This window comes from Kiloniella sp. (assembly GCF_048270245.1).
In the GTDB taxonomy this organism is placed as follows: Bacteria; Pseudomonadota; Alphaproteobacteria; order Kiloniellales; family Kiloniellaceae; genus Kiloniella.
On record NZ_JBLWTH010000003.1, the window covers coordinates 57,672 to 115,342 of the forward strand.

At 46.5% G+C, this 57,671-nt stretch carries 53 protein-coding genes (2 of these 53 cut by a window edge); 21 read left to right on the forward strand and 32 right to left on the reverse strand.

The window, feature by feature from the left end:
• The 3 genes from ACN0W5_RS08080 to ada all read right to left on the reverse strand — a co-directional run.
• Nucleotides 1-743, reverse strand: partial view of a methyl-accepting chemotaxis protein gene (locus tag ACN0W5_RS08080; RefSeq protein WP_417453641.1) — the beginning only. 982 nt of this gene lie to the left of the window's left edge; 743 of the gene's 1,725 nt are visible here — the first part of the coding sequence; its start codon is at nucleotides 741-743; its stop codon lies off the left edge, out of view.
• Between the two features lie 229 nt (nucleotides 744-972).
• A complete protein-coding gene (locus ACN0W5_RS08085; RefSeq protein ID WP_417453642.1) occupies nucleotides 973-1,755 on the reverse strand; it encodes a 2OG-Fe(II) oxygenase in 783 nt (260 codons plus the stop codon).
• Nucleotides 1,752-2,831, reverse strand: a complete 1,080-nt coding sequence (gene ada, locus ACN0W5_RS08090) for a bifunctional DNA-binding transcriptional regulator/O6-methylguanine-DNA methyltransferase Ada (RefSeq protein ID WP_417453643.1) — start codon at nucleotides 2,829-2,831, stop codon at nucleotides 1,752-1,754. Before ada ends, ACN0W5_RS08085 begins: the two co-directional genes overlap by 4 nt.
• A 235-nt stretch (nucleotides 2,832-3,066) precedes the next feature.
• On the opposite strand from ada, the gene ACN0W5_RS08095 reads away from it, so the two are divergent.
• Nucleotides 3,067-3,831, forward strand: coding sequence for an SDR family oxidoreductase (locus tag ACN0W5_RS08095; RefSeq protein WP_417453644.1), 765 nt, complete (start codon nucleotides 3,067-3,069; stop codon nucleotides 3,829-3,831).
• A gap of 83 nt (nucleotides 3,832-3,914) precedes the next feature.
• On the opposite strand, the gene ACN0W5_RS08100 is transcribed toward ACN0W5_RS08095, so the two are convergent.
• Nucleotides 3,915-5,924 carry a bifunctional metallophosphatase/5'-nucleotidase gene (locus tag ACN0W5_RS08100; protein WP_417453645.1) on the reverse strand — a complete coding sequence of 670 codons (2,010 nt, stop codon included), beginning with the start codon at nucleotides 5,922-5,924 and terminating at the stop codon, nucleotides 3,915-3,917.
• A 65-nt stretch (nucleotides 5,925-5,989) separates the two neighbouring features.
• On the reverse strand, nucleotides 5,990-6,202 hold the full coding sequence (locus tag ACN0W5_RS08105; RefSeq protein ID WP_417453646.1) for a hypothetical protein: 213 nt from the start codon (nucleotides 6,200-6,202) through the stop codon (nucleotides 5,990-5,992).
• Nucleotides 6,203-6,321: 119 nt separating this feature from the next.
• On the opposite strand from ACN0W5_RS08105, the gene aqpZ reads away from it, so the two are divergent.
• The 3 genes from aqpZ to ACN0W5_RS08120 all read left to right on the forward strand — a co-directional run bounded on the left by aqpZ (nucleotide 6,322) and on the right by ACN0W5_RS08120 (nucleotide 10,508).
• Nucleotides 6,322-7,008, forward strand: coding sequence for an aquaporin Z (gene aqpZ, locus ACN0W5_RS08110; protein ID WP_417453647.1), 687 nt, complete (start codon nucleotides 6,322-6,324; stop codon nucleotides 7,006-7,008).
• Between the two features lie 264 nt (nucleotides 7,009-7,272).
• The gene (locus tag ACN0W5_RS08115; protein ID WP_417453648.1) at nucleotides 7,273-7,899 is read left to right on the forward strand and encodes a helix-turn-helix domain-containing protein; all 627 of its coding nucleotides are present in this window, start codon (nucleotides 7,273-7,275) and stop codon (nucleotides 7,897-7,899) included.
• Nucleotides 7,900-8,021: 122 nt separating this feature from the next.
• Nucleotides 8,022-10,508: a GcvT family protein gene (locus ACN0W5_RS08120; RefSeq protein ID WP_417453649.1), complete on the forward strand. Its 2,487-nt coding sequence runs from the start codon at nucleotides 8,022-8,024 to the stop codon at nucleotides 10,506-10,508.
• Between the two features lie 234 nt (nucleotides 10,509-10,742).
• On the opposite strand, the gene ACN0W5_RS08125 is transcribed toward ACN0W5_RS08120, so the two are convergent.
• Both ACN0W5_RS08125 and ACN0W5_RS08130 read right to left on the reverse strand, forming a co-directional pair.
• A complete protein-coding gene (locus ACN0W5_RS08125) occupies nucleotides 10,743-11,858 on the reverse strand; it encodes a helix-turn-helix domain-containing protein (protein WP_417453650.1) in 1,116 nt (371 codons plus the stop codon).
• Nucleotides 11,851-12,453 (reverse strand): hypothetical protein, encoded by a 603-nt coding sequence (locus ACN0W5_RS08130; RefSeq protein WP_417453651.1) that lies wholly within the window; start codon nucleotides 12,451-12,453, stop codon nucleotides 11,851-11,853. Before ACN0W5_RS08130 ends, ACN0W5_RS08125 begins: the two co-directional genes overlap by 8 nt.
• A gap of 443 nt (nucleotides 12,454-12,896) precedes the next feature.
• On the opposite strand from ACN0W5_RS08130, the gene ACN0W5_RS08135 reads away from it, so the two are divergent.
• Entirely contained in the window at nucleotides 12,897-14,531 is a 1,635-nt protein-coding gene (locus tag ACN0W5_RS08135) for a hypothetical protein (RefSeq protein ID WP_417453652.1), read from the forward strand.
• A 186-nt stretch (nucleotides 14,532-14,717) separates the two neighbouring features.
• Complete coding sequence (locus ACN0W5_RS08140; RefSeq protein ID WP_417453653.1) at nucleotides 14,718-15,254, forward strand: response regulator; 537 nt, start codon at nucleotides 14,718-14,720, stop codon at nucleotides 15,252-15,254.
• A 93-nt stretch (nucleotides 15,255-15,347) separates the two neighbouring features.
• On the opposite strand, the gene ACN0W5_RS08145 is transcribed toward ACN0W5_RS08140, so the two are convergent.
• The 5 genes from ACN0W5_RS08145 to ACN0W5_RS08165 form a co-directional block, all read right to left on the reverse strand.
• Nucleotides 15,348-16,106: an anti-sigma factor family protein gene (locus ACN0W5_RS08145; protein WP_417453654.1), complete on the reverse strand. Its 759-nt coding sequence runs from the start codon at nucleotides 16,104-16,106 to the stop codon at nucleotides 15,348-15,350.
• Complete coding sequence (locus ACN0W5_RS08150; protein ID WP_417453655.1) at nucleotides 16,103-16,714, reverse strand: RNA polymerase sigma factor; 612 nt, start codon at nucleotides 16,712-16,714, stop codon at nucleotides 16,103-16,105. The genes ACN0W5_RS08145 and ACN0W5_RS08150 overlap by 4 nt, the downstream gene beginning before the upstream one ends.
• A 101-nt stretch (nucleotides 16,715-16,815) precedes the next feature.
• The gene (locus tag ACN0W5_RS08155) at nucleotides 16,816-17,310 is read right to left on the reverse strand and encodes a MarR family winged helix-turn-helix transcriptional regulator (protein WP_417453656.1); all 495 of its coding nucleotides are present in this window, start codon (nucleotides 17,308-17,310) and stop codon (nucleotides 16,816-16,818) included.
• A 166-nt stretch (nucleotides 17,311-17,476) separates the two neighbouring features.
• Nucleotides 17,477-17,920: an organic hydroperoxide resistance protein gene (locus ACN0W5_RS08160; protein WP_417453657.1), complete on the reverse strand. Its 444-nt coding sequence runs from the start codon at nucleotides 17,918-17,920 to the stop codon at nucleotides 17,477-17,479.
• 148 nt (nucleotides 17,921-18,068) lie between these two features.
• Nucleotides 18,069-18,983 (reverse strand): LysR family transcriptional regulator, encoded by a 915-nt coding sequence (locus tag ACN0W5_RS08165; protein ID WP_417453658.1) that lies wholly within the window; start codon nucleotides 18,981-18,983, stop codon nucleotides 18,069-18,071.
• Nucleotides 18,984-19,120: 137 nt separating this feature from the next.
• Between ACN0W5_RS08165 and ACN0W5_RS08170 the strand changes: the two genes are divergently transcribed.
• The 4 genes from ACN0W5_RS08170 (at nucleotide 19,121) to ACN0W5_RS08185 (ending at nucleotide 21,860) form a co-directional block, all read left to right on the forward strand.
• Nucleotides 19,121-19,414 carry a putative quinol monooxygenase gene (locus ACN0W5_RS08170; protein ID WP_417453659.1) on the forward strand — a complete coding sequence of 98 codons (294 nt, stop codon included), beginning with the start codon at nucleotides 19,121-19,123 and terminating at the stop codon, nucleotides 19,412-19,414.
• 16 nt (nucleotides 19,415-19,430) lie between these two features.
• Complete coding sequence (locus ACN0W5_RS08175; protein ID WP_417453660.1) at nucleotides 19,431-19,649, forward strand: DUF2798 domain-containing protein; 219 nt, start codon at nucleotides 19,431-19,433, stop codon at nucleotides 19,647-19,649.
• A gap of 25 nt (nucleotides 19,650-19,674) precedes the next feature.
• Complete coding sequence (locus ACN0W5_RS08180) at nucleotides 19,675-20,043, forward strand: RidA family protein (RefSeq protein ID WP_417453661.1); 369 nt, start codon at nucleotides 19,675-19,677, stop codon at nucleotides 20,041-20,043.
• Between the two features lie 161 nt (nucleotides 20,044-20,204).
• Nucleotides 20,205-21,860, forward strand: coding sequence for an ankyrin repeat domain-containing protein (locus ACN0W5_RS08185; RefSeq protein ID WP_417453662.1), 1,656 nt, complete (start codon nucleotides 20,205-20,207; stop codon nucleotides 21,858-21,860).
• A 4-nt stretch (nucleotides 21,861-21,864) separates the two neighbouring features.
• On the opposite strand, the gene ACN0W5_RS08190 is transcribed toward ACN0W5_RS08185, so the two are convergent.
• The 4 genes from ACN0W5_RS08190 to ACN0W5_RS08205 form a co-directional block, all read right to left on the reverse strand.
• Nucleotides 21,865-22,437 carry a GNAT family N-acetyltransferase gene (locus ACN0W5_RS08190; RefSeq protein ID WP_417453663.1) on the reverse strand — a complete coding sequence of 191 codons (573 nt, stop codon included), beginning with the start codon at nucleotides 22,435-22,437 and terminating at the stop codon, nucleotides 21,865-21,867.
• Nucleotides 22,438-22,602: 165 nt separating this feature from the next.
• Nucleotides 22,603-23,637, reverse strand: coding sequence for a cupin domain-containing protein (locus tag ACN0W5_RS08195; protein ID WP_417453664.1), 1,035 nt, complete (start codon nucleotides 23,635-23,637; stop codon nucleotides 22,603-22,605).
• Between the two features lie 20 nt (nucleotides 23,638-23,657).
• Nucleotides 23,658-24,662, reverse strand: coding sequence for a 4-hydroxythreonine-4-phosphate dehydrogenase PdxA (gene pdxA / locus ACN0W5_RS08200; protein WP_417453665.1), 1,005 nt, complete (start codon nucleotides 24,660-24,662; stop codon nucleotides 23,658-23,660).
• Nucleotides 24,662-25,750: a four-carbon acid sugar kinase family protein gene (locus ACN0W5_RS08205; RefSeq protein WP_417453666.1), complete on the reverse strand. Its 1,089-nt coding sequence runs from the start codon at nucleotides 25,748-25,750 to the stop codon at nucleotides 24,662-24,664. Before ACN0W5_RS08205 ends, pdxA begins: the two co-directional genes overlap by 1 nt.
• Before the next feature lie 74 nt (nucleotides 25,751-25,824).
• Here ACN0W5_RS08205 and ACN0W5_RS08210 point away from each other — a divergent pair, with 74 nt between their 5' ends.
• Nucleotides 25,825-26,694 carry a LysR family transcriptional regulator gene (locus ACN0W5_RS08210; protein ID WP_417453667.1) on the forward strand — a complete coding sequence of 290 codons (870 nt, stop codon included), beginning with the start codon at nucleotides 25,825-25,827 and terminating at the stop codon, nucleotides 26,692-26,694.
• A gap of 106 nt (nucleotides 26,695-26,800) precedes the next feature.
• Here ACN0W5_RS08210 and ACN0W5_RS08215 read toward each other — a convergent pair whose 3' ends face one another.
• The 4 genes from ACN0W5_RS08215 to ACN0W5_RS08230 all read right to left on the reverse strand — a co-directional run bounded on the left by ACN0W5_RS08215 (nucleotide 26,801) and on the right by ACN0W5_RS08230 (nucleotide 30,568).
• A complete protein-coding gene (locus tag ACN0W5_RS08215; RefSeq protein ID WP_417453668.1) occupies nucleotides 26,801-27,385 on the reverse strand; it encodes a TetR/AcrR family transcriptional regulator in 585 nt (194 codons plus the stop codon).
• Nucleotides 27,386-27,608: 223 nt separating this feature from the next.
• Nucleotides 27,609-28,430, reverse strand: coding sequence for a bifunctional allantoicase/(S)-ureidoglycine aminohydrolase (locus ACN0W5_RS08220; protein WP_417453669.1), 822 nt, complete (start codon nucleotides 28,428-28,430; stop codon nucleotides 27,609-27,611).
• 320 nt (nucleotides 28,431-28,750) lie between these two features.
• On the reverse strand, nucleotides 28,751-29,533 hold the full coding sequence (locus tag ACN0W5_RS08225; protein ID WP_417453670.1) for a substrate-binding periplasmic protein: 783 nt from the start codon (nucleotides 29,531-29,533) through the stop codon (nucleotides 28,751-28,753).
• Nucleotides 29,534-29,668: 135 nt separating this feature from the next.
• A complete protein-coding gene (locus tag ACN0W5_RS08230; RefSeq protein WP_417453671.1) occupies nucleotides 29,669-30,568 on the reverse strand; it encodes a LysR family transcriptional regulator in 900 nt (299 codons plus the stop codon).
• A 111-nt stretch (nucleotides 30,569-30,679) separates the two neighbouring features.
• Here ACN0W5_RS08230 and ACN0W5_RS08235 point away from each other — a divergent pair, with 111 nt between their 5' ends.
• Nucleotides 30,680-31,204 carry a DUF2000 domain-containing protein gene (locus ACN0W5_RS08235; RefSeq protein WP_417453672.1) on the forward strand — a complete coding sequence of 175 codons (525 nt, stop codon included), beginning with the start codon at nucleotides 30,680-30,682 and terminating at the stop codon, nucleotides 31,202-31,204.
• Nucleotides 31,205-31,216: 12 nt separating this feature from the next.
• On the opposite strand, the gene ACN0W5_RS08240 is transcribed toward ACN0W5_RS08235, so the two are convergent.
• Together ACN0W5_RS08240 and ACN0W5_RS08245 are read right to left on the reverse strand one after the other, a co-directional pair.
• Complete coding sequence (locus ACN0W5_RS08240) at nucleotides 31,217-31,660, reverse strand: methyltransferase family protein (protein ID WP_417453673.1); 444 nt, start codon at nucleotides 31,658-31,660, stop codon at nucleotides 31,217-31,219.
• 50 nt (nucleotides 31,661-31,710) lie between these two features.
• A complete protein-coding gene (locus ACN0W5_RS08245) occupies nucleotides 31,711-32,301 on the reverse strand; it encodes a hypothetical protein (protein WP_417453674.1) in 591 nt (196 codons plus the stop codon).
• 337 nt (nucleotides 32,302-32,638) lie between these two features.
• Here ACN0W5_RS08245 and ACN0W5_RS08250 point away from each other — a divergent pair, with 337 nt between their 5' ends.
• Nucleotides 32,639-33,895: a cation:proton antiporter gene (locus tag ACN0W5_RS08250; protein ID WP_417453675.1), complete on the forward strand. Its 1,257-nt coding sequence runs from the start codon at nucleotides 32,639-32,641 to the stop codon at nucleotides 33,893-33,895.
• A gap of 123 nt (nucleotides 33,896-34,018) precedes the next feature.
• On the opposite strand, the gene tenA is transcribed toward ACN0W5_RS08250, so the two are convergent.
• Both tenA and ACN0W5_RS08260 read right to left on the reverse strand, forming a co-directional pair.
• Nucleotides 34,019-34,699: a thiaminase II gene (tenA, locus tag ACN0W5_RS08255; RefSeq protein WP_417453676.1), complete on the reverse strand. Its 681-nt coding sequence runs from the start codon at nucleotides 34,697-34,699 to the stop codon at nucleotides 34,019-34,021.
• A 77-nt stretch (nucleotides 34,700-34,776) separates the two neighbouring features.
• Nucleotides 34,777-35,091, reverse strand: coding sequence for a ferredoxin family 2Fe-2S iron-sulfur cluster binding protein (locus tag ACN0W5_RS08260; RefSeq protein WP_417453677.1), 315 nt, complete (start codon nucleotides 35,089-35,091; stop codon nucleotides 34,777-34,779).
• Between the two features lie 429 nt (nucleotides 35,092-35,520).
• Between ACN0W5_RS08260 and ACN0W5_RS08265 the strand changes: the two genes are divergently transcribed.
• Together ACN0W5_RS08265 and ACN0W5_RS08270 are read left to right on the forward strand one after the other, a co-directional pair.
• Nucleotides 35,521-36,534: a TAXI family TRAP transporter solute-binding subunit gene (locus tag ACN0W5_RS08265; protein ID WP_417453678.1), complete on the forward strand. Its 1,014-nt coding sequence runs from the start codon at nucleotides 35,521-35,523 to the stop codon at nucleotides 36,532-36,534.
• Between the two features lie 137 nt (nucleotides 36,535-36,671).
• Entirely contained in the window at nucleotides 36,672-38,702 is a 2,031-nt protein-coding gene (locus ACN0W5_RS08270) for a TRAP transporter permease (RefSeq protein WP_417453679.1), read from the forward strand.
• Between the two features lie 49 nt (nucleotides 38,703-38,751).
• Here ACN0W5_RS08270 and ACN0W5_RS08275 read toward each other — a convergent pair whose 3' ends face one another.
• The 4 genes from ACN0W5_RS08275 to cysE all read right to left on the reverse strand — a co-directional run bounded on the left by ACN0W5_RS08275 (nucleotide 38,752) and on the right by cysE (nucleotide 42,682).
• Nucleotides 38,752-39,945: an aminotransferase class V-fold PLP-dependent enzyme gene (locus tag ACN0W5_RS08275; RefSeq protein ID WP_417453680.1), complete on the reverse strand. Its 1,194-nt coding sequence runs from the start codon at nucleotides 39,943-39,945 to the stop codon at nucleotides 38,752-38,754.
• Nucleotides 39,946-40,054: 109 nt separating this feature from the next.
• Nucleotides 40,055-41,167 carry a cysteine desulfurase family protein gene (locus tag ACN0W5_RS08280; protein ID WP_417453681.1) on the reverse strand — a complete coding sequence of 371 codons (1,113 nt, stop codon included), beginning with the start codon at nucleotides 41,165-41,167 and terminating at the stop codon, nucleotides 40,055-40,057.
• A gap of 144 nt (nucleotides 41,168-41,311) precedes the next feature.
• A complete protein-coding gene (locus ACN0W5_RS08285) occupies nucleotides 41,312-41,782 on the reverse strand; it encodes an Rrf2 family transcriptional regulator (RefSeq protein ID WP_417453682.1) in 471 nt (156 codons plus the stop codon).
• Nucleotides 41,783-41,902: 120 nt separating this feature from the next.
• Nucleotides 41,903-42,682: a serine O-acetyltransferase gene (gene cysE / locus ACN0W5_RS08290; RefSeq protein ID WP_417453683.1), complete on the reverse strand. Its 780-nt coding sequence runs from the start codon at nucleotides 42,680-42,682 to the stop codon at nucleotides 41,903-41,905.
• A gap of 255 nt (nucleotides 42,683-42,937) precedes the next feature.
• On the opposite strand from cysE, the gene ACN0W5_RS08295 reads away from it, so the two are divergent.
• The gene (locus tag ACN0W5_RS08295; RefSeq protein ID WP_417431478.1) at nucleotides 42,938-43,591 is read left to right on the forward strand and encodes an alpha/beta hydrolase; all 654 of its coding nucleotides are present in this window, start codon (nucleotides 42,938-42,940) and stop codon (nucleotides 43,589-43,591) included.
• 124 nt (nucleotides 43,592-43,715) lie between these two features.
• Here ACN0W5_RS08295 and ACN0W5_RS08300 read toward each other — a convergent pair whose 3' ends face one another.
• Nucleotides 43,716-44,786 (reverse strand): anhydro-N-acetylmuramic acid kinase, encoded by a 1,071-nt coding sequence (locus tag ACN0W5_RS08300; RefSeq protein ID WP_417453684.1) that lies wholly within the window; start codon nucleotides 44,784-44,786, stop codon nucleotides 43,716-43,718.
• Nucleotides 44,787-44,964: 178 nt separating this feature from the next.
• Here ACN0W5_RS08300 and tyrS point away from each other — a divergent pair, with 178 nt between their 5' ends.
• Nucleotides 44,965-46,233 carry a tyrosine--tRNA ligase gene (gene tyrS, locus ACN0W5_RS08305; RefSeq protein ID WP_417453685.1) on the forward strand — a complete coding sequence of 423 codons (1,269 nt, stop codon included), beginning with the start codon at nucleotides 44,965-44,967 and terminating at the stop codon, nucleotides 46,231-46,233.
• Nucleotides 46,234-46,398: 165 nt separating this feature from the next.
• Here tyrS and ACN0W5_RS08310 read toward each other — a convergent pair whose 3' ends face one another.
• The gene (locus ACN0W5_RS08310) at nucleotides 46,399-49,683 is read right to left on the reverse strand and encodes an AsmA-like C-terminal domain-containing protein (RefSeq protein ID WP_417453686.1); all 3,285 of its coding nucleotides are present in this window, start codon (nucleotides 49,681-49,683) and stop codon (nucleotides 46,399-46,401) included.
• 129 nt (nucleotides 49,684-49,812) lie between these two features.
• On the opposite strand from ACN0W5_RS08310, the gene ACN0W5_RS08315 reads away from it, so the two are divergent.
• The gene (locus ACN0W5_RS08315; protein WP_417453687.1) at nucleotides 49,813-52,770 is read left to right on the forward strand and encodes a bifunctional [glutamine synthetase] adenylyltransferase/[glutamine synthetase]-adenylyl-L-tyrosine phosphorylase; all 2,958 of its coding nucleotides are present in this window, start codon (nucleotides 49,813-49,815) and stop codon (nucleotides 52,768-52,770) included.
• A gap of 105 nt (nucleotides 52,771-52,875) precedes the next feature.
• The gene (bcp, locus tag ACN0W5_RS08320) at nucleotides 52,876-53,343 is read left to right on the forward strand and encodes a thioredoxin-dependent thiol peroxidase (RefSeq protein WP_417453688.1); all 468 of its coding nucleotides are present in this window, start codon (nucleotides 52,876-52,878) and stop codon (nucleotides 53,341-53,343) included.
• A 77-nt stretch (nucleotides 53,344-53,420) separates the two neighbouring features.
• Here the strand turns inward: bcp and ACN0W5_RS08325 are convergent, their stop codons facing one another.
• Entirely contained in the window at nucleotides 53,421-54,152 is a 732-nt protein-coding gene (locus ACN0W5_RS08325; protein WP_417453689.1) for a hypothetical protein, read from the reverse strand.
• Between the two features lie 283 nt (nucleotides 54,153-54,435).
• Here ACN0W5_RS08325 and ACN0W5_RS08330 point away from each other — a divergent pair, with 283 nt between their 5' ends.
• Together ACN0W5_RS08330 and ACN0W5_RS08335 are read left to right on the forward strand one after the other, a co-directional pair.
• Nucleotides 54,436-55,503 (forward strand): hypothetical protein, encoded by a 1,068-nt coding sequence (locus tag ACN0W5_RS08330; RefSeq protein ID WP_417453690.1) that lies wholly within the window; start codon nucleotides 54,436-54,438, stop codon nucleotides 55,501-55,503.
• A gap of 81 nt (nucleotides 55,504-55,584) precedes the next feature.
• Nucleotides 55,585-56,394, forward strand: coding sequence for a ferritin-like domain-containing protein (locus ACN0W5_RS08335; protein WP_417453691.1), 810 nt, complete (start codon nucleotides 55,585-55,587; stop codon nucleotides 56,392-56,394).
• 132 nt (nucleotides 56,395-56,526) lie between these two features.
• Here the strand turns inward: ACN0W5_RS08335 and ACN0W5_RS08340 are convergent, their stop codons facing one another.
• A protein-coding gene (locus ACN0W5_RS08340; protein WP_417453692.1) for a TRAP transporter large permease crosses the window boundary here: on the reverse strand, nucleotides 56,527-57,671 show its 3' portion. It continues 421 nt past the right edge of the window; 1,145 of the gene's 1,566 nt are visible here — the last part of the coding sequence; its start codon lies off the right edge, out of view — the gene reads right to left on this strand; its stop codon occupies nucleotides 56,527-56,529.

A 57,671-nucleotide genomic window follows, 5' to 3' on the forward strand; every position in this document is an offset into this window, starting at 1 on the left:
CGCCCAATTTCATTAATCGCTGTGACCTGTTCCTGTACACGGTCTGATACTTCAGATGAAAAATCTTCAACGGAATTAATGACAGAGGTGATATTCGCAATTACCTCGACCACCTGCCCTGTGACAGATTGAATTTCGTTAATTTGATCAGTGATATCTTTTGTGGCCCCGGCTGTTTGTTGCGCCAGACTTTTTACTTCACTGGCCACAACCGCAAACCCCTTGCCGGCATCCCCGGCACGCGCGGCCTCAATTGTCGCATTTAACGCAAGCAGGTTTGTTTGCCCTGCGATGCCTTCGATCAGTTTAACAACATCCCCGATTTTTTCCGAAGCCTGTGCTAAAACCTGGATCGTATCAGTCGCTCCTTTGGCTTCTTGCGCGGCCCCCTTGGCCCCTTCTGCCGTTTTGGCAACATGCTCGCCAACAAGGGCAATAGAAGCATTCATTTCTTCAGTTGCTGCGGCAACTGCGTCGACATTTTGCGTCGCTGTGTTGGCATCATTTTCTAATTCATTTGCTTTGTTGCTGACACTATCCAAGGCGTTGCGCGTGGCCGCACTGGCATCCTGTATTGCATCACCAGCCAACTTGGCCTGAGACATCGTGCCTTCGAATTCCCCCTGCAAGGCATCCCCCAGGGTATGAAGATCACGCCGTAAAGCATAAGCCTGTCGTTCCACTTTTATAAGGCTGTCAGTATCCTTGCCTGTATCAACACTACCCGTAACTACTTTCTCCATCTGTGGCAAAACCCCCTTTTTTATGAGGTCTGTAGTCGCCCCATTATCAATGTTTGCACAGATAAAATGTCCCGTATTTAGGTTAACAAAAGGTTTGCTAAAAATAAGACATTTTATCTCAATGCTTTAGGGACTCACCGACATTCAGAAAACTTAAAATTTCAGTATTATTTCAATCACTGAGAGACTGTTTAATTTTTTCAGAGCTAATCTTACAGGCCCGCTTATATCATTGGGCGTCATGAAAGATAATGCCCAATGTATGGCGTTGGCCCGATCTGATTTCGCTCACGCCATGCCGCATATTCACCCGATAGATACCGCGCGTACCGTGTTTAGGTCGGTTGCGGACGGGAAAAATAACCGCATCCCCCTGATCCAGAGGAACGACCGCAGCGCGTGATTGCATCCGGGGGCGTTGTTCTGTGAGAACAAATTCACCGCCCGTAAAATCCTGCCCGGGTTTGGATAACAGACACGCCACTTGCAGCGGGAAAAGCAGCTCACCGTAAACATCCTGATGCAGACAGTTATAATCTCCGACACCATATTGTAACAGCAAAGGCGTCGCTTTTGTCTGACCAGCTTCATGACACAGGTCGAGATACTGTTTATGTGTTCTGGGAAAACGTTGATCCATATTCATCAACGCATTCCATCTGTTCCCGATCTCGGCCAATGGTTCATAAAGCCGAGTGCGTAACCGGCTGACCAGATCTGGTAAGGGATAGTCAAAATACTTGTATTCCCCCTGTCCAAAACCATGTCGCGACATCACAACACGGGACCGATAGAGGTCATCAGCGTTATACCCACCAGCTAACGCAATACAATCAGGTTTAGCAATTATTCCCTTGAGAACGGCATAGCCATTTTTATCTAGGCTATTCGCGATCTCGGTGACAGAAATTTTGCTCTCGCTTAAAGTCTGACTTACTGTAGATGACACACTGGCAGAAACTTCTGACTCACGTACAGTTTCATCGACTGTCATTGGTTCATGTACCGTCATTGTGCTGCCACCGCTTCACAATCCAACAGCTGTTGTTTGCGCTCTACCCCCCAACGATAACCAGATAAAGCCCCATCGCTTCGTACCACCCGGTGACAAGGAATAGCCACGGCGATATGATTGGCGGCACAAGCAGAAGCCACGGCACGAACAGCCTTGGGCGAACCTATTTTCTCAGCAACTTCCGCGTAGCTCAAACGACTTCCCACCGGAATATCAACCAAGGCTTTCCACACCCGCTGCTGAAAGGCCGTACCACGAATATCCAATGGTAAATCAAGGCCAATTGTAGGGTCGTCAACAAACCCGACAACCTGTGCTACCCACTTTTCGAACGCAGCATCTCCGCCTTTCAAAATGGCTTTGGAAAAACGGTCTTGAAGATCCTGTATCATGGCTTCGGGATCATCGCCGAGAAGAATGGAACATATCCCCTTTTCACTTGCTGCCACCAGAATTGACCCCAGTGAACACTCCCCAAGGGCAAAGCGAATTTCAGTATCCTTGCCGCCTTTACGATAGCTTGTTGGTTTCATCCCTAACAGCTTTTCAGTGTTGGCATAAAAACGACCATTGGAATTAAAACCCGCGTCGTAAATGGCTTCTGTCACTGTTTCACTTTTGCTTAACCCCTTACGAACCCGATTGCCCCGGTGCGCGTTGGTATAAGCCTTTGGCGTAACACCTGTAATGGCCTTGAAAGTACGGTGAAAATAAAAACGGCTCATCCCCACAGCTTCAGCCAAGGTATCAAGATCAGGTGCTTCTTCGGCCTCTTCGATCAAGCGGCAAGCCTTTTCAATGGCCAGCGCCTGACGTTCTTGCTTTTTCATTTCATTGGGACGGCACCGTTTGCACGGGCGATACCCCGCCTTCTCAGCGTCGGCACAACTTTCATGAAAACTGACATTTTTTCGCAAAGCCAACCGCGCAGCACAGGATGGCCGACAATAAACACCCGTCGTCAAAACAGCGTAATAAAAGACATCATCCGCCGACGGGTCACGGTCCACAATCGCTTGATATCGCTCATTATCGCTTTTAAATTTTGGCAAAATAGTCATCTGAGTTGCCATTACCTTTGCTCCTGTCACCCAACTTGTAGCACAACATTTCGTCAGTTTCTAAAAGCTAGCTCAAAAATCATAGACCCAAACTCTGATTCTTGCTTTTGTATTTTATTTTTTATTTCCCGTAATTCCCCGTTTTTAAAGATTTTTTTGAATTACAGAACAAGAAGTGGAGTTTCCAGACCTTAATCAACCTCAATAGTGGTTCTTCAATTTAAAAAAAGATCAACGAGGTATTAGAATGAGTAAATTGGAAAACCGCGTCGCCATTATTACGGGTGCAAGTTCAGGTATCGGCTATGCCGCTGCAAAACTGTTTGCTGAAGAAGGCGCAAAGGTTGTTGTCGGTGCTCGTCGTCAGCCAGAGCTGGATAAGCTTATCGAAGAAATTCGTGTCGCGGGGGGACAGGGCATTGCCGTTGCAGGTGACGTAACAGACGAAAGCTATGCCGAGGCTTTGGTCGAAGTTGCCACCGGAACCTATGGGAAGCTGGATATTGCCTTTAACAATGCCGGAACCCTAGGTGCCATGGGGGACACGCCCACCCTCACGTTTGATGGGTGGCATGAAACAATCAACACCAACCTAACGTCTGCATTTTTAAGTGCAAAACATCAAATTCCGGCCCTACTCAAAAGCGATTATGGCTCTTTGATTTTCACATCGACCTTTGTAGGCCATACCATCGGCATGCCCGGTATGGCCCCCTATGCAGCTTCAAAAGCCGGGATTAACGGGATGATGCAATGCCTCGCAGCAGAATACGGTCCTCAGGGATTACGGGTAAACAGTCTTATTCCCGGAGGCACAGACACCCCCATGGGACGTTCTGTTGCCTCAAACGAAGAAATGGAAGAATTCGTCAAAAGTCTTCATGGCCTGAAACGTATTGCTGATCCGAGAGAAATTGCCACGGCAGCCCTGTTCCTGGCCTCTGATGACGCAAGCTTTGTCACAGGGACCGCATTGATGGTTGAAGGGGGTGTTTCCATCAATAAAACTTGATTTAGCACAATACCAACAAACAAGGCCAATCAGCTGATTGGCCTTGTTTGTTAAAATTAATTAAGCAAAAATTCAACGAACCCTTAACTCAAAACAGTTACGCGCCCATCAAGTTTAGCGCCTGTTTCAGCCGAAATAACCTGACTTTCCCGAATATGAGCAATAACCTCGTTGCGGTAGATCAGACCGGTATGGTCATACTGTAGTTTGCGCATATCAAAGCTGGGAATATCACCCGCGACCCCGCCGCCGATAGGCTTACCATTCCAATTTTCACCGAAACCACCAAGCGCAAGATAGGTATTCACCACCATCGTATAGGTTTTATCCAAGCACTTTTCGATTGCCTCGCCTTTAAGGGTAATATTCACTGCGGTGGCATCGCGGGCAGATGCACCGGGGTCAATTTCATACCGAATGTCCGATGAAAAATGCAAAAAGCCGCGCGAGACAAATCCCTCTAGGTTGGTCCCTGCAACTTCTTCATCACGAAGCAAACGCTTGGCATTTGATTGCAGCATATCAAATACCTGTTGACCACTGAGGCTGGCAATATGAATAGCATCTGCATAGGGCATAACATCGTACCAGTTTTTGAAACTTAACGGTCCCTTTTCCACCCCTGTTGAAATACCCGTGGCGTTAAACAAGGCAAAGTCGACCTCTCCGCCCGCAAAGCTATTTGATCGCGCCAACACAGCATCGTTCATATAGTTGGCAAGTTTGTTTTCGCCGATATAACGCGATGCAATCATCTTGTCCCGACTAAGTTCGCTGGTATCAACAGTACCAATAACCTCTGCCAATTTGCTATCCAGGGCCTTGATGAGCGGAGCAATATGTTGCTGTTCAAAGTCGGCGTCATAATCATCTTCGTTTTGTAGCGTTTGATATTTTGGATCATCAACCGAGACGCGCTTATCCCGGGGTTTGATTCGGTGCAGGGAAACAGAACTGTACCAATCTTTACGACCATTTTCAGCCGCAATAGACATAGCGATATCCCCCAGATATTTGCCATGTGCCTCGGCCTGGGTAATCAGGACGCCATCAATCAGATTGTTTTCTTCAATTTTCTCTTCGTTCAATCGCGTGTGCGTATGTCCCCCGACTACGACGACCGGTTTGTCGGTCAACTTGCCTGCCAGTCCAGCAATAGCAAAGTCGCCTTCGCCAACATCGCGTACTGTCGCTGCCTTACCGGATGTATGCTGCCCTACACCATAACCACAGTGCGAAAGAATAACGACAACATCGGAAATCTCGGCAACGGCTGGCAAGATGTTCTCAATCGCTTTCAACGGTCGATCAACGGCCAGTGTCTTGTCATCAGGTTGCCCCACGCGCGTATCAATGTTGGTGGTCAAGCCAACCAGTCCGATACGTAAACCTTTGATTTCAGCAATGGCAGCCGCAACGTAATCTTCGTCTCGTTTCAGGTGTTGCGAGGAATGAACATTTGCTGACAATAAAGGGAAACGCGCATCCGTTAGTGCCGCTTTTTTCAAAAGTTCCGCACCCCGATCAAATTCATGATTACCGATTGCGGCGATATCCAGTCCTGCTGCCGAATAACTTCTGTAACCTGCATCAGCAACAAACTCATCCACACTCCAGCCCATGAGCTCATCAAAAATTGATCCTGTGTGGTCATCCCCCGCTGAAACAAAAAGCACTGCCTCATTTTCAGCCGCTGACGCGCGGGCAGCTTTTACCCGCTGTACGATTTGTGACAAGCGATAGGTATCACCTTTTTTACCATGCATTTCCGTGATGTGATTATGCATATCGTTGAAATGAAGAACACGTAAAACGCGCCGTTCTCCTGGGATAAGTTTCGGCGACGGTACCGGATTGCCTTCTTCGGTCACGATCCGTTTAATCGCACCGCTTAATGGATCACCTTTGAGTAGAAATAGCTTTTCGATAGATCCCAAAGGGTTTGGCGTTGCTGGGACCAGTTGTAATTCCCCAGCCAAAGGCACGGCATTACTGCGCGCTGTTAAAAAGGGTGAAAAACCAACAGCAGATGCCGCAACGACACCCCCCAGAAGTAAACGACGGCGGGTCATCCCCAATTTAACATCACTCATAACAGAAAATCACTTTCACACAGAATAAATCGAACTGCGCCAACATGATCGTTCACTGTTACTGATCAATGACGGCTATATGACCTTGCGGTGATGTTTGAATGAATGTGATCAAAGACCATAACCCCGACTGTTATTTCGTGCTCTGGTCTTTTTTGCTCTGGCGCACGCCTAAGTGGGTCGTCCTTATTTGGGTAAATTCGGTATTTGGATAAATTCGGTCCAGCCCCCCCCCCCAAACCACTTTCCTGAACAACATAAGTATCTTTACGCAGCATCTTTTCAAAAGCCGCATGGTATTATCCGGCACGTTATTTACGAACAAGCAGCATCATCAGGATGCTTCATTATTGTTCTCGATATCAATTTGACCTGCATTAAGGGGAAGGGTTTCAAAATGAATACAAAAGCATATGGTGCCGAATTTTTAGGTACTTTCTGGTTGGTTTTTGGCGGCTGTGGTTCCGCTGTCCTCGCCGCTGGCATTCCTGATCTCGGTATCGGTTTTGTTGGTGTCTCTCTTGCGTTCGGCCTTACCGTTATCACCATGGCCTATGCCGTTGGTCATATCTCGGGCGGGCATTTTAATCCGGCGGTTACGCTGGGTCTTTGGGCTGGGGGAAAATTCGAAGCCGGACAGATTGTTCCCTATTGGATCGCACAGCTGGCGGGGGGAATTGCCGCAGCCGGACTGCTATATGTGATTGCAAGTGGTATCCCGGATTTTTCCGTTTCGGGTGGCTTTGCATCCAACGGATACGGCGCACACTCCCCCATGGGCTATTCCATGATGAGTGGCCTTCTTGTTGAAGTTCTTCTAACCTTCTTCTTTCTCTTTATTATTCTTGGCGTAACAGATGAAAAGGCCCCCGCTGGCTTTGCCCCTTTGGCCATCGGTCTCGCCCTCGTCCTGATTCACCTGATTTCTATCCCCATCACCAATACATCTGTGAACCCAGCACGAAGCACAGGCCCTGCTCTTTTTGTGGGTGGATGGGCCCTTGAACAGCTTTGGCTCTTCTGGGTTGCCCCTTTACTTGGCGCATTAGGCGCGGGCTTCAGCTACCGCTGGTTCAAATCCTAAAAGCAGCATTCAAATTTACGAATAAAGAATATAAGGCCCAAGAGAATCAAGTTTCTCTTGGGCTTTTCATTTCGCAACCAAATTTAAAAATCAAAACATAATTAATATTAATCAAACAGTTAGAAAGAAATTCGTTTTCCTGAACCCTACAAACACGTCTGTAATTTTATTTCTTTTTTCATTTAAATGAAATTTTGACTATCTTTTTTCATTTTATCTGCTTTTAATGTGCCAGAACCTAATTAAACAAGTTTGGTGGTACAGATGGCACGGCCCAAAGTAGAAACCCTGCATAAGCACAATCTACCGAAGCAGGATCTCGATGATGAGTCCGTCACCGTCGGTGGACAGATCCGTGATCTACGCAAAGCCAAGCGAATGTCAGTGACCACACTGGCCGAAAAGATTGGCAAGTCCGTTGGTTATGTCAGCCAGATTGAACGGGGTATTTCCGTCGTATCCATTCCGATCCTAAACAAGATTTCTGCGGCTCTGGAAGTTTCAAACTCGTGGTTTTTCCATGGCGAGGATATTGCTGATCCAACGGAAAAAAGCCACATCGTTCGCCACAATCACCGTCGTCGCCTCAGCTTTACCGGATCAGGCATGGTCGAAGAACTAATGTCACCTGACCTTAGCGGTGATGTTGAATTGATCATGGGACGTTTTTCCCCCGGATCAGCCACAGGTGAAGAACAGATTTCACGGGAAAAAGTGGAAGTTTCCGGTCATGTCATCAAGGGCAACATCGCAGTTGAAATTGGTGAACGGACCTATGAGCTCGGTGTTGGTGACAGCTTTCGCATCAATCCCGGTGAACCCCATAAAACCTATAACAACGGCGCGGAAGACGCAGAAGTACTCTGGATACTCTCTCCGCCCCATTACTAACACGATCTGTGATCGCTCTACGGTCGGGGTGTTCTTAAATTCCCCAACCCAAAAATTACAAAAACAAAATGCCCCGGGGCAATGCCCCTCTTATATGTCCCCCTTTGTATGGAATGAATACGATGGCGAATAAAAAAACTCTTCCCGAACAGGCACAGGTTGTCATTATTGGTGGTGGTGTAATCGGGTGTTCCGTTGCCTATCATCTGACCAAACTTGGTTGGAAAGATGTTCTTCTGCTAGAAAGAAAGCAGCTTACCTGTGGCACGACATGGCACGCTGCGGGCTTGGTCGGGCAGCTCCGTGCGACAGAGAACCTGACCAAAATGGCGAAATACACCGCCGATCTATACAAAAACCTTGCCGCTGAGACAGGACAGGAAACCGGACTGGTTCATACGGGGTCTGTTTCTGTTGCGCAAACCGAAGGACGCTTTGAAGAACTCAAACGCGGAGCTTCCATGGCCCGCAATTTCGGTCTGGAAGTTGATGTCATCACGCCAGAACAGATTCTGGAACACTATCCCATTGCCGATGTCAGCAACCTTGTTGGTGGTGTTTATCTACCGGGGGATGGACAGACCAACCCGATTGATACAACACAGGCCCTTGCCAAGGGGGCACGTCAAGGGGGTGCCACGATTATCGAAGGCATCAAGGTTGAAGACATCATCACCGAACCCGGCCCAAATGGCGGCAAGGTAACAGGTGTTGTCACAGATCAAGGTGAAGTTCGCGCCGAAATCGTTGTGAACTGCGGTGGAATGTGGGCCCGCGAAGTGGCCAAGAAAGTCGGCGTGAACGTCCCTCTTCATGCTGCGGAACACTACTACATCGTAACCGAAGCCATCGACAACCTGCCGAAACTGCCAACCCTTCGTGATCCGGATGGCTATAACTACTACAAGGAGGACGCGGGCAAGCTGTTGATTGGCTGTTTTGAGCCAAATGCTGTGCCATGGGGTCACAAAGGTATTCCAGATAACTTCTGCTTTGATGAACTACCAGAAAACTGGGATCAGTTTACCCCGGCTCTGGAAAACGCCATGGCGCGTATTCCTCTGTTGGAAAGCGCTGGTATCCACACCTTCTTTAACGGCCCGGAAAGCTTTACCCCCGATAACCGTTTTTACCTCGGCGAAGCGCCAGAGATGAAGAATTTTTATGTTGCTGCTGGCTTTAACTCAACGGGCATCCAGTCAGCGGGCGGCGCGGGTAAAATCCTTGCGGACTGGATTGTTCAGGGCAATTGCCCCGTTGACATGTGGGATGTTGATATCCGTCGTGTTCAACCTTTCCAGGGTGGCGATAAGTATCTCTTTGATCGCACGACCGAAGCCCTCGGCCTGCTTTATGAAATGCACTGGCCTGAAAAACAGCCCGTGACCTGTCGCAATATTAAACGCTCCCCCATTCATGACCGTTTGGAAAAAGCCAACGCCTGTTTTGGACAAATGGCTGGTTGGGAACGCGCGAACTGGTTTGCGCCCGAAGGTGTCGAGCCAAAATATGAATACTCTTATGGTCCGCAGAACTGGCATGATTACTGTGGCGCAGAATGTAAAGCCGCCCGTGAAAACGTCGCCCTTTTCGACATGAGTTCATTCGGGAAATACATGGTACAGGGCAAGGACGCCGTAAAAATTCTCAATCGGATTTCCGGTGCCAACATCGACGTGCCAGTGGGCAAAATGGTTTATACCCAATGGCTGAACGAACGCGGCGGGATCGAAGCCGATCTGACCGTGACCCGTCTGGCCGAGAACAGCTTTATGGTACTGTCATCCGGTGGCACCCAAACCCGCGACTTCCATTTCCTCAACAGCCACATTTCAGAAGACGATCATTGCTTTGCAACAGACGTCACATCTGGCTATGCGCTCTTTGCCGTCATGGGACCAAACAGCCGCGAGCTGTTGAAAAAAGTAACCCCTGCGGATCTTTCAAACGCTGCGTTTCCTTTTGGTACTTGTCAGGAAATCGAGATGGGCTATGCCAAGATCAAAGCCGGACGCATCACCTATGTCGGTGAGTTGGGGTGGGAGCTTTACGTACCATCCGAATATGCCGTTCATGTCTTTGATACCCTGATGGAAGCAGGAAAAGACATGAACCTCACCCTTGGCGGCATGCACGCTGTGGATACGTTACGTCTGGAAAAAGGTTTCCGCCACTGGAGCCACGAAATTTCGGACGAAGACACGCCACTGGAAGCTGGTCTTGGCTTTGCCATTGCATGGGACAAACCAGGCGGCTTTATTGGTCGTGAAGCCTTGCTTGAACAAAAGGGAAAACCGCTCACCAAGCGCATGGTTGCTCTACAGCTCAAGGATGCCAAAAACGCCAAGGGCGAGCCACCGATGATGTACCACAACGAGCCGATCTACAAAGGCGATAAAATCGTCGGCAAGATTACCTCAGGTCGGTACAGCCATACACTTGGCAGCACAATCGGTCTTGGATATGTCCACGATGACAACGGTGTTACCGCCGATTGGATCAAAGAAGATAATTTCTCGGTCGAAATCGCCTGTGAACGCTTTGAAGCAACAATGTCGCTGAAACCGCTTTACGATCCAAAATCCGAACGACCTAAAGCAGACGGGTGAAGGTCCGGGAACAAGCCCCAGCCGATTGTACCAGCCAGTCATCGGTTGTGGGCGGCTTCCCCGCTCGACACCACCTGCCAAGCGGGCACTTAACAAGCCCGTAGAAAGCCACTGTACGCAGCACTCAAGCCTCCCAAGTTTGAAGCCGTACACCAAGCCATAACTGGGTTCCACCAACAAGGGACCAACTCTGCCGCAGCGTTCAAACGAACGTTGCGGTCTTTTTTTGGGGATCTAGCTGAATTCAACAGGAATTACATTTTCAATATTTTCATCTATTTTATAAACAACACCTGTAATCATGCTTAACATGTGAGGCTCTATAAATAATTTATCGGCGACTTTATTAAATCCAATACCCAAATGATCACGTAATGCATCAAAAATACCTAAGAGCAATTCAGGCTCTTCTTTTCGAACCTTGTCGTCATCTCTTTCGTGCTTAGATTGACCTGTCTTATTTAACCAGACATTAGCACCTCGATATTGCTGTGCCGTCAAAAAATCATGGTAATGAGCTTTATAAATTAACGCCCGAACACTTATGCCCCACCTTACTTTCAGATGGTAGATTAACTTCCAATCTAATCGCCGGCCTTTAAAGTCAGGAAACTCTTGTAGAAATGCAGATTTTGGAAATAAAAATTCACTAGCAAACAGATCGGCTTCTCTCTCAGTAAGATTATCCCCAGTCTCTATACCATCATGAAGAACAAAATGCCCACACTCATGCGCTAGATCGAAGCGCAAACGGCAAATACTTTCTTTAGCCTCATTTCTTACAATAATTGGATACTTTCTATTCAAAGATAAAGCGTCAACCTTCTCAGAAACCCCTTTAAATTGGGTAATAACCACTCCTGCATTTTCGAGAGCTCTTGTAACATTTGAGATAGGACCGTCACTTAATCCCCATAGCTCTCGACATGCTTTAGCAGCTCGCTCGATTTCTAAGTTAGAATAACGATCACCACTATGGGATACCTCAGGAAAGTTGGCCGAAGGCAACTCTAAATGTTTATTAACAAAAGTAACTAGTTGCTCAAAAATGGTACTAAATGCCAATACACGATTAGCGACACCTACAGGGGTAGTTTTTCGCTTTCTGAAATGGCATTGCTCAAATTTAACATCATTAGTTAGGGGGCGAACGAAAAACTCAGGAGTTACGTGTAACACTTCATATAAAGTATTCAAAACATCGGCAGCAGGAGCTCTAACATCACTTTCTAACTGATGAACAAATTGGCGAGAAGCATAAATCTTCTCCCCTAATTCATTTTGAGTTAAGCCATTTAATAACCTAGCTAGCCTTAATTTATCACCACTAAACGTTACTTCATTACTCATTACTAGCTAACACTTTTTCTTTTACTTTCTTTAACTTAATTGGTGCCTTGTCTATCTCCACAGCTTTAGATTGCTGATTTTCCACTTCAGCTAACAGAGCTGTTTTCTTTTCAAGAGGGATGTCCCATTTACATACAATAATTCCATGCTCATCGTAACCAACAAAGTACATATTATCAGCAGGGCTCTTATAATACGTATCGATAACATAAAACCACCGAATTTCTGCGTAGGGAATATCATCTGCAAAGAGATTCATCTGCACTAATGTTTCTTCCGAAGGAATTAATTTATCAGAGGGTAGGTTTTCAGGCTCATTTCTAACAAAGCGTACCGGCGTATCACCAATCTGAAATGTAAATCGACCTTCTTTTGTTAGTACAAATAACCAAGGCCATGTATATTGATCTACTTGGGATATGATTCTAGTTCTGCAACATTCATATGCTCTCATTCCCAATGACAATCTCGTATCCCCAAGAGAAACATCATGACGATCTATTACTTCCCCTCTTACCTCCGCAAGCAATAAACCAACTTCAATTATTCGGTCTCTGGTAAGATCAGCATTTATTTCCCAAGGCAGTTTAGTCATGTCGAATCCTATGACGTTATGAATTGACTACATAATTGCGCTTTTTTCAAAATTTGTCAAGCTAAGCGAACAAAGTAAATCAAAACTCACAATGTCAACAAATTACAATACGATAAGGCTCAGTTATGAATGCAAACACCTCCAACAAGACACTACCCACAATAGAAGAGTAACGTGCTCTTAGAAAATTTTCCCTATTAGTCCTAAGAAAGGTAATACATTGAATATAAACAATTAATCTACTAACCTGACCAAGGAAAGATCGCTGCTCTGAATGACTGTTTTGTCATGAAGAAAAAGACGACTAAAAAAACCTGTTCTCTTTAGGGAAAATTAAGGGCCACCGTTTTACATAACACCAGTATTAAATGGCCTATGTATTTTTCGTTGGAAGAAAAATACGTTCATTTCCTTTTGTTCGCATCAACATTAAGAGCACATCCTTGACCGACCTATCATCTTCGCAGCATAGAAAAGTATTTTTGAAAAACGCGCTGTTGATGTGGGCGGGTCTTACCGTGCTGATCGTTGGGCTCAGTGTTTGGCTTTCGAATGGGCATCTGATCTATACACTGGATGATCCCTATATTCACCTGTCTGTTGCCGAGAATATTATTCGGGGGGGTTACGGTGTAAATGCCACGGAATATTCATCGCCCTCGTCTTCAATCCTCTATCCTCTTTTGCTTGTCTTCGGTGAATTTGTCGGGCTTGGGTTTTATACGCCCCTGCTGCTGAACATCGTCGCAGCCGGGCTTTCCGTTTATATCCTGTTGGATTTTTTCTGGTGTTATGTTCTCCCCCGAGCCACACCGTCAACGGACAACTTTGCGAATTTAGCGGCACTGCTACTCATCCTGTCGATCAGTGGTCTTGCCTTGCCGATGACGGGGATGGAACATTCCCTTCACGTCTTGATTGCTTTGGCAACCATACGCGGCTTGATTACACTAGCCGAAGGAACGCGCACGCCCCCCTGTCCCAACTGGTTTATCCTTGCTGTGATTTTGGGGCCGCTGGTCCGTTTCGAAGGCATCGCCCTTTCAGGGGCAACACTTGTTGCGCTTTTGTTTTTAGGGCGTTGGCGGCTCGCCGTTTTTATCGGTTTGACGATAACCGCCCTTATTGCACTCTATGGCGTTACAATGATCTCGATCGGGCAATCTATTTTGCCAAGCTCGGTCATGGTTAAATCCAATGTTTTTGTATCTGGAACTGAACAATCAGGTATTGCCAACAGTCTGCTGGCATTGGTGAATAACTTTCAGAACTCGCGATCTGAACGGTGGGGAATTATCTTTCTGGTGGCTATTCTGCTGACCTCGCTGTCGATTGTTTTGGCGTGGAGAAAGCATTCTTTATTTCAGGATAAATTTTGGACATCGTCCAAATTTATTATTGGCGGCGTTCTTATTCTGACACTGCTGGCCCACATGGTTGCCGGGCGGTACAATTGGTTCCATCGCTACGAAGTCTATGCTGTCAGTGTCATGATCCTTGGCGGTCTTTACCTTTTGTGCAAGAACATCAACACATCAATAATAACCAACAGTTTCAAGGCAAAATTACTCTTTATCGGTACCCTGTTGTTTCTCGCCATCCCCTATGGCCTTGCCACAATAGCAACCCCCTTTGCATCCAGAGGAATTTATGAGCAACAGTACCAAATGCACCGCTTTGCAACCGACTATTTTGTCCGGCCTGTTGCGGTGAATGATCTGGGGTGGGTATCCTATCAAAATGATCAATATGTGTTGGATCTTTGGGGGTTAGGATCAGAAAAAGCACGCAAATTACGTGCAAACGGTAAGTTTGATCCCCAGACAGTTCACACGCTGGCGACCAGTAAGCATATCGACTATGCCATGATCTATCCCGATTGGTTTGAACAAAGCATTCCTTCGCAGTGGTGCCTGATTGCCAAGCTGGAAAGCGAAGCAATAACCGCAGCTTCGGGCACGGTGCATTTTTACGCCATTTCAGACTTTGCCACCAAGAACATGTCGACTTCTTTAGATCGTTTTGGTGAAACTTTGCCAGACAGGGTTATACTGGAACGTTTTGAATGCACGAAATAAATGCTCATTATTCCCACATCACAACACGGCTTAACGAAAAATAAACCAAGCGGACCGCATATCTATCTCTTTGAAGATGCGACAATCTTTAGAATAGTCTTATATACAACAACGGATTAAACTTAGCGCTAATCCAGCAGGACTGTTCTTGATGAGTGTCCGGAAGTATATGTTGAGTGAACAAAATTGACAGTAGCCTGTGACCTAAAAGACGTCGAATTTCTGATCGTCAATGATAATCCCGTCATGCAGCGTATTGTGAAAACAATCTTGCGTGCCTTTGATGTGAGTAATCCGCGTGTAGCCTCGTCAGCAGAAGAAGCCATCCAAGCCTTGCGGAATATGCCATCTGATATCGCGATTATCGACTTGGACATGACACCTGTGGACGGGAACCAGCTTATTCAACAGCTACGAACCGAAGAAAATAGCCCCGCGCCTTTTATCCAGATTATTGCCTTAACCGCCCATGCCGAAAAAGAATTGGTCACAACATCACGGGATAAGGGCATGAATGAGTTTTTGCTAAAACCCCTTTCGCCCATGATGCTGTATAAAGCCATAGAACGGATTATCAAACGTCCCCGTCCCTTTGTCCGCATTGATGATTACGTCGGTCCCTGTCGTCGCCGAAGATACGATGATCCCAAAGAAGACCAGCGGGAAGACGACGACGTTAGTTTTATTCCTGAAAACACCTTTCCCTGGAACAGAAACGCCTAGACCGGGAAGTCTCCGTTAGAGGGTAAAGCCCCCCCTCAACAATAGGAACAGCTTAAGAGACCTTATTTCCATAAGCTTTATAGCCAGTAAGCTTTATAGTAGGGCCTGAAAACGGGCTGCTCCCTCACGGATAACCCTATCATTTTCGCCACCAATAAAGAGAAAAGCGTACCCATTTTTACGCCAACTGGCGGCCGCCATGCCTTCCAGCTTTTCCATACCAATGGTTTCTGTGTTGTCTTTGTTTGTTCTGATAATACACAAAGCGACAGGCTGTCCATCGGGGGATAGGTAAGCCATTTGAACCAATGGCTTACCCTTGAACCCGAGCAGTTGTGCACGTTTGAATGACAATTCGGAATCAGCAGTCATTTTGACCAGATCAAAGCCAATCTGCCCTGATATGTCTTCCAGATTTTTCTGTATCTGTTCCGGAGACAACTGAATATTACCGAGGGTATCACCAACATACAGCGATTGATACGCCGCAACGTAATGCTTCCACCCCTGCGCTTCGCTTGGTGCAAAATACGTCTTCCCAAACAAGCCGCCGACAACCAGACTAATCAAAACCGACGCGGCCAGAGATCCCGCATAAAGCAAGCTTCTTGGGCTTTTATTTGATGCTAATGTCCTATCGATCAGAACATCAGGTAAACTAGGGGCCTGATCCGTCACCTGTTGCATAGCTGTCTTAAGTTCATCCACAGGGATAGAAAGATCTTCGAGGCGCTTCATTAGAACGGCGTCAACCTCTAGCGCACTTTCAATTTTTTGGGCCAATTCCGCAGAGGCTTCGCCATCAAGAAAAGCCGTCAGATCTTCGTCTGAGAAATGTGTTTTCTGGCTCATTCCGACCCCGTCCCTTCTCTGTCCATTCGTTTCGAAATTCTGCCCCGTGCCGCGGCCAGTCTGCTCATAACCGTGCCAATTGGTATATCCAGCACCTGTGCCGCGTCTTTATAACTAAATCCTTCGACATAAACCAAAAGAACGGCTATGCGCTGCGCTTCTGGTAAGAGGTACACCTCTTTTAACACCTGAGAAGCGTAAATATTCGTTTCTGTGTCCGTTTTTGTATCTGGTAGGTCAACATCACCGACAGATACCAGCCCGCCACCCCGACGAACCGCTTGTGATCTTAACTCATTCAACCAGATCCGTTGCGCAATTTTGAAGATCCAACGATCAAGATGCGTACCGGTTTCAAACTTGTCGGCTTTTTCTAACGCGCGTTCACACGCAGCCTGCGCAAGGTCGTTCGCATTGTCTTTGTTCCGTGTCAGAACCAGACAATAGCGCCACAAGCGGGGAAAGATTTCTGCCAATCCCCGACGCACAGTCTCTCTTGATTTTTTTTGACCAAAGATCGGAATAGCCCGGCCTTTCCCTGTTAAATTTGGGTAAATTAAATAACTTTCAATCTTCCCGTCTGCCAGCTTTAACAAAAGCCAAAGCAATAAACCAGCCCAGAGATTAAAGCCTGTATGATCTTGAGCACAATATCAGGTATTTTTTCGTAAGATGTTAGTTTTTTGAGCGGTATCTCAAGCCTTCGAGCTTACGCCTTCGCGCCCATGGCCTTTGCCATGTGGTTGAGTTTGGCTAGAAGATCTTGAAATTCATCGAACGTCAGGCCAACAGAGCAAGAGACATCTTGCTGCATTTTTGCCACGCCTTGTTCCAGTGATCGCCCTTGTTCCGTTAGCTTGATCATAACTCTGCGCTCATCCTCAACAGAACGGTTTCGACTGACGACTCCCGCCTGCTCCATTCGTTTAAGCAAAGGAGATAACGTACCAGAATCAAGGCCAAGATCTTTTCCCAAAGCATTCACCGTGGTCTCACCCTTTGGTTCCAGCGCCAGATAAACCAGATACTGTGGATAGGTCAGGTTAAGTTCTTTGAGGTACGGTTGATACTTTTTGATAATAGCTTGCGAATTACGATAAAGCGCAAAACAAAGCTGTTCTTCCAGATGTGAAACCTTGGGCAATTTTACTACCTTTGACGTGGCCTTGGCCTGTGACAATTCTTTTTGCGTAATATTAGTCATTACACCACAAAAATACTTTCAAACAGAGACAATATTAACGGTTCCTAAGGTTATCTGCCGTTTCATATTTGCAAATAGCCCATCTAAAATCAAAGCGCACTGCCTTTATCTTTAAAAAGAAACAGGCAATACGCTTTGACCTAGCTTTAATTAATTTACCACCGTGTCAGGAAACAAGTTTAAGCTCAACATCCACGTTGCCACGGGTTGCGTTTGAATAAGGGCATACCTTGTGCGCTTTTTCGATAAGATCTTTTGCCACAGCTTCTTCGATACCCGGAATGCTGATGTTCAACACAACCGCAATGTTAAAGCCACCCGGAATTGGACCGATGCCAACTTCCCCAGCAATTTTAGTTTCATCCGGAAGTTTCACTTTCGCCTGCCCAGCGACAACCTTTAGCGCGCCAATAAAACAAGCGGCATAGCCACCCGCAAACATCTGTTCCGGGTTCACCCCAAAAGTTCCAGCGCCACCAAGTTCTTTTGGTGTTGTCAAAACAATGTCCAACGCCCCGTCATCTGATTTGATCGTTCCTTCCCGACCACCCGTCGCTTCTGCATAGGCTGTATAAACGACTTTTTCCAATTTTTGTGCTGCTTGACTCATAAAATTAACTCCGAATGAAATATTAAATTGTGATTAATTATATTGTACACAATTTAATTAATGCAAGAGAAATTTTTCAATTTTATAAATGCCCTCCATTAATAACGAGAACAAAAACAACTTAACAACAGAGAATACCAAACTTTAATCAAATCTCGCCTTGTAAGATCTTACTCTTGGCAATGAAGTCTTGCATAAAATCCCGCAAGCACTTCGCCCGAGCACTCAACAACCGTCCCGTCGGCCAGACGGCAAAGATCTCGCGCTGTGCCCCTTGCCATTGTGGCAAAACCCTAACCAACGTTCCCTGTTTCAATTCCTTTTCGATTTCGCTTACAGGTAATAAAACAATGCCGTGCCCATCCCGGGCAAGATGCTTCGCCAGAGCTATATCATCAATAACCGTTGATGCCCGGGGACGGATTTCTTCCCAGCCGGACGTTTCAAACCTCCCCTTAGAAACCTGATACAGTTTCCAAATAGGCACCGTGTTCACCAGAAGAATACGATGTGCCTCTAGCTCAGTCAGATCCACTGGTTCCCCCTGCCCCGTAAGATATTCCGGTGACGCGACCAAAATTGAGGAAACAACACCCAACTTCTTTTGAAACAGTTGAGAATCCTCTTGTGGACCAATACGCAAAGCCATGTCCACATGTCCCAGATGAATATCTTTGGTTTGGTTACTCAGGAAAAGGTTAAGCTGTATGTCAGGATAGAGACGAATAAATTCTGACCACATCGGCTGAAGAATACCAACAGAAACATTGGTTGGGGCAAGAACGCTCAACTTGCCATTGAGTTGCTGTACATCGGCACTTAAATGTCGGCTCGTAGCCTCGAACTGCTGCACCAAATCAGCATAGGCCTTGTAATAAACTTCTCCCTCTGCCGTTAAGTTAAACTTACGTGCAGATCGGTGAATAAGCTGACACCTCAATTTATCTTCAAGTTTTTTCAATCGACGGGAAACTGTTGCCGCAGGCAAGTGTAAATCCTGTGCCGCCGCCGCAAGGCTGCGCTTTTGGACAATACGAACAAAGAGTGAAATATCGTCAAACATGATTTCATTTATGGAATTTGAAAACTCGTTATTAGCTATATATCCTATTAACGAAATTAATTAAAGCTATTGCCTGTAGCTAAAACATTTACCCCACAAACAGTTATACCCATGAACAATTATATTGAGAGAGAAAAATGAACAAGCTTTGGATTAGTGCAGGCATCGAACTTCAAGATGGCGCGGATTTAAACACTGTAAAAACGGCACTCTGCCAACTGGTTGCCGATACCGTTAAAGAGCCCGGCTGTATCAAGTTCGAAATCCTGCAACAACAGGACAAACCTGAATGTTTTACCCTTTGGGAATGCTGGGTGAACGATGATGCCCTAAAGGCACATTTTGAAGCCCCCCACACCATCGCCTTTCTGGAAAATAACTACACCAAGGTAAACTATATCGAACGCCTGCAAATGAATACTGCGGCGTAGAACAGAAAGACGACACATGAAACACCGGATCGTCTTTTCAATCCTGATGTCATTCATTCTTTCACTGTTGATGACCTGTTGGGTTACCTGGATCAATTTGGGATGGGGCCCGGACTTTATAGATAAGTGGTTCATCGCCTTTCGGTTGGCTTGGCCCGCAGCGGCCATCATCGCCTTTGCCTTAGGTCCCTTTATCCAACACACAACTCAACAGATTGTCCGTAAAATATCTTAACCAAGATAGGTAGGAAAACATGTCAATGGAACGAATCAATTATCCCGAACTCGGGCTGCCCGTCGGTCCCTATACCCATGCAGTCATCTACGGGAACGCTCTTTATACATCAGGCTTCACAGCCTTTGGAACACCTGAACAACACGCATCTATCAGTGATCAGGCAAAAGCAATCTTTTCACAACTGGAAACCATAGCCAAAGCCCAAAACACATCCTTAGAAAACCTCGTCAAAGTTACCATTTTTGTGACAGATATGACTGACATGGATAGTCTTCGACTTGCGCTTATGGAAATCTACGGAGAGCACACACCCGCAAGTTCTCTGATAAAAATAGAAGCCCTTTTTGCCCTGGAACTAAAGATAGAAATCGAAGCGATTTTTGCGCTCTAACGCAAGGTTTTACCTTATCCCATTTAGGCAAAGCCCCACCCAACAAAGACCTGAGCCTTCGTCTCTGGTCTTTGTTGGGATGTCGAGAACGATATTCGGCAAGCTCAATTAATGACACCATCAACAGTTTGCACTCAGCCTGACAGTTTGGTATTTTCCCTGTGGCCGATCAAAGAGGCCGCCGGGTCCGCGGAAAGCTTCATTGCACTTTGTTCGATATTGATTGTTTCTGGATTTCCATTCCCCAGATCAGCGGGCCATCGGGTGAAGAAAATGGGAAACCAATGCCTTATCAAAACGCAAACATCGACACGTTCAAAAAACAAGCCAAACGGCTGAAAAAGGCCTATGCCTCTGGCGATACTGAGGCTCGGGTACGTGTGCGGGAAATCTTACCTGACAAGTTGATACTAACCCATGCCGACTTCCTATTTGTCATTGCGCGGGAACAAGGACACCAAAGCTGGCCCAAGCTTAAATTTGCGCTAGAAATTTCGGGTATGGATAAAGAACAAAAAGCTGATCGTTTGCGTTCAGCTCTTTATCTAGGACATCGATGGATTATCGAAAAATTACTCACAGAGAGCCCAGATCTAACTTCTTATGATTTGGGTTTACAAATCGCCACCTACGATATCGAAGCTGTTCACAAGGCACTCGCTGATAATCCCAGCTTAGCGACCAAAGCAATCAAAGGGCGATTGCCTTATCACCACCTGTGCTTTTCTCATTACATACATGTTGTACCAGAGAAAGCAGACAAAATGTTAGCCATAGCCCAGCTGCTGCTCGACAAGGGTGCAGATTTTAATCATGGCATGTCGCCAGACTTTAGTTCACATGGAAATAACGAACACACCTTATCCCCGCTTTATGGCGCGCTGGGTCATGCGAACAATATGGTTTTGGCTGAATGGCTTTTAAAAAAAGGTGCCAACCCTGATGACAACGAGAGCCTATACCACGCTACAGAGTTGAGCCATCATCAGGGCCTAAAACTCCTCCTAAAATATAATGCTAATCCGAAAGGCACCAATGCCTTAGCCCGAGCACTGGATTTCAAGGACCAGACCGCCGTTCAGCTTTTACTTGATCACGGCGCAGACCCTAACGAAGTCGCCAAAGAGCACCCAAGCGGGCAGCCAGTTGACACGGTACCAGCCCTGCATCAGGCCGCGCGTCGGCAATGTGGATCAGATATAGCCAAGATGCTTTTAGAATATAACGCAGACGCCAACTACGTTTGGCAAGGGCATACAGCCTATGCTCTCGCCCTTATTCACGGAAATTCTGATTTTGCAGATACCCTATCAAAAGCGGGTTATGCACATGCCCTTACGCCAAACGAAGTCGTTCTGGCCAATTGTTCTAGCGGGCGGCCAACAGGCAAAATCACAGAAGAGCTAGAGGGCGAAGATCCCCTATTAATTACCAAGCTCATCACAGAACCTGACCGGCTTGACCACGTAAAATCTCTTGTTGCTGCTGGGCTTGATATAAACCAGACCGATGCAATGGGGCTTTCCCCTCTTCATTCGGCTTGTTGGGCCGGGTTACCGGATCAGGTTTCATACCTGTTAGAATTTGAACCAGATCTAGAACAACTCAACAATTTTGGTGGGAATGCTTTTCACACAACCCTCCACGGGGCTTCGAACTGCCCGGAACGAAAGCAAAGAGATCACATATCCTGTGCTCAATTACTTCTTGAAGCTGGGGCAAAATTTGACCCACGTGATATCCAGAACGTTGGTTCTGAAAATATGGCCTTATTCCTCGAAGACTGGCTGGATAATCATCCTACTGCTATAAACTAAAAACCTATTCCGGAAGACTATTACTTCCGTCATTAAGGGGCCGCTGCATGAGAACGCTATCCATCCAGCGGCCAAACTTAAACCCAATGGACTTGATGGTTCCAGCCAGCTCGAACCCCATTTTTTGATGGAACGTTATGGATGGCAAATTTTCTGAATCACCAATAACCGCGATCATCTGGCGATAACCACGGGCTTCGCACTGATTAATCAAATCATCCAACAACAAGCGACCAAGCCCTAAACCACGGGCATCCTTGTGCACATAAATCGAATTTTCCACCGTATAACGATAGCCAGGTCGAGGGCGGAAGGACGAAGCATAGGCATAGCCCACAACCTTATCGTTTTGAACAGCAACCCGATAAGGATAGCCGCCACCAACGACACCATTTTTTCGCGCAAGCATTTCAGCGTGATCAGGCGGCGTTTCCTCCCAACTGGAAACACCGTGCAGGACTTCATCTGCGTAAATTTCCTGAATGCACGCTAAATCGCTGTCATCAACATTTCGGATTACAATTTGATCTCGTGGTAAGGTGCTCATGTCGATCTGATTTTCTGAAAACAATGCCATTTATATCATATTTATCCGTCCACTATCCCTGCTACAGACAGATTCTTGCAAGCTCTAAGAACATTCACCCAGCAACATAACAGCTATCTGTTCCTTGAGGCCAAAAGTCAATATTCTTCAGTGGGGCAAACATAAATCAGAATATTTCATCTCTATACTTCAGCTTTATACTTGAGCCAAATCCGTAACCCGTCGCTCATCCTGCGCATTACCAGTGTTCACTGTCGTCGCAGGTTCCAAAAGCAAAACTTCACAGGTATCAGATATGGCAACCGGACAGTGTTCAACACCGTGAGGCACGATAATAAATTCACCTTCGTTGACCATTTCATCCCGATCGCGGAATTTCATCATCAAACAGCCTTTGTGGACCAAAAACAGCTCATCTTCAACAGCATGATGGTGCCAGACAAATTCGCCTTCGAACTTCGCCAGTTTCACCATCATGTTATTAACTTGCCCCGCAACATGCGGGCTCCAGGTATCAGTAAATTTACCAAAGGAATCATCAAGATTTTTTGTGGAAATTCTGGAAACATGATCGTTCACATCCGCAACGTCTTTTAAAATCGAACGAAGCTGTGTATCCAGATCATTCCCCTGTGCGGGGTATATACCGTCCAGAGCAGCCGTCCCAATTGTAAAGCCGCCAGCCCCCGAGTTTTTGACATCAGCGATACGTGTTTTGGTATCAATAGATCCTGCCATGATTACAGGTTTATTCGTAGCCGCACAGACCGCAGCCATCAGCTTCCCAACATTTTCCTGTGACCGATAGGCCAAAAGATCTAATCCATCGACACCGTCGCGCGAAGCCAGATCCTCTGCACTGGCAGCAATTTCATCAATAGATCCTTCAAGGATGCTCGGATGTCCCACAATCTTACCCGGAAAAGGATAATACTGAATACCAGATCCTTTGATAATAGGTAAGACGGCCTCGACATTGGTGCCACCAAGCAAGATATCAACACCGATCTCCACCGCGGCTCTGGCAGAAGTAACTTCGCTCTCCTTATCCAAAGACACAACTTCGAGATAGCTCGTCGCGCCCCCTTCTTTGATTGACTGATTTAACGTCTTTAACCGTGAAAAAGGGAGCCCGACATCTTTGAAACCAATATGGTGAACACCTGCGGCAAGGGCCGTTTCCAAATGCTTCTCTGCATCATCAACAGTTTTATCGTTACGTGTGAGCATAAAAATAAATCGTACCCCCATTACGTGACATCCTTCATTTTAAATTTAACCAATTGATTTGCATAACCGATTGCAGTTTCAAAACTTGCTGAATCAGCAATACCCTGACCCGCAATATCAAAGGCGGTTCCATGGTCTGGGCTTGTTCGAACAAAAGGTAATCCAAGGGTTATATTAACACCTTTTTCTAGCCCCATATATTTCACAGGTATTAATCCCTGATCATGATATTGGGCCACGACAATATCGAACTGTCCCTTGCGTGCTTGCATAAATACCGTATCACCGGGCCATGGACCTGATGCATCGATCCCTTCTTGCCGGGCAGTTTTAATCGCAGGAGAGATAATTTCTATTTCTTCGCGACCGAATAAGCCCCCTTCCCCAGCATGCGGATTTAATCCCGCAACGGCGACCCTTGGTTGAGAGATCCCAAGTGCTCTTGCTCCTTCGTGGGCCAAACGAATAGCAGCCATCTGCGCATTATAATCTGCATGTTTAATCGCCTCAGAAAGAGCACAATGAACCGAGACCAAAACGGTGCGAATTTCATCATTCGCCAGTAACATAGCAACGTGCTCAGTCCCACCCAGATCAGCCAATATTTCTGTGTGCCCCGGGTACCCAATGCCCGCAACCGAAAGAGCTTCTTTGTGAATAGGTGCCGTCACAATACCACGGACCCTTCCAGCAAGAGCATACTTGATGCTTTGGACAATCGCAGTATAAGCAGCTTGACCACATTCAGCGCTGACGCTTCCAAAAGATGGTAATAATGCGAATTGATTTGTTGGCATCACTTCGAGAACGCCATGAAGAAATTTAGCATCGTCGATCTGATCCAAAACCCGCACGACCATATTACGCTTTAACAGCGTCACCGCACGTTCCATCACCTTTGGACACCCGAACACGATGGGTTTCACATCATCAGTTTGTTTATAAAGGGCTTCAACGATGATTTCAGGACCAATACCTGATGGATCACCCATCGTAATGGCCAAGGGTTTTTCTGCAATACCCATCAGATTACTTTCGATAGTTGTACATTCGGCACACGAAGTTGTTTAGTGAGTTGTTTTGTGGCCCTAAGCAATGTTTCACCTTCGCCAAAACCCCCAGCCTTCATCGCCAGAACAATATTCTTACCACTGGCAAGCCGGGCTATCCCCAATGGAAAACCGGGCTCAAATTCGCCGACAAGAGAAAAATCACCAATATCGAGCTCTTTCAAAAGCGCATCCATCGTATCACCCCCTGTCGCAATCAATGCATCATATCTTCCACTTTGAATTAACCTAGCAGCCTGCAGAGTTAATTCGTGCAAGACCTCTGCGGAACCTTTCGACCTTTCTTCTGGGACAGATAGACAAGTTATGTCGGTTTTATTTTGCACATATTTAGCTTGCTGCTGACTAATCGGATTTGCACTGCCAACAACAACCAGAGAATTTCCTGCATAGGGTATGGTGGAATTTGTGACCTGCTTGGCGAACAATGCAGCCGCTAATGCAATCGCTATCCCGGGAGATCCGACCCACAAAATATCTTCAGGATTTTCAAAAGCCGCAACCTGCTCATTCAATTCATTCTGCGTTTCTGCATCCAGAATTTTTACATCTTCAATTTTATCCGGGATCAGATCAGAGACTTGAGATGTCCGTACAGGATGAACCGGATCGTTAGCATAAGAAGTTTCGAACACAGGCGTACCATTAATGAACTGGACCCCGTTTTGCGTGGTCCTGCCCGCTTCGGGGAATGCAGGTGCAATAACAATTTTTTTGCGACCAGCACTCTCGAAAGCAGCTTTCAGTTCTGCTTTAATATTTCCTCGCAAAGTTGAGTCTATTGTCTTTAACAATATAGCAGAATCAGATGCTTCTTTTATTGCCTGACCAACGACCAAGGCGGCGGCAGTTTCATTCATAGATCGACTATTACAATCGATCGCAATAACACCTTTGGATGCTTTTAAGAACGCGTCTTGGCCCCATCTGTGAACGGTGGCATTAAGCCCCCTTTGCAAAAAAGGAGCTGCACCATCGGCAGCGGAGGTAAGATCATCCGCAACAATAAGGATGGGTGAGCATTTAGGATTTATTTTTTTCATATCGTGATAATAACAAACATATAAAACATGAATATCTATATTAATTCACTATTATTCGTGATATATAATCACAAATGAAAAGATCAGAAATTCCTTCTCTAGATGATATCCGTGCCTTTGAGGCTGTGGCTCGACTGGGTTCCGTAAAAGCAGCATCAGAAGAACTGGCGCTCACCCATGGTGCCGTCAGCAGACGCATAACCAAACTGTCGCAGGAAATTGGGATCTCCCTATCTGAACCCGATGGACGCGGCATTCGGATAACACGTGATGGCGAAATTCTTAGCAAAGCAGCGCGTAATGCTCTGGATGAATTGTCAGAAGCTGTCGCAACAATCAAACAGGATACGAGTAATAGCCCCATTGTTCTGTCCTGTGAACGTTCCGTCGCCATGCGCTGGTTGATCCCAAGACTAAGCCACTTTCAAGACCGCCACCCGGATGTTGAGCTGCATTTGTCTGTGGGGGGCGGCACACTGGATTTTAAACGTGACAGTATAACACTCGCAATTCGACGGCTGGATTTCCCGATAAGTCCGGATTGGAAAGTCGAAGTGCTTATGCAAGAAAAAATTGGTCCAGTAATGCAACCCGGGATGCGGGTCCATTTTGACAACCATAATTACATCGGCCTGTCATCCAAAACCCGTCCTGATGCTTGGAAAGAATGGTATTCACAGCAAAAAAGCACCCCCAAACCAAGAGAGATCCGGCCACTGGACCATCATTTTTTGATGATAGAAGCCGCGGCCAATGGTCTAGGCGTTGCACTTTGCCCTTATGTTCTAGCCATAGACGATCTTGAAAAAGGACGGTTGGTCGCCCCCTTGGGTTTCCGAGAAGACGGTAGCGAGTATGGACTAATTTATCCCCGAAATCTGCCACAGACAAAACACATTCATCTCGTTCGGAACTGGCTTGCCGAAATTTCCACAGGTGCTTGATCCAAAGGCGCTTGATATGAATATTTCATCCTGATTCAAACAGGAAAGCCAATCTAGGTAGAGAAATCACCCAAGTTTTTTTGTATGGGTAAAATAAAACACTGATCTAGGACACCGTTTTTCCGGCGATCTGCACAGCGCAGGCAATAATGTTTTGAGAGATCATCTCTTTTAGCTCGGGGCTATGCATGGCACGTGCAAGATTAACCCCACCAATTAAAACACTCAACATGGACCAAGCTCGCGCAACTCTTTCTTCTTCTGTACCGTCCGCAAGTCCTTTGGCAACAAGCGCCGTTATTTTACGCATCTTGCTTTCAAATAGAACCCGAAGCTCCTGATCAGAACGAACCACTTCGGATGTCAGGCTCGACATGGCACATCCACAGGCGCGATTATCCCGGTTATCTTCCCCAAGATAGTACTGTGCAAAAGCTTGGACCCAATTCGCACCATTTTTCTGCTGGAAGGCAGGAATACCCGCTATAACTTCGTCCAACCCGTCCAACACGGCAGCCGTAAAAGCACCATCTTTCGATCCAAAGTGTGCGTAGAATGCCCCCGAAGTAACGCCAGCTTCCTTGGCAATACCATCAACGCCAATACCCGCATAGCCATTGTGCCGGAAGCTTCGCCCCGCGGCAGCCAACATACGTTTATGAGTTTCTTCCCGTTTGCTTAACTTCTGCACCAAGGTGTCATTACTCCAAAAGATTAGATCTTTCCTCGAATATGCCAGCCCTCCATGACATACCGATCGTTATATTTATGTAATAAAAATTTTCATATCCGACAAGAGACAACATGAACATTATTCATGAAGAATACAGGATTGATCTGCAAAAAATTTTGTTATGTATGGGGCTTAAATTTAACGTCATCGTTTCTTACTTTTTGATGAACGGGCAATGCCCCTAGCCCAGTTTCATGTGACGGTTAACGTCTTTATAGAGCAAATAGCGAAAGGGACCAGGCCCGCCGGCGTAGCAGGCTTGCGGGCAGAAGGCGCGCAGCCACATATAATCGCCGGCTTCGACCTCGACCCAGTCCTGATTAAGGCGATAGACCGCTTTGCCTTCGAGCACATAGAGGCCGTGTTCCATGACATGGGTTTCCGCAAAGGGGATCACGCCGCCGGGCTGGAAGGTAACTATATTGACGTGCATGTCGTGGCGCAGATCGTCTGGTTCGACAAAGCGGGTCGTCGCCCATTTGCCGTCGGTATCAGGCATGGCGGTGGGGGCGATATCTTTTTCATTGGTAACGAAGGCGTCGGGCTTGTCTAGCCCTTCAACGGCTTCATAGGCCTTGCGTACCCAGTGAAACTTCACCTGGGTATTTGTATTGTTGACCAAGCTCCAGTTACAGCCCGCCGGCAGGTAAGCATAACCGCCCTCGGTCAGGTCGTGAGTTGTTCCTTCGATGGTCAGGCTTAAGCCGCCTTCGACCACAAAAATCACCCCTTGCGCCTGGGCATTAGGCTCGGGTTTGGTACTACCGCCACCGGGCTGGACCTCCATAATGTATTGGCAAAAGGTTTCAGCAAAACCGGACAGCGGCCGCGAAAGCACCCAGAGCCGGGTCTTCTCCCAATGGGGCAGGAAGCTGGTGACGATATCGCTCATGGTCCCCTTGGGGATCACGGCATAGGCCTCTGTAAACATGGCACGGTCAGTCAAAATCTGGGTCTGCGGGGCCAGACCGCCCTGAGGGGAATAGTAAGAAGAGTGCGACATGTCTTTGACCTCGAAAAAGGGTGGTGAAATGGAAAATGGATTAAGTAAATATTGCAGTGAGGTAATATCACTATTCTAGGCTCTGTTGCAAAAATTTCAGAAGCCCTTATGCATTTTTGCAAGGCCCTTTTAAGCAGCCAACCTATCTGTACCGTCACGATAGAACGGGAAAACTTCGCTCAAAGCATTCGGTCCAATACTCAAGGCACTGCCAATAAGACGTCCCTACCCCATGATATCAAGCTGGATTTTTAGGGTACTGGTTTGACCTTTCTTTAATGACCTCATGATTTCCCCCCTATAGCTTGGTTACGTATCAATCAACCACTTGGACTGGACGTCACGCCATAAATACGTAAATAGCGGTCATAAATTTTTTCGTATTCGCCATTATCTTTTATCTTTTGCAACGCCTTATTAAATTTAGTGCAGACCTCGGCGTCCCAAAAACCCATGCGAGTATAAGCAACGGGAAGGATATCATGAATTTTAAACAAGCTTGCCGGAACATTATTTCCAGAAAGGTTCTTTAAACTATTCAAGAAAATAAACAGGTCCCCAACACTGACATCAACACGCCCATCCCAAAGAGCTTGCGCCTGGACCCCCGGTTCAGAAGCAACCGAGAACATGCCATTCTCCACAACAGAAGCGAAGCTTGGTCCAAAAAAGTCCTTGGCCCCCTGAAAAGCAATAATATTTAACCCTTCTAGATCTTCGATTTTTTCCAGGGTTATGTTTGTTTCCGCACGCGTTATGGCCACATCCCGAAATCTGAAAGCCGGATCAGATCGACATGCATCGACCTCGACACTGTCAAAAAGATTAGAGACTGCATCAACTTTTCTACGAGTGAATTCTTGCCATAATCGATTATTCGGACGCCCAAAGATAAAAACGGGGTCATGATCAGGAATTTCTTGAAAAACAGCTGCTATAATCTCAGTAAAAATACCGGTATGATTCTCGGCAACATAATAGGGTTCGAAGTTCCCCATAGCTATCGTTACGTCCTTACTAGACGCTTGCGTCGAAAAGAAAACGAAACCAACAAGAAACAGCAGTAACTGGATAATTTTAAGAACTGGTAAAAGTGACGCCACCTAACTCTCCCCACAGAGAAACCCCGACATCAACTTCAAAGACCCCAACATAAACAAAAAGTGATGATTTTTATCGTAGTCTTTTTTTTTACTTTTCGCCAGCCAGATAGACACCGAAATAAACATTCTCCCTGTCTATAGTGTGGATTGACGTTTCTTCACACATTTTTCAAGATAACGAATTAATCGATAGGTCAGTCCTTCACGCGGTGCATTGGGGGGCCATATGGCATAAACAGGTAAGCTTTCGGCCTTCCATTCCGGGAAAAGTTCGATCATTTTACCCTGCCTGATATCCTCTGCCACCAGGAAATCCGGTGGTGTAATCACCCCCAAACCAGCACGTGCCATTTGTACAACCGCATGAATATTATCCAGGACAATCTGTGGTTCATAAGTCAACCGCACACATTCCCCCAACTTGTTTATCAACAATTTATCATTTGGTCGCATCCTAAGACCGATAAAGTCCCAACCCGACAGATCTTGAATTTTCAACGGCTTTGGACGGTTTTTCAAATAAGCAGGTGAAGCGACAAGCTTACGTTCCATGTCTGACAGCTTCTTGGATTTTAAAGTACTATCGCGAACGGTCCCAACGCGGATCGCAACATCAATTCCATCACGAATAATATCTTGTTGATGGTCGCTGAAATTAATCAACAACTTAATCTTGGGATGCTCTTGTGCAAAACAGGCCAAATCGTCAACCACTGGCCCCTGAATTAGCCCGGCAGGCAAGGTAATACTTAGCCTCCCTGTGGGTTCTGTCGCTTTTGTCGCAATGGCGTCAAAGCCACTTTCAGCCAGTGACAACATTTCCTTTGCATAACCAAAAAGTTTCTCTCCATCACTGGTTAGGGACAAGCGGCGGGTGGATCGATATAGCAAGGCCACGCCCAGCTTTTCCTCTAGTTGGGAAACATGGTGGCTAACAACAGACGGTGACAGCCCCAGTGCGCGCGACGCGGCCCTAAATGATCCGGTTTCAACCGTCTTTGCAAAGACGGTCATTGCTCTTAGCTCATCAATCATTAGGCCAATATTTCAAACAGTAAAATTCAATTAGATCATATTATCACAATAACCTGACAAAGCTATAGTTCCCAAGTCCTCTCAATTTCAGCCAACGCAGGAAAAACAAAAATGGATAACAGAACCGGGAATGATGCCATGTTCAATAATGGCTTATCGACAAAAAAAACTGATGAAATAAACACGGCGATTGTTCCTGATTCAAATACATCCCCCGATCTTCCTGCTACGCATAAATGTGTCATTGTCGTTGATCAAACAATGCCCATTGGTTTCATCGCCAATACGGCCTCTGTGCTCTCTCTTTCTATTGGAAAACAACACCCGGAACTAATTGGTCAGAACATCAGGGATAATGACGGTAACTTACGTCAGGGGATTACAATCTTGCCCGTCCCTGTGTTGAAAGGTACCGACCCCTTGTTGCATGAACTCCGGGAAAAGGTTCGCCCGTACGAGCCTGACCTGACAGTCATCGATTTGATCACAGCAACACGAACCACCCGGACTTATACGCAATATTCAGAACAAATGCTGACCACACCTGTAGAGCATCTGCACTATTGTGGTATCGCGTTATACGGCACACAAAAACTGGTCAATAAATTCACCGGAAACCTAGGGCTGCTTAGATGAAACAACCATGCCTTAGACCCAACGGCGCACCTTGGCTTTATAGTCCATATAGGCTTGCGCAAAAGTCTCGGCCATCATCTTTTCTTCATAGGAAATATACCACCGATCCACCACGGTAATAAACAAAGCGCAAATCAAAAAGGGTGACAGAGCCCCCAGATACAGCGCGACACCAAAAGTAGAAATTGCAAGCCCCAGATACATCGGATTACGGCTAACTCTAAAAAGCCCCGTTGTAATAAACTGATCCGGCCTGTTAAACGTTTTTAAGTTGGTCTTTGCGCGCATGAACTGCACACCTGCGATCAACGTGATACTCAAACCACCAATAAGATCTAAAATCCCTATCAGGGTCCAAGGGTACTCTAGAAACCTGAGGATCGGGTAATAAGTACTCAATAACGCCATCATCACCACACAGACTAAAAAGAAAAAAGGCGGTAACAGTCTTTGCATATTCTCATCCTTTCAATCTGTTGTAGATAATAGTAATCACGGACAACGCCTTAGGATAAGCCGCTTAGCTTCCCTTGGCTCGAGAAGATATAATACCGCATTTTCCTTTGCCCCCGAACGAACAGAAAAATCACAAGAGTACTAAAAACACCGATAAACATTCCCAAAAGAATTTGCGACGGAAAAAAGTTTCCAACAAAAATGACGCTCCAAGCGTTTGCCATACCAAGAACGAATATGCTGATGCTGAACAGATAGATCCTGAACCAGACGATACATGCGAATGTTAGTGTTGATAAAAAGATGGGATAAGGCCCCATCCACTGCCCTAAAGAAGCCCCATGCATCCAGGAAAACCCAATACTTATATCACTGGGTGTCACCAATGGGTAAATCCATGCGACTAAATGGTTGAGCATAGTCGCCATCCCGATCGTCGCCAGAACGGGCAAAATTCCACCGGCAAGATCGCCTTTTTTTCGCAGGATAAGAATCAACAGTCCGGATACAGCAATAAGCTGTGGCCACCACGATAAAAAACGCCCCCAGTCAATCAGCCACAAAGCTGTATTGGATGTCGCATTAATCATTGTAAAAAGATCTAAATTCAAGTTCTGCACGGGGACACCAAATATCAACACATCAATTTCTCTTCGTCTCAAATGACACTGCGCGACCAGAGCTTTTAAAGCACTGAGCTGTATCAATCGTCTTTAATTCATTTGCCTCTGGGGTTTTATGAATCATTTACTCTTAAGAACTTATGAAACATGCTTAAAATTTCCAATGTCTCTGATATAATGTGCCTGATATAAAGGTCCTCCCTTACAGAAACCTGACGGTACATTTTAATACCGCAGTTTATAAATGCCCCTCCTTGATGCCCCTGCATCACACTAAAAATCATTCCCTTATTGAACTTTTACCCCTGCCTTATAAACTGCCTCATCCAATAATTTTTATTTTAGCGATTTGTTTATGCCAACTCTTTCTCTTTTTAATATTGCGGCAATAACCATTACACTTGCTGCCTGCTTCGGATACATCAATCACCGCTGGCTTCGGATGCCAATTTCTATCGGTCTGGTCATCATAGCTTTGTTTGCCTCAATTATTGTGATGCTGATTGACATTGTCCTGCCAGAGTTGGGAATTCAAAACGCTGTCAGGCTCTCCCTTGCTCAAATCGATTTCCATGAAACCCTGATGAAAGGCATGTTATCCTTCCTCCTCTTTGCCGGGGCGCTCCACGTCGATATCGAAGACCTGTTACATCGTAAGTATGCCATTACCCTTATGGCGACCTTTGGGGTGCTGATATCCACGTTTCTGATTGGTTTCTCCATGTTTTATCTGACCGGCCTAATCAATCTGGAAATCCCGCTGATTTATTGTCTGATTTTTGGCAGTCTTATCGCCCCGACCGATCCTGTTGCCGTTCTTGGTATTCTCAAAACAGTTAAAGTTCCCCGTTCTCTCAAAGCGAAGATTGCCGGGGAAAGCCTGTTCAATGACGGTGTCGGGGTTGTTGTTTTTACCATTCTGGTTGCTATTGCCACCCAAGCCCCATCAGATGATGCCATTGGTGCTTACGAAATCACACGTCTCTTTTTGTTGGAAGCTGGCGGGGGTGCTGTACTGGGGTTGGCAACCGGATATATTGCCTACCTTGCCCTAAAAAGTATTGATGAATACACCATCGAAGTCTTGATCACACTCGCATTGGTCATGATGAGCTATAGCCTAGCTTATGCCCTGCATTTCTCAGGCCCGATAGCCGTTGTGATTGCCGGACTTCTTATTGGGAACAGGGGCATGCGCTTTGCCATGTCAGAAAGCACCCGGGATCACGTCAACAAATTCTGGACACTGCTGGATGAGATCATGAACGCGGCACTATTCCTGATTATCGGCTTTGAGATCCTCGCTATTACCGAAACAGCAACAAATTTGATCGCAACCTTGGTCATGATCCCTGTTGTTCTTATCGCGCGTTTTATTGCTGTGGGGCTTCCCATCAGCCTATTAAGCCTAAAAGCGAAATACACCCCTGGGGCCGTTGTCGTCCTAACCTGGGGTGGTCTTCGTGGTGGTATTTCGGTTGCGTTGGTTCTTTCCCTGCCTAACATCCCAGAAAAAGAAAGCTTGCTCGCCATTACCTATGGCGTTGTTATTTTTTCTATTATCATTCAGGGATTAACCGTGAAAAAAGTTGTCGAACGCTTTGTGAAATAAGCAGGTCATCGAGAACAAAAAGGCAGCGGAAACATGCCGCTGCCTTTAAAACTCACAAGAAAATCAATTAATCTATCTTACCCCAGCCTATCTTATCTCAGCCGACCTTAACATCGGCTTATTTTACATAGCCCCTGTCATACCCATTTCCCAAAACCCGGCTTCCAGTCTGGTTGCCGTAGAAAAGGTATTACACAGATCCTTCCAGCGTCCTGAATTCTGATAATCTTCACCCAGTCGAGACATCGCAACCCGTTCCAGCTGTCCATAAGCACCAGCAGCCGCTTGCTGATACTCGCTGGAAGCATACATTTCAATCCACGGTCGATAAGGGTTATTTTCCATATCTGAGACGTGATCATCAGCCAGACGCGACCCGATTTCGGCATAGCCCATCACACATGGGGCTAACGCCACCAGAAGGTCTAGAATATCACCGGACAGGCCGCGCTCCATCACATAGCGGGTATAAGCAAGGTTTGCAGATGCTTCCTTAACGGCTTCCAGAACTTCTTTTTCAATGCCCCATTCAGCACAATAACTGATGTGTAACTGCATTTCGTCGTTCAACAACGCATTCATCGTTGCCGCGGCTTGACGCATATCGTCCAGATTATCGCTTTTGAAAACGGCCAGTGCATAGGCGCGGCCAAAGTTAATCAAGAACAGATAATCCTGAATGAGATAATGCTTAAAAGCCTCTTCCGGCAATGTCCCTTCGCCCATCCCCTGAACAAAGGGGTGATAAACATAAGACGACCAGTCATCTGGGCATTGAGCTTTGAGATCTTCGTAGAAAGACATGATTTGGTTATTTCAATCGCGAAATTTTAAATAAGAAAAAAGCGGTTTGAGAACCAAACCGCCGTATAAAACATGACTTAGAGAGCGTCTGGAAGTTTAACCTTAAGGCCATCCAACTCTTCAGTAATGATTAACTGACATCCCAAGCGCGATGTTTCTGTCAAATTGAAAGCAAGATCAAGCATATCTTCTTCGTCTTCTGATACGTCTTCCAGCTTTCCATACCAACTGGGGTCAAGAACCACATGACAGGTTGCACAGGCTAATGAACCTTCGCAAGCACCCTCGATATCAATATCATTACGTTGAGCAATTTCGAGAACGGAAAGCCCAAGTGGTGCATCCACTTCTTTTTCTGTTCCGTCATTTTCGACAAAAGTCATCTTTGGCATCTGCCAATTCTCCTAACAAAACCGCGATCTGCCATCATTCAAATGCGGCAGTTACGGCAATACCCGAATATTCCAGCCTATATACGCTGCCTGAGGCTATTTTGGGAAGTTTTTTTCATCATCTGCTTGCGGAATAACGACCCACAAAGTCCATTACAAACATTTTAGGGCTTTTAACCCCGACCCAAACGCTCGCTTTACAAGTGCTCGTATACCGTTTTTACTTTTTTCAGGGTAATTTAAAAACTTTTGTTGTGCATTTGCGACACAAAAACTACCCTAATACAGCAATAATAAGTAACTATAACTCAAAACCAATCCAAACGTTTAATTCCACAACATAAAAATCAAAGCTGCCATTAATACTATCCGGCAATCCGATATTATTAATGGTAACAATACGTGGTCCATTTGAGGAGGAAATCAAGAATGAAATTTACAGCCAAAAAAATGGCCGCAGGCATACTGACTGCGACCGCTTTGACCTTGGGGGCAGTCTCTGCTCAGGCCCAGGAAATTAACTTCTTTACCATTGGTACAGGTGGCACAGCCTATACCTATTATCCAGTTGGCGGTGTGATTGCCAATGCTATTTCCAAGCCACCGGGATCTCGTCCTTGTGAAGAAGGCGGTAGCTGTGGTGTAGATGGCTTGATCGCCTCTGCTGTATCATCACGCGGCTCTGTTGATAACATCAATGCCGTTCTTTCTGGCCTCAGAAATTCTGGTTTCGCCCAGTCTGATGTTGCCTATTGGGCCTACACAGGCACAGGCACAATGGAAGGCAAAGATCCAGCAACAAAGTTGCGTTCAATCGCAGCCTTGTTCGAAGAACATATCCATCTGGTTGCTCTTGATAAAAGCGGCATCAACTCTGTCGCGGATCTAAAGGGCAAGCGCGTTTCGTTGGATGAGCCGGGTTCTGGAACCTACGTTGATGCAGGACTTATTCTAGAAGCTAACGGTCTGGCTCTGGATGACGTTACCGCAGAAGCATTAAAAGGGAATGCTGCCGCAGAAGCACTCAGAAACGGCAAAATTGATGCCTTCTTTGTTGTTGCTGGCTACCCAACGGGTTCACTTGTGGAATTAGCATCTGCCGACGACATCAAGCTTGTCCCAATCGATGGTAAAGGTGCCCAGGCATTGGCCGAAAAATATGGCTTCTTTTCACAAAGCGTAATCCCATCAGGCGCTTATGAAGGCGTCGAAGAAACACCAACTGTTGCTGTCGGGGCTCAGTGGTATACTTCTGCTGACCAAGACGAAGAACTGATTTATCAAATTACCAAAGCTCTTTGGAACGATAAATCACGAAAATTGCTGGATGTTGGGCACTCCAAAGGCAAAACAATTACGCTTGAAACCGCGCTTTCAGGTATTGGTGTGCCAGTTCACCCAGGTGCAGAGCGTTATTACAAAGAAGTTGGCCTTATCAAATAAACCAACTTCTGTTCAAACGTTTCCCTCAATCGGAAGCGTTCAAAAACAACCCAAGGTCCCGGAATTATACTCTATGATTTCGGGACCTTGGTTCAATAAAAACGGGAACCAACCCCGATAACAAAGGAAAACACGACATGGGTGGCGAAAATTTAACAGTAGAACAACTGGCTGAAATAGAAGAAAAATACGATCCTGAAATGGCCTTTCGCCCAACCGGACGTATGATCACTTATTTGGTTACCCTGTTATTGGTTTCCATGTCTGTTTACCACTTTTATGCTTCTGGCTTTGCTCTCATTCGCGAAGTTCTACACCGGGGCATTCATCTCTCTTTTGTTCTAAGCCTTGTGTTTTTGCTTTTTGGATTTCGTAAAGAGTTCGGTAAAACTCCACAAACAGGCTTCTTCTATTTTAACGGCGTTTCATTTCTCGATTTAATTTTTGCTGTTCTTGCAGTGATCACCGCCCTCTACCTCCCACTCCTTCCGCCTGAACAGCTTGCAACGAGAGTGGGTAATCCTTCGCAAAACGATGTTTTGATGGGGACTGCGCTCTTAATATTAACGTTAGAAGCAGCAAGACGCTCGGTCGGGCCGACATTACCAATTATCGGGCTGATTTTTATACTCTTTGCTCTATTTGGTCCCTTTGCCCCCGGTGCTTTAAAACACGGTGGCACAAGTTGGGCCGGGTTAATTAATCACCTCTATCTAACCAATCAGGGGATTTACGGTATCGCCATTGGCGTCATGGCCCAGTATGTCTTTCTCTTTATTCTTTTTGGTGTTCTGGCAACACGTATCGGATTGGGCCAACTATTTATCGATCTTGCCATGGTCATTGCCGGGCGCTATTCCGGCGGACCGGCAAAGGTCGCGATTTTTTCATCCGCTTTTATGGGGACAATTTCAGGGTCTTCCATCGCCAATACGGTCACAACGGGTGCATTGACAATCCCCGCGATGAAACGGGTCGGGTATCCTCCACATTTTGCAGGGGCGGTTGAAGCAACCGCATCAACCGGCGGTCAAATAACCCCGCCTATCCTTGGCGCCGCAGCCTTTATTATGGTTGAATATCTGGAAATACCACTCCGCGACATTCTCGCCGCGGCTCTTTTCCCTGCCCTGTTACATTACTTCGGTATATTTATCATGGTTCACCTCGAAGCCAAAAAGCTTGGCCTTAAAGGTTTATCCAAAGATGAACTACCCAAAGCTGTCTTGGTTTTGAAACAGCACTGGTTATCAATTATACCTCTCGCGATCCTCGTTTATCTTATATTGAGCGGTAAAACCCCTGATTTTGCGGCCGTTTACGGAATTATAGCCTGTGTTGTTGTCGGTTTTTTAAATCCCGTCAATCGGCTTACCTTGAAAGACTTGTGGAACGCACTTTCTCTTGGTGCGAAAAACACCTTAGCTGTTGGTGCAGCCGCGGCCTGTGTCGGCATAATCGTCGGCGTTGTTACCTTAACGGGCGTTGGTTTTCGCTTAGGCTACGTTGTTATACAAACGGCTACAGATCTTGGTAATCTTGTTGGCAACATATGGCCCTTGTCTTATTTTGCCATTGAACAGTGGGCATTGTTTTTTACGCTTATTCTTATCGCGCTATCCTGCATTATTATGGGCGCGGGCATTCCGACCACAGCCACCTATATTATTTTGGTTGCAGTCGCAGCTCCCGCCCTTGCACAACTCCAGATACAGCCCTTGGTTTCCCACTTCTTTGTCTTCTACTACGGGGTCTTGGCAGACATTACGCCGCCCGTTGCGCTCGCGGCCTATGCGGCAGCTGGAATAGCCGGGTCCAACCCTTTTCAAACAGGAAACACCGCTTTTAGATTGGGCATTGCAAAAGCACTGGTTCCGTTCATTTTTGTTTATTCCCCTGCCTTATTGCTTGTCGCAGACGGTTTCACCTGGACCGCATTTACGATCACACTTGCGGGTGCGATGATGGGAATTAGTTTGATAGGGATGTCCTTTGCTGGCTACTTTCTTGCCCCTCTCAGCACAATACAACGCTGGTGGATCGGCTTGGTTTCCTTGCTATTCATTGCACCTGGGTTAGAGACAATGGGCATTGGCATTTTGCTTTTCGCCCCCATTCTTCTGGCACAATTAAAACAACGCAGAAGCCCGATGCCTGAAACCAATTAACGGTCTAGACAGATATAAGGCCCAAAATAAGACGAGATAAGACAGAATTTTATTCCGCTGATGACCGCATTTTCTTTACCGTAGATGCCAAAACTTCTACGGCTTCATCAACTTCTTCTTCTGTTGTGAAGCGGCCGAACCCGATGCGTAACGAGGCCAGCGCCTCGTCGTCACTATGCCCAAGTGCTTTGAGAACATAGGACGGATCAAGATCAGCAGATGTACAGGCTGATCCCATTGACAGGGCCAACTTGGGTGCAGCCTTCATAAGGTCGGCCCCTGATATACCCTTGAAGGTTACATTAAGATTGCCAGGAATACGTTGATCTTCGTTACCATTAAAGCGTAAGTCATCGACCTTGGTCTCAAGAGCATTCTTAAATCGCATACTCAATGATGACAGGCGATCATATTCCGTAAACAAAGCTTCGTTCGCATATTGAGCAGCAGCCCCCAACCCCACACAAAGCGGTGTCGCCAATGTTCCTGAACGAAAGCCACGTTCTTGCCCGCCACCATCCATCAAGGGGTCTAAGCGGACACGCGGACGCCTGCGCACATAAAGCGCCCCGATACCTTTGGGACCATAAATTTTATGACCGGAGATACTCATCAGATCAATTTGCATCCGGTTCACATCCAAGGGGATTTTCCCAATCGCCTGTGCAGCATCGCTGTGGAACTTCGCGCCAACCTCTTTGCAGATTTCACCAATCCGGGTGAGATTTTGAATAACACCAATCTCGTTATTTACCGCCATCAGCGAAACAAGAGCTGTTTTTTCAGAGACGGTATCTTCCAACTGTTCCAAATCAATCAGACCGCCAGCATCAACAGGTAACCTCACCACCTCAAAGCCTTCGCGTTCCAACCGGGCCACAGATTCCAGAACACACTTATGCTCGGTTACTGCCGTGACAACCTGATCGCGCGGTATTCCTTTGGGATTATCCCGAATAAAACGTGCCGCGCCCTTAATAGCCAGATTATTTGATTCCGTTGCACCCGACGTAAAGACAATTTCCCGTGGATCAGCGCCAATCGCATCTGCAATCTGCTCTCTGGCTTTATCAACGACCTCTTCGGCTTCCCAGCCATAGGCGTGATCGACAGAATGTGGGTTGCCAAAGCTCTCGGTGAAATAGGGCATCATGTCCTTCACAACCCGTGGATCGGTCGGGGTTGTGGCCTGATAATCAAGATAAATAGGCTTTTCAGATCGGTTGGCTTTTAACTGTGGCATTTGTTTCTGGCTATTGTTTTCTGGTTATTGGTTTGGGACTGCAACATCATACGACAAAGCGGCGGTATACTATATGCTTAATCAAAGCAGTATTCTTAACTAGGTACCATTAATCAGGGCGCTCCCCTTTGCGTTTGAAAAGCGCAATCCAGGCATCCGCGAACTGGTCCAGATCAGTATCAGCGCTGGCCCACCCCGTAGAAATGCGGATCGCTTCACCAGCCGTTTTGTCATCTGCCCCCATAGCCTTTAGCACATGAGACGTCTGAACCTTGCCCGAAGAACAAGCGGAACCGGACGAAACAGCATAGCCTTCCAAATCCAGAACCATGAGCTGGGTATCCGACGGAACGCCCGGCATGGTTATAGTCGTCGTATTTGGCACGCGATCTACCTCTGCCCCGAACACACGCGCTGCCGGGGCAGCCGCCAACATTTTGCGTTCCATCTCATCCCGAAGGTATGACTTTTCTTGAATTTCGACCAAACCTTCACGAGATAGTTTGGCAGCAACCCCAAAACCCGCGATACCCGGCACATTTTCCGTACCGCCCCGGCGGCGACGTTCCTGCCCACCACCAAGTTGCTGAGATTTAATCTCTAGCCCCTTGCCGAGAATAAGGGCTCCAACGCCTTGTGGTCCCCCCATCTTGTGCGAGGAGATCGTTGTAAAGTCGATATTCAGTTCTTCACAGTTAATATCTGTCTTTCCCGCCGCCTGTACAGCATCACAATGAACCAATGCGCCTTTGGAATGCGCAAGGGATATAATCTCTTGCACGGGTTGCAGAACACCCGTTTCATTGTTCGCCATCATCACAGAAACCAACGTGTTTCCAGGATCAACAGCCAATAATTCTTCAAGTGCTTTCAAATCAATCCGACCATGCTGATCCACGGGAACTCTGATCGCACCTTCATGGACCTGCAAAACGGAATCGTGTTCGATGGAAGAAATCAAAACGCGGGATCTTTCCGCCCCGCGCAATGCCAGGTTATTGGCTTCCGTACCACCGGACGTAAAAACAACCCGGGCAGGTTTTGTGCCCATTAGGGATGCAATTTCCGCACGGGCGTCTTCGACCAATCGACGCGCAGATCGACCATAGGCATGAATAGATGACGGGTTACCCGTTTGCTTCATCGCCGCTGTCACAGCATCAATGGCTTCGGGGCGAACCGGTGCGGTTGCATTATAATCCAGATAAATCGGGCTGATCATAAAGAGACATCACATTCTTAAACAAATTAAACAGGGCTTAAACAAATAAACAAAGCTTTAATAAGCCCATACGGTTTTGGTTAGGGATTTTGGTCTGCCAGTATGCCTTTGACACAAAAGACTCGCATCTTTTATTAAGTTCTCTTATTGGGCCGCGACACCGTCATTGGGATCAAATGTCATAAACATATCTGCACCGGGATCAATCCGTCTCTCAATCACATCGGCTATCGACACCCCATGAAGGTAACGATAGATATGATTGGAAAGGCCTTGCCACAAATCATGCGTAACACATCTGCTTTTATCGCTGCGGCACCCATGGGGAGACATTGGGTTACAGGCCGTTGCCCTTATCGGTTCTTCAACCGCTTTGAAAATCTCGGCAATATCAGTATCTTTTGCATCCTTAGCCATGCGATAGCCGCCGCCGGGACCACGTATAGACATAACCAGCTTTTCGCGCCTAAGTTTTGCGAATAGCTGTTCAAGATAAGAAAGCGAAATTTCCTGTCTGTCCGCAATCTCTGCAAGGGACACCGGACGCTCATTGGCATAAAGAGCCAGATCAACCATCGCCATCACGGCATAACGACCTTTTGTGCTCAGTTTCACGGCCTTACTCTCCTACCATTATGGATAGTTTTCTTCCGAAACTATCCCGTCACTTTTGGTCAATAGCTTTTTGGCAGCGCATCACACCGACGTTACCCAGCGGGTAAGACTACCACTATTTTACGAAGAGGTTTTATCCCCAACGTCATCTTTCTTGTCATTCTCTGCCGTCTTTGTCAGTAGATTTTTTTGATAATCGTCCTGACCTTCCAGGGTATTCAATCGACTTCTCAGCGACTGGACCTCGTTCAATAGCCCTTCCAGTGTCTTTGCCACCGGATCGGGCACATCCCACGTTGGGGTACCATAGGCAACAAAGGGCTGATCTTCTACAACAGGGAACGTTGGTGTCGAAGGTCTGTCTTCTTTTGTATTCACGACCTTACCCGGAATACCAACAACTGTCGCACAATTGGGAACATCTTTGGTCACGACAGCATTGGCACCGATACGTGCGCATTTAGAGACTGTAATCGGCCCCAACACCTGTGCGCCTGATCCAACGATCACACCGCATTCCAATGTCGGATGCCTTTTTGTCCCCCGCTGACTATCAGAATCGACACTAGGGGCAACACCCCCCAAAGTCACGCCATGATAAAGCGTCACATTGTCACCAATGATAGAGGTTTCCCCAATAACCACACCCATGCCATGATCAATAAAGAAGCCTTTACCAATTGTCGCGCCGGGATGAATTTCAATACCCGTTACGACCCGTCCAATGTGGGACAGACAACGCGCCAATAAGCACCAATTACTGCGCCAGAGCTTGTTCGACAGGCGATGAAGCGTAACAGCCTGAAAGCCGGGGTAGCACAAAACCACTTCCATACGCGATCTCGCAGCGGGATCGCGAGACATCGTTGCGTCAATTTCGGCCTTAATTCTGTCGAACATCGGTTCGTTTCCTTGTGAACCTTTTTACTTTAATTGAAAAAGGTATTTGGCTCAGGGCAAGCACTGGCTTATATACAATGCATTGAAAACACATTGCACATTGCCTGCGATATAATTATCAAGATCGTCAGGGTCAAGTGTAACTATCGTGTTTAGACCAACCATCTTGGCTTACAAGCTTATGTTTTGGTCAGTCTAAACAGGTGTATGGCTGAAATAAAGCCTCGAAATTCGACGAAGGGGAACTGTGAGTGCATGCCTGATATTATTTTGAACGGTCCGGAAGGACGTCTCGAAGGACGCTATTTTCACAATCCAACACCAAACGCGCCCATTGCCTTGATGCTTCATCCGCATCCACAGCACGGCGGCACAATGAACAACAAAATCGTTTACACGATGTTCAACTCTTTCAAGGCACAGGGTTTTTCTGTTCTGCGCTTTAACTTCCGTGGCGTTGGCCGTTCACAGGGAACCTTCGACGAAGGTGAAGGCGAACTGTCTGATGCAGCATCCGCACTGGACTGGTTACAGTCTGTGAATGCCAATTCAAGCCAATGCTGGGTTTCCGGCTTTTCTTTTGGGGCTTGGATCAGCATGCAACTTTTGATGCGCCGTCCGGAAATTGATGGTTTTATCTCTATTGCCCCACCAGCAAACATGTTCGATTTCAGCTTTCTGGCGCCTTGCCCGTCATCTGGTCTGATTGTTCAGGGCGAACGCGATGACGTCGTCCCGGAATCTGCAACGTCGAAACTGGTTGATAAACTAAACGCACAAAAAGGTATCGCTATAGATTACCGCGTTGAGCCAACCGCCGGACACTATTTCGAAAACGAAATGGAAATCATCGACAGTCACATTCAAGACTATGTCAGCCAACGTTTGGTTGCGCCAGTTGAAGAGTAAGGGGCGAAGAATAAGAACTGAAAGATAAAACTGCGAAGTATTCTTTCAGAAAACTTTAAAGGCCGCTGAAGATTAAACATCTTCAGCGGCCTTTTTATTGGTATCAACAAAGAGTCTTCCGTATTTAAGCCGCGTGTAATACGCCGCCGAGGCAAGGTTCTGGGACCTTTGTTGTTGTTGGCAAAGACAATGGTAACTTCAACTGGCTGCGTTTGGCAAGGAAGGCAAAGGCTTGCGCTTCAAGAGCATCACCGTCCCATCCGACACGTTCCACAGGATCGACCGTTACACCTAATGCTGATCGTAACGCCTGCATCAGTACGGGGTTATGTCGGCCCCCGCCTGTTATCACCCATCGTTCTGGGCGGGTCGGCAGGAAGCTCACAATCTTTGCATTCACAGCAGCAGTGAATGCGGTCAGGGTCGCGGTGCCATCTTCTGGGTTCAAGCTTTGAACGGCATCCAAATTAAAATCATAACGATCCAGTGACTTTGGCGGGGCTTGATTAAAAAATCCATTGTTGAGCATTGTGTTCAAAACTGTTGCATTCACCTTGCCTTTGGCCGCAATCTTTCCCCCTTCGTCCATTGATTGTCCGAAATGCTTTTGAACCCAATCATCAATCAAGCCATTCCCGGGGCCAGTATCACAGGCAAGAACAGTACCATCAGGGTCGAGATAAGTGATATTGGAAACACCGCCGATATTGAGCACAACAAGCGGCTTTTCTAACTCCTGCGCTAATGCCTGATGATAAAGCGGTGCAAAGGGAGCACCCTCTCCACCCGCCGCGACATCTGCTTTGCGAAAATCATTCACCACAGGAATACAAGACAGCTTGGCGAGAAGATCGCCATCTCCAATCTGGATTGTTATGCGTCGGGATGGATCATGAAATGTCGTCTGTCCATGAAAACCGATAAGCTCTACGTCATTAGGAGCCAAATTGGCTTTGTCTAAGAGCGCCATCACAGCGTCATAATGCCACCGGGTCATCTGTACCTCAGCGTCCCGTACGTCCTTGCCCTCGCCCATGACACCTTCAAGCAAAGAACGCTGTTCGGGGCTATAACTATAGCTCAGCGTGGCCCCGGTTTCTGTGACGCTTTGCCCATCACTTTTGATTAAGGCAGCATCAATACCATCCATGGACGTTCCGCTCATCAATCCTAGAAGCCACTTATCTGCACCCATTTGCCTCGCCTTATCTTTCAAATCTAATGGACCTTCTGCCCATTGTTTATACTCCCCTTGTCTCAGGGGCCATTGTTTCAGGGAAATGATTGTGGTAAATCCCAGCGGCTACGGCAAGAGGCACATTGTCTCTTGGCCACTATTTTTATGACCTTTTTCGAAACAAGCGAGAGTTACAATGACTGCGCCACAAAAAACCGATCTCCGTTCAGAATTCCTTCGTGAACTGAGCGCACGCGGTTATATCCATCAATGTACGGATATGGAAGCCCTGGATTCCAAACTCGAAAAAGGTCCAATTGCAGCTTATATCGGCTTTGACTGTACAGCAGATTCCCTGCATGTCGGCAGTCTTGTTCAGATCATGCTGTTGCGCTGGCTCCAGAAAACTGGTCACAAGCCGATCGTTTTGATGGGTGGCGGCACCAGTAAAGTTGGCGACCCGTCTTTTAAAGACGAAGCCCGCAAGCTGATCACTGAAGAAGAAATCCAGCATAATATGGATGGTATCAAAAAGGTATTCTCCAAATACCTGACCTTTGGTGACGGCCCGACAGATGCGGTTATGGTCAACAATGCCGATTGGCTCGACAACATTAACTACTTAGAATTCCTGCGCGATTACGGCGTTCATTTTTCGGTCAACCGGATGTTGAGTTTTGATTCTGTAAAGCTGCGTCTCGACCGCGAACAATCCCTGTCGTTCCTGGAATTTAACTACATGATCCTGCAAGCCTATGATTTCATGGAACTGAACAAGCGTCGGGACTGTCTGCTACAAATGGGTGGCTCAGACCAATGGGGCAACATTGTTAATGGTGTGGATTTAACCCGCCGTATCAGCCAGAACGAAGTGTACGGTCTCACCTCACCACTGCTGACCACATCATCCGGCGTCAAGATGGGTAAAACCGTCGGTGGCGCAGTATGGCTGAACGAAGAACGCCTGTCGGTCTATGATTTCTGGCAGTACTGGCGCAACACCGAAGATGCCGATGTCGGTCGCTTCCTACGTCTTTTCACTGAACTCTCCGAAGCGGAAATTCAAAAGCTGGAAGCGATGCAAGGTGCAAATATCAACGAAGCGAAAAAAGTACTCGCGACGGAAGCAACACGTCTGTGCCACGGGCTTGAAGCGGCTGAAGCTGCTGCGGAAACAGCGCGCAAAGCCTTTGAAGAGCGCAGCATGAGTGCGGATCTGCCAAGCCATGATATTGAAAAATCACGCTTGGAAGAAGGGATTCCTGCCTTCCTTTTGTTTAAGGAAATCGGTCTGGCAAATAGTAACAGCGAAGCCCGCAAGCTCATCAAAGGCGGCGGTGGACGCTTAAACGATGTTCAAATCAAAGATGACAGTCTTCCTATTAGCCTGTCAGATCTGAACGACGAAGGGTCGATCAAAATCTCTGCAGGCAAGAAAAGACATATTCTGGTTAAGCCTGCTTAAGCCGAGGAAATTACTGCTGACAATTTCCACTTGGTAATGTTAAAGGGCTGCTAATTTAGCAGCCCTTTTTGCCTATTGGCCCAATGTCTTTTTTCTAATTCGGGGTATTTCTAATCCGAGGTATTTAATCTAAACAAAGACAAGGTCATCTAAGCAAAACAAGGCCTAGTCTTCTGGCTTCGTTCCGTCTAAAGGTTCTTTTTTCTTCTCGGGCTTCTTTTCTGTCGTTGGGGTCGCGTTCCCAAAGATATTCCGTAAAAATCCGGGCGCCAGACCTGAAAGTGGATTAATAGAAACTTCAGGTTCTTCCAGATCGCCCTTCAGGCTATAATTGAAGGCAACAATACCCTGTCCGTCACCCCCGGTCAGAATGTCACCCAAAATAGGAATGCCACCAATAATACGGTTAATGGTATAGGCAGGCACAATCGTGCCGTTCAGCGCAACCAATTTCCTGTTTGTATCAACTTCTCCCTTGGCCGTCAGACCAATAGAAGACGAATAGAGCTTAATCAGATCACTGCGCAGTAAACCGTTCTGAAGGGTGAAATCACCTTTGAGTTCATTAAAAGCGATCCCTTCGGTCGTCAACGTTGTGACTGGACCAGTCAAAGACGCAAAGGCCAGCATTTTTGCAAGCGTTGGCGCCTTAACCAGTCGCAAACCACGCGCCTCAATATTCCCTTTTAACAGGCTTTCGCTGCGGTAGTTCTCGGCAATTCCAGTAACCTGAAGCGAACCGCCCTGAACAGTATCTTGAACATCAAGCGCCCGTAACATCGCACCAAAATCATTGGCTGTAATATTTAATCCCTGCCGACCATCTTCAAGCGGTTGATAGGCCATAGAGAAAGTGCGCTTGACGTTTTCAGTTTCCGGATTGGCTTTTGCCCCCTCTGCATACCAAAGCTCTTTTGGTATTTCGCCGGAAAACTGCATACGTTTCCAGCCTTCGGGTTCTTTATCAAGCCACAGCGACGCATTGCGGAAAAACCGACCTTCGGCCATGTATATTGCATCTAGGTTTTCTGCAATCACGCTAATGGGCGCTGTCTGTTTTTCATCTTCGTCAACGTTGGCATCCTTAACCTCAATCTCACCACTCTCTGACTTAAGCGGATCGGCCTTGGCATCTTCTTCGTTGCTATCGTCACCGATAAACCATTCAGCATCCAAAACGCCACCACCAATGACAATCGACGGTTTATCAGATGATAAATCAGCCTGAACATCTGTTAGCAAAGAGTTGCCCAACTGAAACTGATCAAGATCAGCTTTCGCAATCGTGCCATCAATCAGTGACAATTCGCCCTCTGCCGCGAAATCATTTGCTTCCAGATTAAAACTGTCAATGTGTTGGGCTTCACCATCATTCAACGAAACAATGGCTTGTATCTGCCCCGGATCGCCTGGTTGTTTGAAGTAATTCAGGTCTTCAATTTTCAACAGGGCATCTTGTAAATTCGCCGCGATCTGAACAACGCCTGTATCATCGACTTTGTTTTCCAGTGCCAAAGAAAGCGAAACCGGACCATCCAGATAATCAGAAACAGGAATACCCAGCTTTGACAGACCATCTGGTTCAATACGCGGAATATCTGCTTTCAGGTTTGTTCTGATCGTAACGTCACTGCCAAACTGTTCCTTCCAATCCACGGTCATCGGAATGTCAGCCAGTAAAAGCGGCCCCGTGACGTGCATTCCTTCTCTGGTAACATTGAGCTGCAAGTCACCGTCTGTTGCATCGTGTCCGTTATAAATCTTACCGATCCGTGCCTCTTTGATCTCTGCCGAGGCATCTATGGACATATCTTTAAACTTAAGATCTTTTAACAGTAGAAAAGCAAAATCAACGGCAACAGCCGCCTTACCACTTGTTTCTTCCGGCTTGATGCCAAGTTCATCAATGAGCCTCAGGTTTTCGCTATTCAGAATGGACAATGCCGTGTTTACAGGTCCTTCAACTGCGGTTTGAATGGCAATATGCTCTTCTTCAATATCCAGCCCGGTTATTTCAATGGTCGACGGCAACACCGACATATCTTCCAGCTTGCCGCCTTCGGTAAACAGAGACAGCCCATCGGCACGTACTTTAGCTGTACCAGAAACATCTTTGACTGGTGGCAAAGGCCGTAGATAGTGCACATCCAGGTCGCGATACTTCATGCTGCCGTCCAGTGACACCAGCTTGGCCTGTTCAAAATCCCCCGCAGGAATATCCAAAACCGCTTTGACAACAGCCTCTTCGGCAATGCCCGTTTTGATATTATCCGTAATCCATTCCCGGGCATCTGTCGCCATAGGCTCTGGCCAATAGAGGGCAAGGTCATCAACAGGAACTTCGACGGCCTTAACACCAGCAAGAACCTGCATATCGCCGTCTAATCCTGAAACGGAACCGGCCACGGAAAGCTGCGGTCCTTTTTCCCCTTCCGGTCCAAAATTGATCGCGGCATTATCAACAGTAAGTTTTTGATTACTGCGGCTGTAGCTCCCTTTCAGGAAAAGCCCCTGAACAGGAAGCGGCGGTACTTTAAGGTCAGGGATTTCAATTGTTCCACTCCCGCCAGAAATTTCAAATCGGCTCCGCCCAAATTCCCCCTGTACATTCACAGACGTCGCAACTGAGGCCGCGAGAGGAATTTCAAAGGTTTCCAATCCCGCAAGAGCTGGATCCAGTTGCGCCAAAGTAGGAGGATTAATCCCGGCGATTTGAAACGCAAGATCAACAACCTGAAGCTCGCTATCATAAACAAAAGCGCCATTTAAAATCGCTTCTTCGTCGGCAATATCAACGGTTAAATCAATATCCCCCTGCAAACCAAGTTTGTCGCGACGAATACTGATATTCGCATAGGGAACGTCAAAGATCATGCCCAGCTTGCGATCATCAATCTGCATTTTTGCGCCAACAATCTGCAACTGATTGAAATAGGCCAGCGGGTGTCCAGCCTCGCGCTCTGCCATTAGATTATCAAGGATTTCTGGCAGAGCATCACCAAAGCTCTGGCCATTTTCATCATCCTCGCTATCCAGAGCGTCATCAATTTCAAAATGACCATCTTCAGCCCGAACAAGCTTTAATTCTGGTCCAATAATATCAACCCCAGTGGGGACGACGTTTCCACGAACCAAAGCACCAGCGTCCAAATCTACCCCCATCAAAGGAATAGCCGCTATAATACGCGAAGAACCATCCAAAAGCCGGACATTAGCAACTTGAATTGCAATAGCCCGTTCTTTTGGCAGCCAAACAAGGACTGTTGTATCCACATCCAGCCGTATTTCCCGGTCAGGGTCGTCAAAGGCCTCTTCCACATAAGGGGTTAGGAAATCAAGCTGCACGGGGCCGGAAGAAAGGCGCCAGATGGCAATACCCGCCAAAACCGCAGACAGCACAAGCAAGGCCGCGATAACTTCCAGAATAACTACAGATGTTTTACGAATCATACGTCGAGAGAGCTCCGCACAAGCACAACAGTTGTCAGGCGATTAGAATAGGGCATATATTTACGAACGGTTACTCTTGACCATTTTCTACAGCCTTTGCACTGTACTCGAAACAAGCTAGCGGCGCTCATGATACTTTCATTTTCCTATTCCGAAGAAACTTTACCCAAAATATCCTGTTCCAACAGGGCCGAACGCGGCTTCTCTAACTGGAATGAACGTATCGAGCGTATCGAAAATTCTGATTTAAAGCAGGATCTTATCCACTTCCAAGAGATTCCGAAAGTGAAATCGCTGCTTGCAGCTGTCTTCTCAAACAGCCCTTATCTTTCCGATTGCCTTCTGAGAGATATGGAATTCCTCTGCCAGCTTTTAAAGCAGGGACCTGAAAAAAGTCTGACAACTATCCATCACGACCTTTTGCAGAACGTGGCAATTTCGACGGACCGTCAACAGGTTATGGGGGAACTCCGTCGGGCAAAAAAAAGAGCATCTTTGGCCATTGGGTTCGCAGATATCACAGGACAATGGACCGATCGGCGTGTTGTAGAGGAACTTACCGGCTTTGCATCTACAGCAATTTCAACCGCAATTTCCCATTTGTTATTGGAATTACACGAACGTGGACAAATTGAGCTTAAAAATCCTGACCTGCCCGAAGACGATTGTGGGTATGTTGTCATGGCCATGGGAAAACTGGGCGCTTGGGAGCTAAACTACTCGTCAGATATTGACCTCATCATCCTCTATGATCCCGAAAAAATCAGCTATCTTCACCATCGCGGCGTACAAGAAGGAATGGTGCGAATGACGAGAGATTTGGTGCGTTGTCTGGATGATCGAACCAAAGATGGCTATGTTTTCCGAACCGACCTTCGCCTCAGGCCAGACCCCAGCGCAACGCCATTGGCACTCTCGTTCAATGCCGCTATGACCTATTATGAAACGACGGGTCTCAATTGGGAACGCTGTGCCATGATCAAAGCCAACCCTATCGCCGGAGATGAAGAACTCGGTCAGCGCTTTATCAATGAAATCAAACCCTTTGTTTGGCGCAAGCACCTCGATTTTGCGGCAATTAACGATATCCACGCGATCAAAAGGCAAATTTATGCCCACAAGGGGGGCAGCAAGATTGCCATCAAAGGGCACAACATCAAACTTGGGCGAGGTGGTATTCGTGAAATAGAGTTTTTTGCGCAAACCCAACAGCTTATTTGGGGGGGGCGAAATCAGGATTTACGAAGTAAATCAACAGTGTTCGCTTTGGAACAACTTCACAAAGCCCATCTGATTTCGCTTAAAGTGCTTCAAGATATGACCGAAGCTTACTGGTTTCTACGCCGTGTCGAAAATAGGTTACAGATGGTAGATGACCAACAAACCCAATTTTTGCCAGATACAGACGAAGAACTAGCAGATATCTCAGCTTTCCTGGGGTACGATAATGCAGATGAATTCAGCGAAGAATTATCAAGCCACCTTCATGTCGTCGAAAATTATTACGCAGCTCTGTTTGAAGAAGATCATACCCAGCACGACACTACAAAAAATCTGGTCTTTACAGGACAAGAAGCAACACCAGTGTTACTTACAGAATTGGAAAATATCGGTTTTCAAGATGGTGCGCGTGTTTTTCAAATCATCACAAAGTGGAAACAAGGAAAATATCGGGCTGTACGATCCGAACGTTCTCGACGATTGATCACGGAAATTGTTCCGGTTCTGTTAGAAGCATTTGGAAAATCTTCGGCACCGGATACCGCTTTAAACAAGTTCGATGACTTCTTGTCTGGTCTACCGACCGGGGTCCAACTTTTTTCTATGCTGCAAACAAACCCCAATCTGCTGGATCTATTAGCTGAAATCATGGGAGCTGCCCCTGCTCTCGCAGACCGTCTCAGCAATTCCCCTGCATTGTTAGAAGCCGTTTTGAGTGATGATTTTTTTAACCCCTTGCCCGAATTACCAGACTTGCAAAATCAACTGGAACATTTGCTCGAAGAAGCTCGCGATTTTCAAGACATTCTCGATGAGACCCGTCGATGGGCAAATGATCAAAAGTTCCGTATCGGACTTCAGATTCTGAGAACAACCTGTTCCATCGAACGTTCCAGCAAAGACCTTTCCAACATTGCCGAAACCAGTATTACGTCGTTACTGCCGCACGTCCAAAGCGAACTGCAAAAAAGGCATGGCGAAATACCCAAAAGCAATTTTGCCATTCTGGCCATGGGTAAACTTGGCTCGCAGGAAATGACCGTCACATCAGATCTCGATCTGATCAGCCTCTATAATCTCGAAGAGAAAGATAGCCATTCTAACGGGGACCGTCCGCTTGACCCGACACAATACTTTGCCCGCCTGACCCAGCGATTTACTAACTCTTTGAACGTCATGACACCCGAAGGGCGTCTGTATGAAATCGATATGCGCCTACGCCCTTCCGGTGGTTCTGGTCCGCTGGCTTTATCCCTAGAAGCATTTGAAAAATACCAACGGAACGAAGCTTGGACATGGGAACATATGGCCCTGACCCGCGCCAGAGCCATCGGGTACAATCAGGCATTCTGTGATCAGATCAACCGCGTCATACAATCGATACTTTGCACGGAAAGAGACCCGCAAAAACTTGTCGATGACATCGCCAACATGCGCCAACGCATCGCCCGGGAAAAACCAGCCCAGAACGATTGGGACATCAAACTTGTCGATGGCGGACTGATTGATCTGGAGTTTTTAAGCCAATATCTGCAACTAAGATATGCGCACACTGACCCATCAATATTACACAGCAACACCAAACAGGCTTTCAAACAGCTGTGCAAAGCCGGGATTATCAGCTCAGCAGACACTTCCGATCTGTGCGATGCCTTTGACCTGTTCCATCAATTGCAAAACCTCTTTCGTCTCACCACAGGTGAATATCTGGATGAGGACAAAACATCCCCCGAAGTTTTATTCCGTCTTGCCAAAGCCTGTAACGAACCGGGTTTCCCAGAACTGAAAGAACGATACTTAAAGACAAAAGACCATGTATCGAGAATTTACAGGAAGACGATAGCTAAAAGAGCAGCACAAACATGAGCAACGAAACCTGTTTCATAATCACTCAACTTGAAAGAGCAAACCTTGTCATGATGGAATACAGACGATAATCATCACACAACATAATTTAAAAGGATTATCACGATGACACTCGAAGTCGGCGATATTGCCCCGGACTTTACCGCCCCTATTCAGGCTAATGGTGAACGGACCCTCAGCTCACTTAAAGGACAGGCCGTTATTCTTTATTTTTATCCCAAGGATTCCACCCCCGGCTGTACCACTGAAGCCTGTGATTTTCGTGATGCACAGCCAGATTTTATGAAGCTGAACGCAAAAGTCATTGGCGTTTCAAAAGATAGCGTAAAGCGTCATGACAATTTCATTGCCAAGAATACGCTGAACTTTGATCTTGTTGCTGATCTGGACGGCAAGATTTGCGAAGCCTATGGCGTATGGGTTCTGAAAAAACTCTATGGTCGGGAATACATGGGTATCGAACGCGCAACTTTTCTGATTGATGCTCAAGGTGTCGTGCAAAAAATCTGGCGTAAGGTAAAGGTGAAAAACCACGTCGTGGAAGTCAAAGCAGCCTTGGAAGAGTTGGCTTAGCAGATCAAATATCATTCCCCCAATAAGATACGGGCGTCAATAAATCGCCAACATCTTATTGAGGGGAATTTATAGTATTATTTTAAAACGCTATCTGGAGAAAACCCACACCAAGCTGCCATCTTACGATAGGCCGCCGAAAACCCGCTCAGGGAACCAACGTACAAATCACCACCGGAATAATCATCCAGTAAGACCACTTTGTCTCCCTTGGCAAATCCGCGTAGAATATCTTGTTCCTGCCCATTTCCACTGACATTTGCATAGGGAATCCCCTCTTCATCTATGCCAACGTAAGCTGAGGATTCATAACTGCGGTTCGTGTCCCCACTGTTAATGACCCAAAGAACAATCTGATTTTCTTGAAGAAACGTTGGGTATCCCCGTGCCGTTGCTTCTTGGTATTCCACATAGGGCATTGCATTAGGGGGCAAAGCATCTCCGTCGGATATCGAGACTGTAATTGAGTCGTCTCCATCTCCCCCAGTGCGGATAGAACAAATGGTTCTCAGCTCCCCATCTTCGGTAACAAATGTCTCCGCGTTTGCCTGCCAGTCTTTGTATTGTTCATACAAAAACCCTTCCTTAGTCGGGCGTTCATCTTTGTATGCAATAGAAATTACCGCGGCGTTGCCACCAAAATCGATAACACCTCGTGAGTTCAAAGGCACCAAAACAGGCGTTGCATCCTCAACAGCTTCAAATAATTTATGGCTCACGATACCTTCGGCGAAGACTGGCATCGACAGATTTGGAACCCAAACAGCTGAACTCAATAAAATTGCAAATCTTCTCAAATATCTCTTCATAAAAACAATCTCCCGTTTGAGCCATCTAATAATTGCATGCACAGTGATATAAGTCTCTTACCATAGGGTTAAAGTCTGTCCTCGTTTCAGCAACCAAACTGTACCAAGTGGCCACATTCAATTCCGATGTTGTATTTTCGAGAGGTAATTTGTATTTCATTCAAATATGGCTAGATCAAATCAACGGAGGCCCACGTCATCCTTTTGACACAATATATGTGTTAGCTTTGCCCCGTCGGTAAGCTTGCGCGATTTTGCCTGATACGCTTTTGTAGCAAAGACAATGTTCAAAGACCTAAAACGAATTTACAAAACCTTCCAAGCTGGAAAAAAGTTTGATAACAAACATGATTCCGCGCCTATTGAAGTGCCTATATCTCCCTATTCTACACCCAAAAATTCTGCGCCTGAAAACAACCGCAAGGGCCAAGATAGCTTACCCCTCAAGGAACAAAATCCTTCAGGGCAAGAATTAGGTACTGCCCCCCTTGCAGCTAACCATTTTTCACAGGCCACAAAAGAACAAAAAGAAAAGCCAGCACCTTTTTTTAAACGTTTATATACCGCCCTTTATCTCGAAGCTCTTTTTCTCGTGCTTGTTCAGATGAACCCGGCAAATGCCGATGATGAACATCCAGTATCCTCTTTGAACGAAACTATCTTGAATGATGATCTGAATACACCAAATGAAACGCCCTTGTTGTCAACAAATGCAAACTGGTCACAGGCAGTCATCACAACCGGGTCGCAGTCATTAAAAATTAATGATTTTGTAGACGGGCAATACCACCTGAACGCAAACACTACCTCAGATACAGAAAGTATTGGGCTGGACCGATTACTAGAAAATGTAGCAACACATAGCAATTTTTCTTCACTTACCAATGCCAAGCTGGATAAATCCAACGCTATCAGTCTTGCTGAATTCAATAAGGGAAATGAATATAATATTATCGACGAAGACAACGATATTTATATAGAGCTCGATGACGACGCCCTGCTGTTCTTCACAGATGAGATTGCCGTTTTCGGCGGAGATGGCTATAGCTTCTTTGTTCTAGATAACGAAGCCTTGATCCTATTTGAAAATAATACGTCAAATAACAGTTGGGTAAGTCTTAAATCCGATCAAGAACATTTCATCCTCAAAAAGGAAGATGTCCTTAAAGATGATATTGAAGTCATCACCCTTGAAGAAGAACTATCCTTTGATGACAATGATCAAACAACAGAAATAATTACAGTGAATTATTTTAGCTATCAGGACACTATCATCGGGATGTCATTTGATTTACCCAGTGATTTTTACGAAAGACATGGTGATATTGATCTCGCCAGCCTTTTCGCCTAAACCCCCATAGTTGCACGCTTCTTCTCAGCCTTTTACGCAACAAATAAATTACGCTCAGAAATAAATTTAACAGGCAAATAAATGACAAAGATTCCCGCTACTCTGTCAGAAGCAGCCCGTCTTGCATTAACGACAGCCAATTCCATCGAAAAGGCAGAACTTAGTCGTCGTTTTGCCTTAGCTTGGCAACAAGGTAATATCAAAAGTATCGGTACCGCAGAGATCCCAAAAGAGCCCGCGCGAGAGAAAAACCCTGCCCTTGTCCCTCCGCAAGAGGTTCCCAGACGAAAAATAACCCGCGAAGTAGAAGGTCGTGTCGCCCTACTTCATGCCCTGACACATATAGAGCTTCATGCGATAAACTTGTGTTGGGATATCATTGTACGTTTCGCCTCGACGGAAATGCCCAAAGGCTTTTACGATGATTGGGTTTCCGTCGCGGACGATGAAGCACGGCATCATCTGTTGCTTTGTGAAAGACTTAATCAACTGGGGTCCAATTATGGGGCGTTACCTGCCCATGCCGGGTTATGGCAAGGTGCAGAAGTTACAGAACACAATCTCAAAGCCCGCTTGGCCGTTGTGCCCATGGTACTGGAAGCCCGTGGAATAGATGTCACACCCGGCATGATCGACAAGCTTAAGCTTGTCAAAGATTATGAAAGTGCGGACCGCCTACAGGTCATATATGACGATGAGATCACCCATGTTGCCAAGGGAAAACGCTGGTTTGAATACCTGTGTCAGCAAGACAATGAGGACCCGGTTGAAAGCTGGCAGAACATTATCCTGACACTCTTCAAAGGGCGGGTAAAATCGCCCTTTAATGTCGATGGACGTAATCAGGCTGATTTTCCAATCGATTTTTACGGCCCAATTGCGGATCTCTGAATTGGGCATAAGAATTCGTCTTATCTAATACGAGACAAATCCACGCCCTTAGCCCCTTTACAGTGAACCCTCTGTACTCTGAAGGCCCATGTACTGAGGGAAACGACCCTCAGTACATGAAAACCTGCAAAGCTATCCGTAAACCAATTCTGGCAACCACGTCACAATTGCCGGGAACAGGATACACAGCACCAGCCCCACAACCTGTAAAGCAAGGAAAGCCAGCGATGATCTAAAGATTGTCGCCATTGATATTTCTTTTGGCGCAACACCTTTTATATAAAACAAGGCATAACCAAACGGGGGACTTAAAAAGGACATCTGCATATTAATCAGATACAGAACCCCAAACCACAACGCAACCTTGTCTCCCTCTACAGCAGGAAACCCGAACAAACCATCAAAAGTCAAACTTTTGATGATGGGCACAAAAATAGGAACCGCGAGTAATAAAATACCAACCCAGTCCAAAAACATCCCCAAGATGACCAAAAGCACCATCATCACAAACAGAATGCCATAAGGGGATAAGCCCGATCCTAAAATCGCGTCGTTGATAAACGCCTGACCACCTTGGAGAATATAAAACCCGACAAAGATAGAAGCCCCAAAAATAATCCAGAGAACCATTGCCGAAGCTTTAACAGTTGTCACTGATGCTTCTCTCAAAGCAATCAAATCAAAGCGACCATGCATAATCGCAACGATGATAGCCCCAAAAGATCCAATCCCAGCTGCTTCGACGGGGGTTGCAATTCCAGCAAACAAAAGTCCCAGAACAACAACAATAAGTGATAACGGCGCGACCAGCTTTAACAACAGCCGCAGTTTTTCAGACAGGCTCAACCTTTCGTTCTCGGGTATTGCGCGCCCCAAGTCAGGGTTCAAATAAGATCGAAGCAAAACATAGCCGATATAAAGGCCGGACAATAACAAGCCAGGAGCCAAAGCACCAAGATAGAGTTCTCCGACAGATTGCTGAGCAACAACCGCGTAGAGAATAGCCAGAATAGATGGCGGGATTAGAATACCCAGCGTCCCACCGGCCATAATAGACCCCAAGGCAATTTCAGGATCATAATTCCTTTTAAGCATCGCAGGCAGGGCAATGATACCCATTGTAACAACCGCAGCACCAATGACCCCAACCATCGCGGCCAATATTGTCGACGCAAGAATGGTTGCAGCAGCCAACCCGCCATTAAGCCCGCCCATCCACTTATAGACAACATCGAACATCTCTTCGATCAAGCCGGCACGCTCTAACATCGAAGCCA

Bases quoted from the DNA above. Each gene is read 5' to 3' on its own strand.
- ACN0W5_RS08085 (WP_417453642.1), bottom strand. From the start codon at position 1,755: ATGACGGTACATGAACCAATGACAGTCGATGAAACTGTACGTGAGTCA.
- ada (WP_417453643.1), bottom strand. From the start codon at position 2,831: ATGGCAACTCAGATGACTATTTTGCCAAAATTTAAAAGCGATAATGAG.
- ACN0W5_RS08095 (WP_417453644.1), top strand. From the start codon at position 3,067: ATGAGTAAATTGGAAAACCGCGTCGCCATTATTACGGGTGCAAGTTCA.
- ACN0W5_RS08100 (WP_417453645.1), bottom strand. From the start codon at position 5,924: ATGAGTGATGTTAAATTGGGGATGACCCGCCGTCGTTTACTTCTGGGG.
- ACN0W5_RS08105 (WP_417453646.1), bottom strand. From the start codon at position 6,202: ATGCTGCGTAAAGATACTTATGTTGTTCAGGAAAGTGGTTTGGGGGGG.
- aqpZ (WP_417453647.1), top strand. From the start codon at position 6,322: ATGAATACAAAAGCATATGGTGCCGAATTTTTAGGTACTTTCTGGTTG.
- ACN0W5_RS08115 (WP_417453648.1), top strand. From the start codon at position 7,273: ATGGCACGGCCCAAAGTAGAAACCCTGCATAAGCACAATCTACCGAAG.
- ACN0W5_RS08120 (WP_417453649.1), top strand. From the start codon at position 8,022: ATGGCGAATAAAAAAACTCTTCCCGAACAGGCACAGGTTGTCATTATT.
- ACN0W5_RS08125 (WP_417453650.1), bottom strand. From the start codon at position 11,858: ATGAGTAATGAAGTAACGTTTAGTGGTGATAAATTAAGGCTAGCTAGG.
- ACN0W5_RS08130 (WP_417453651.1), bottom strand. From the start codon at position 12,453: ATGACTAAACTGCCTTGGGAAATAAATGCTGATCTTACCAGAGACCGA.
- ACN0W5_RS08145 (WP_417453654.1), bottom strand. From the start codon at position 16,106: ATGAGCCAGAAAACACATTTCTCAGACGAAGATCTGACGGCTTTTCTT.
- ACN0W5_RS08155 (WP_417453656.1), bottom strand. From the start codon at position 17,310: ATGACTAATATTACGCAAAAAGAATTGTCACAGGCCAAGGCCACGTCA.
- ACN0W5_RS08160 (WP_417453657.1), bottom strand. From the start codon at position 17,920: ATGAGTCAAGCAGCACAAAAATTGGAAAAAGTCGTTTATACAGCCTAT.
- ACN0W5_RS08165 (WP_417453658.1), bottom strand. From the start codon at position 18,983: ATGTTTGACGATATTTCACTCTTTGTTCGTATTGTCCAAAAGCGCAGC.
- ACN0W5_RS08170 (WP_417453659.1), top strand. From the start codon at position 19,121: ATGAACAAGCTTTGGATTAGTGCAGGCATCGAACTTCAAGATGGCGCG.
- ACN0W5_RS08175 (WP_417453660.1), top strand. From the start codon at position 19,431: ATGAAACACCGGATCGTCTTTTCAATCCTGATGTCATTCATTCTTTCA.
- ACN0W5_RS08180 (WP_417453661.1), top strand. From the start codon at position 19,675: ATGGAACGAATCAATTATCCCGAACTCGGGCTGCCCGTCGGTCCCTAT.
- ACN0W5_RS08190 (WP_417453663.1), bottom strand. From the start codon at position 22,437: ATGGCATTGTTTTCAGAAAATCAGATCGACATGAGCACCTTACCACGA.
- ACN0W5_RS08195 (WP_417453664.1), bottom strand. From the start codon at position 23,637: ATGCTCACACGTAACGATAAAACTGTTGATGATGCAGAGAAGCATTTG.
- pdxA (WP_417453665.1), bottom strand. From the start codon at position 24,662: ATGGGTATTGCAGAAAAACCCTTGGCCATTACGATGGGTGATCCATCA.
- ACN0W5_RS08205 (WP_417453666.1), bottom strand. From the start codon at position 25,750: ATGAAAAAAATAAATCCTAAATGCTCACCCATCCTTATTGTTGCGGAT.
- ACN0W5_RS08210 (WP_417453667.1), top strand. From the start codon at position 25,825: ATGAAAAGATCAGAAATTCCTTCTCTAGATGATATCCGTGCCTTTGAG.
- ACN0W5_RS08220 (WP_417453669.1), bottom strand. From the start codon at position 28,430: ATGTCGCACTCTTCTTACTATTCCCCTCAGGGCGGTCTGGCCCCGCAG.
- ACN0W5_RS08230 (WP_417453671.1), bottom strand. From the start codon at position 30,568: ATGATTGATGAGCTAAGAGCAATGACCGTCTTTGCAAAGACGGTTGAA.
- ACN0W5_RS08235 (WP_417453672.1), top strand. From the start codon at position 30,680: ATGGATAACAGAACCGGGAATGATGCCATGTTCAATAATGGCTTATCG.
- ACN0W5_RS08240 (WP_417453673.1), bottom strand. From the start codon at position 31,660: ATGCAAAGACTGTTACCGCCTTTTTTCTTTTTAGTCTGTGTGGTGATG.
- ACN0W5_RS08250 (WP_417453675.1), top strand. From the start codon at position 32,639: ATGCCAACTCTTTCTCTTTTTAATATTGCGGCAATAACCATTACACTT.
- tenA (WP_417453676.1), bottom strand. From the start codon at position 34,699: ATGTCTTTCTACGAAGATCTCAAAGCTCAATGCCCAGATGACTGGTCG.
- ACN0W5_RS08260 (WP_417453677.1), bottom strand. From the start codon at position 35,091: ATGCCAAAGATGACTTTTGTCGAAAATGACGGAACAGAAAAAGAAGTG.
- ACN0W5_RS08265 (WP_417453678.1), top strand. From the start codon at position 35,521: ATGAAATTTACAGCCAAAAAAATGGCCGCAGGCATACTGACTGCGACC.
- ACN0W5_RS08270 (WP_417453679.1), top strand. From the start codon at position 36,672: ATGGGTGGCGAAAATTTAACAGTAGAACAACTGGCTGAAATAGAAGAA.
- ACN0W5_RS08275 (WP_417453680.1), bottom strand. From the start codon at position 39,945: ATGCCACAGTTAAAAGCCAACCGATCTGAAAAGCCTATTTATCTTGAT.
- ACN0W5_RS08280 (WP_417453681.1), bottom strand. From the start codon at position 41,167: ATGATCAGCCCGATTTATCTGGATTATAATGCAACCGCACCGGTTCGC.
- cysE (WP_417453683.1), bottom strand. From the start codon at position 42,682: ATGTTCGACAGAATTAAGGCCGAAATTGACGCAACGATGTCTCGCGAT.
- ACN0W5_RS08295 (WP_417431478.1), top strand. From the start codon at position 42,938: ATGCCTGATATTATTTTGAACGGTCCGGAAGGACGTCTCGAAGGACGC.
- ACN0W5_RS08300 (WP_417453684.1), bottom strand. From the start codon at position 44,786: ATGGGTGCAGATAAGTGGCTTCTAGGATTGATGAGCGGAACGTCCATG.
- tyrS (WP_417453685.1), top strand. From the start codon at position 44,965: ATGACTGCGCCACAAAAAACCGATCTCCGTTCAGAATTCCTTCGTGAA.
- ACN0W5_RS08310 (WP_417453686.1), bottom strand. From the start codon at position 49,683: ATGATTCGTAAAACATCTGTAGTTATTCTGGAAGTTATCGCGGCCTTG.
- ACN0W5_RS08315 (WP_417453687.1), top strand. From the start codon at position 49,813: ATGATACTTTCATTTTCCTATTCCGAAGAAACTTTACCCAAAATATCC.
- bcp (WP_417453688.1), top strand. From the start codon at position 52,876: ATGACACTCGAAGTCGGCGATATTGCCCCGGACTTTACCGCCCCTATT.
- ACN0W5_RS08325 (WP_417453689.1), bottom strand. From the start codon at position 54,152: ATGAAGAGATATTTGAGAAGATTTGCAATTTTATTGAGTTCAGCTGTT.
- ACN0W5_RS08330 (WP_417453690.1), top strand. From the start codon at position 54,436: ATGTTCAAAGACCTAAAACGAATTTACAAAACCTTCCAAGCTGGAAAA.
- ACN0W5_RS08335 (WP_417453691.1), top strand. From the start codon at position 55,585: ATGACAAAGATTCCCGCTACTCTGTCAGAAGCAGCCCGTCTTGCATTA.